At 45.8% G+C, this 57,671-nt stretch carries 55 protein-coding genes (2 of these 55 running past the window's edge); 43 read left to right on the top strand and 12 right to left on the bottom strand.

What is annotated here, in order from left to right; all coding sequences use genetic code 11:
- Window positions 1–145: the 3' end of a metal ABC transporter solute-binding protein gene (locus V7R88_RS12160; protein ID WP_003643364.1), read on the top strand. Its footprint begins 749 nt before the window's first position; only the last 145 of its 894 coding nucleotides appear in the window; the start codon falls outside the window, past its left edge; it ends in the stop codon at window positions 143–145.
- On the opposite strand, the gene V7R88_RS12155 is transcribed toward V7R88_RS12160, so the two are convergent.
- Window positions 131–478 carry an ASCH domain-containing protein gene (locus V7R88_RS12155; RefSeq protein ID WP_054398044.1) on the bottom strand — a complete coding sequence of 116 codons (348 nt, stop codon included), beginning with the start codon at window positions 476–478 and terminating at the stop codon, window positions 131–133. The two genes, V7R88_RS12160 and V7R88_RS12155, sit on opposite strands and share 15 nt — an antisense overlap.
- Before the next feature lie 148 nt (window positions 479–626).
- Here V7R88_RS12155 and V7R88_RS12150 point away from each other — a divergent pair, with 148 nt between their 5' ends.
- Window positions 627–1,229, top strand: a complete 603-nt coding sequence (locus tag V7R88_RS12150; RefSeq protein WP_129531775.1) for an SdpI family protein — start codon at window positions 627–629, stop codon at window positions 1,227–1,229.
- 160 nt (window positions 1,230–1,389) lie between these two features.
- Here V7R88_RS12150 and V7R88_RS12145 read toward each other — a convergent pair whose 3' ends face one another.
- The 3 genes from V7R88_RS12145 to V7R88_RS12135 all read right to left on the bottom strand — a co-directional run bounded on the left by V7R88_RS12145 (window position 1,390) and on the right by V7R88_RS12135 (window position 3,933).
- On the bottom strand, window positions 1,390–2,052 hold the full coding sequence (locus V7R88_RS12145) for a LysM peptidoglycan-binding domain-containing protein (protein ID WP_080392734.1): 663 nt from the start codon (window positions 2,050–2,052) through the stop codon (window positions 1,390–1,392).
- Between the two features lie 439 nt (window positions 2,053–2,491).
- Window positions 2,492–3,106 (bottom strand): LysM peptidoglycan-binding domain-containing protein, encoded by a 615-nt coding sequence (locus V7R88_RS12140; RefSeq protein ID WP_015825922.1) that lies wholly within the window; start codon window positions 3,104–3,106, stop codon window positions 2,492–2,494.
- Between the two features lie 383 nt (window positions 3,107–3,489).
- On the bottom strand, window positions 3,490–3,933 hold the full coding sequence (locus V7R88_RS12135; protein ID WP_003642271.1) for a MerR family transcriptional regulator: 444 nt from the start codon (window positions 3,931–3,933) through the stop codon (window positions 3,490–3,492).
- Window positions 3,934–4,038: 105 nt separating this feature from the next.
- Here V7R88_RS12135 and V7R88_RS12130 point away from each other — a divergent pair, with 105 nt between their 5' ends.
- The 5 genes from V7R88_RS12130 to V7R88_RS12110 all read left to right on the top strand — a co-directional run bounded on the left by V7R88_RS12130 (window position 4,039) and on the right by V7R88_RS12110 (window position 9,360).
- Window positions 4,039–5,058 (top strand): SDR family oxidoreductase, encoded by a 1,020-nt coding sequence (locus V7R88_RS12130; RefSeq protein ID WP_015825921.1) that lies wholly within the window; start codon window positions 4,039–4,041, stop codon window positions 5,056–5,058.
- 196 nt (window positions 5,059–5,254) lie between these two features.
- On the top strand, window positions 5,255–6,637 hold the full coding sequence (locus V7R88_RS12125) for a glycoside hydrolase family 1 protein (protein WP_057717679.1): 1,383 nt from the start codon (window positions 5,255–5,257) through the stop codon (window positions 6,635–6,637).
- On the top strand, window positions 6,637–8,109 hold the full coding sequence (locus V7R88_RS12120) for a PTS sugar transporter subunit IIC (protein WP_057717680.1): 1,473 nt from the start codon (window positions 6,637–6,639) through the stop codon (window positions 8,107–8,109). Before V7R88_RS12125 ends, V7R88_RS12120 begins: the two co-directional genes overlap by 1 nt.
- 23 nt (window positions 8,110–8,132) lie before the next feature.
- Window positions 8,133–8,459: a PTS sugar transporter subunit IIB gene (locus V7R88_RS12115; protein ID WP_003642267.1), complete on the top strand. Its 327-nt coding sequence runs from the start codon at window positions 8,133–8,135 to the stop codon at window positions 8,457–8,459.
- A 454-nt stretch (window positions 8,460–8,913) separates the two neighbouring features.
- Window positions 8,914–9,360, top strand: coding sequence for a PTS glucose transporter subunit IIA (locus V7R88_RS12110; RefSeq protein WP_024971357.1), 447 nt, complete (start codon window positions 8,914–8,916; stop codon window positions 9,358–9,360).
- Between the two features lie 202 nt (window positions 9,361–9,562).
- Here the strand turns inward: V7R88_RS12110 and V7R88_RS12105 are convergent, their stop codons facing one another.
- Both V7R88_RS12105 and V7R88_RS12100 read right to left on the bottom strand, forming a co-directional pair.
- On the bottom strand, window positions 9,563–10,402 hold the full coding sequence (locus V7R88_RS12105) for a helix-turn-helix transcriptional regulator (RefSeq protein WP_338816259.1): 840 nt from the start codon (window positions 10,400–10,402) through the stop codon (window positions 9,563–9,565).
- A 130-nt stretch (window positions 10,403–10,532) separates the two neighbouring features.
- Complete coding sequence (locus tag V7R88_RS12100; protein WP_003644899.1) at window positions 10,533–10,847, bottom strand: hypothetical protein; 315 nt, start codon at window positions 10,845–10,847, stop codon at window positions 10,533–10,535.
- A 187-nt stretch (window positions 10,848–11,034) separates the two neighbouring features.
- On the opposite strand from V7R88_RS12100, the gene V7R88_RS12095 reads away from it, so the two are divergent.
- From V7R88_RS12095 to V7R88_RS12065, 7 genes are all read left to right on the top strand, one after another.
- Window positions 11,035–11,871, top strand: coding sequence for a metallophosphoesterase family protein (locus tag V7R88_RS12095; protein ID WP_003642262.1), 837 nt, complete (start codon window positions 11,035–11,037; stop codon window positions 11,869–11,871).
- Between the two features lie 64 nt (window positions 11,872–11,935).
- Entirely contained in the window at window positions 11,936–12,298 is a 363-nt protein-coding gene (locus V7R88_RS12090; RefSeq protein ID WP_080392735.1) for a hypothetical protein, read from the top strand.
- A 213-nt stretch (window positions 12,299–12,511) separates the two neighbouring features.
- Window positions 12,512–15,736, top strand: coding sequence for a LamG-like jellyroll fold domain-containing protein (locus tag V7R88_RS12085; RefSeq protein WP_057717682.1), 3,225 nt, complete (start codon window positions 12,512–12,514; stop codon window positions 15,734–15,736).
- A gap of 375 nt (window positions 15,737–16,111) precedes the next feature.
- The gene (locus V7R88_RS12080; RefSeq protein ID WP_057717683.1) at window positions 16,112–18,112 is read left to right on the top strand and encodes an ATP-binding cassette domain-containing protein; all 2,001 of its coding nucleotides are present in this window, start codon (window positions 16,112–16,114) and stop codon (window positions 18,110–18,112) included.
- Between the two features lie 967 nt (window positions 18,113–19,079).
- Complete coding sequence (locus V7R88_RS12075) at window positions 19,080–19,643, top strand: cadmium resistance transporter (protein WP_080392736.1); 564 nt, start codon at window positions 19,080–19,082, stop codon at window positions 19,641–19,643.
- 23 nt (window positions 19,644–19,666) lie between these two features.
- Window positions 19,667–19,984, top strand: a complete 318-nt coding sequence (locus tag V7R88_RS12070) for an ArsR/SmtB family transcription factor (protein ID WP_057717684.1) — start codon at window positions 19,667–19,669, stop codon at window positions 19,982–19,984.
- Between the two features lie 12 nt (window positions 19,985–19,996).
- Window positions 19,997–20,677, top strand: a complete 681-nt coding sequence (locus V7R88_RS12065; protein ID WP_057717685.1) for a TVP38/TMEM64 family protein — start codon at window positions 19,997–19,999, stop codon at window positions 20,675–20,677.
- A gap of 78 nt (window positions 20,678–20,755) precedes the next feature.
- Here V7R88_RS12065 and V7R88_RS12060 read toward each other — a convergent pair whose 3' ends face one another.
- The 3 genes from V7R88_RS12060 to V7R88_RS12050 all read right to left on the bottom strand — a co-directional run bounded on the left by V7R88_RS12060 (window position 20,756) and on the right by V7R88_RS12050 (window position 23,174).
- On the bottom strand, window positions 20,756–21,028 hold the full coding sequence (locus V7R88_RS12060; RefSeq protein ID WP_003642255.1) for a hypothetical protein: 273 nt from the start codon (window positions 21,026–21,028) through the stop codon (window positions 20,756–20,758).
- A gap of 122 nt (window positions 21,029–21,150) precedes the next feature.
- Window positions 21,151–21,582 (bottom strand): universal stress protein, encoded by a 432-nt coding sequence (locus V7R88_RS12055; protein WP_057717686.1) that lies wholly within the window; start codon window positions 21,580–21,582, stop codon window positions 21,151–21,153.
- Window positions 21,582–23,174: an Nramp family divalent metal transporter gene (locus V7R88_RS12050; RefSeq protein WP_003642253.1), complete on the bottom strand. Its 1,593-nt coding sequence runs from the start codon at window positions 23,172–23,174 to the stop codon at window positions 21,582–21,584. The genes V7R88_RS12055 and V7R88_RS12050 overlap by 1 nt, the downstream gene beginning before the upstream one ends.
- Window positions 23,175–23,399: 225 nt before the next feature.
- On the opposite strand from V7R88_RS12050, the gene V7R88_RS12045 reads away from it, so the two are divergent.
- The 16 genes from V7R88_RS12045 (at window position 23,400) to V7R88_RS11970 (ending at window position 39,108) form a co-directional block, all read left to right on the top strand.
- A complete protein-coding gene (locus tag V7R88_RS12045; RefSeq protein ID WP_057717687.1) occupies window positions 23,400–23,585 on the top strand; it encodes a hypothetical protein in 186 nt (61 codons plus the stop codon).
- A 298-nt stretch (window positions 23,586–23,883) separates the two neighbouring features.
- Window positions 23,884–24,369, top strand: coding sequence for a GtrA family protein (locus V7R88_RS12040; protein ID WP_057717688.1), 486 nt, complete (start codon window positions 23,884–23,886; stop codon window positions 24,367–24,369).
- A gap of 232 nt (window positions 24,370–24,601) precedes the next feature.
- Window positions 24,602–25,408, top strand: coding sequence for a matrixin family metalloprotease (locus tag V7R88_RS12035; RefSeq protein WP_054397084.1), 807 nt, complete (start codon window positions 24,602–24,604; stop codon window positions 25,406–25,408).
- Window positions 25,409–25,502: 94 nt separating this feature from the next.
- Window positions 25,503–25,721: a hypothetical protein gene (locus tag V7R88_RS12030; RefSeq protein WP_003642248.1), complete on the top strand. Its 219-nt coding sequence runs from the start codon at window positions 25,503–25,505 to the stop codon at window positions 25,719–25,721.
- Between the two features lie 572 nt (window positions 25,722–26,293).
- Window positions 26,294–27,487 (top strand): ABC transporter substrate-binding protein, encoded by a 1,194-nt coding sequence (locus V7R88_RS12025; protein WP_003643351.1) that lies wholly within the window; start codon window positions 26,294–26,296, stop codon window positions 27,485–27,487.
- A 30-nt stretch (window positions 27,488–27,517) separates the two neighbouring features.
- The gene (locus V7R88_RS12020; RefSeq protein ID WP_003642246.1) at window positions 27,518–28,396 is read left to right on the top strand and encodes a branched-chain amino acid ABC transporter permease; all 879 of its coding nucleotides are present in this window, start codon (window positions 27,518–27,520) and stop codon (window positions 28,394–28,396) included.
- 16 nt (window positions 28,397–28,412) lie between these two features.
- Window positions 28,413–29,375: a branched-chain amino acid ABC transporter permease gene (locus V7R88_RS12015; RefSeq protein WP_226319804.1), complete on the top strand. Its 963-nt coding sequence runs from the start codon at window positions 28,413–28,415 to the stop codon at window positions 29,373–29,375.
- Window positions 29,368–30,147 carry an ABC transporter ATP-binding protein gene (locus tag V7R88_RS12010; RefSeq protein ID WP_054397184.1) on the top strand — a complete coding sequence of 260 codons (780 nt, stop codon included), beginning with the start codon at window positions 29,368–29,370 and terminating at the stop codon, window positions 30,145–30,147. The genes V7R88_RS12015 and V7R88_RS12010 overlap by 8 nt, the downstream gene beginning before the upstream one ends.
- On the top strand, window positions 30,148–30,852 hold the full coding sequence (locus V7R88_RS12005; protein WP_338816258.1) for an ABC transporter ATP-binding protein: 705 nt from the start codon (window positions 30,148–30,150) through the stop codon (window positions 30,850–30,852).
- 2 nt (window positions 30,853–30,854) lie between these two features.
- Window positions 30,855–31,490, top strand: coding sequence for a CBS domain-containing protein (locus tag V7R88_RS12000; protein WP_054397180.1), 636 nt, complete (start codon window positions 30,855–30,857; stop codon window positions 31,488–31,490).
- A 654-nt stretch (window positions 31,491–32,144) separates the two neighbouring features.
- Window positions 32,145–32,927 carry a WxL domain-containing protein gene (locus V7R88_RS11995; protein ID WP_003646063.1) on the top strand — a complete coding sequence of 261 codons (783 nt, stop codon included), beginning with the start codon at window positions 32,145–32,147 and terminating at the stop codon, window positions 32,925–32,927.
- Between the two features lie 73 nt (window positions 32,928–33,000).
- Complete coding sequence (locus V7R88_RS11990; protein WP_129531773.1) at window positions 33,001–34,044, top strand: DUF916 and DUF3324 domain-containing protein; 1,044 nt, start codon at window positions 33,001–33,003, stop codon at window positions 34,042–34,044.
- Window positions 34,045–34,500: 456 nt separating this feature from the next.
- Window positions 34,501–36,012 (top strand): cell surface protein, encoded by a 1,512-nt coding sequence (locus tag V7R88_RS11985; RefSeq protein WP_057717697.1) that lies wholly within the window; start codon window positions 34,501–34,503, stop codon window positions 36,010–36,012.
- Window positions 36,013–36,453: 441 nt separating this feature from the next.
- Complete coding sequence (locus V7R88_RS11980; RefSeq protein WP_057717691.1) at window positions 36,454–37,419, top strand: ABC transporter substrate-binding protein; 966 nt, start codon at window positions 36,454–36,456, stop codon at window positions 37,417–37,419.
- Between the two features lie 17 nt (window positions 37,420–37,436).
- On the top strand, window positions 37,437–38,438 hold the full coding sequence (locus V7R88_RS11975) for an ABC transporter permease (protein WP_057717692.1): 1,002 nt from the start codon (window positions 37,437–37,439) through the stop codon (window positions 38,436–38,438).
- Complete coding sequence (locus V7R88_RS11970; RefSeq protein WP_015825906.1) at window positions 38,335–39,108, top strand: ABC transporter ATP-binding protein; 774 nt, start codon at window positions 38,335–38,337, stop codon at window positions 39,106–39,108. The genes V7R88_RS11975 and V7R88_RS11970 overlap by 104 nt, the downstream gene beginning before the upstream one ends.
- A gap of 545 nt (window positions 39,109–39,653) precedes the next feature.
- On the opposite strand, the gene nagE is transcribed toward V7R88_RS11970, so the two are convergent.
- On the bottom strand, window positions 39,654–41,636 hold the full coding sequence (gene nagE / locus V7R88_RS11965; protein WP_054397167.1) for an N-acetylglucosamine-specific PTS transporter subunit IIBC: 1,983 nt from the start codon (window positions 41,634–41,636) through the stop codon (window positions 39,654–39,656).
- A gap of 351 nt (window positions 41,637–41,987) precedes the next feature.
- On the opposite strand from nagE, the gene V7R88_RS11960 reads away from it, so the two are divergent.
- The 7 genes from V7R88_RS11960 (at window position 41,988) to V7R88_RS11930 (ending at window position 48,581) form a co-directional block, all read left to right on the top strand.
- Window positions 41,988–42,641 carry a nitroreductase family protein gene (locus V7R88_RS11960; RefSeq protein ID WP_054397165.1) on the top strand — a complete coding sequence of 218 codons (654 nt, stop codon included), beginning with the start codon at window positions 41,988–41,990 and terminating at the stop codon, window positions 42,639–42,641.
- Between the two features lie 126 nt (window positions 42,642–42,767).
- Window positions 42,768–43,577, top strand: a complete 810-nt coding sequence (locus tag V7R88_RS11955; RefSeq protein ID WP_054397163.1) for a Cof-type HAD-IIB family hydrolase — start codon at window positions 42,768–42,770, stop codon at window positions 43,575–43,577.
- Window positions 43,578–43,582: 5 nt separating this feature from the next.
- Window positions 43,583–44,524 carry a LacI family DNA-binding transcriptional regulator gene (locus V7R88_RS11950; protein WP_054397161.1) on the top strand — a complete coding sequence of 314 codons (942 nt, stop codon included), beginning with the start codon at window positions 43,583–43,585 and terminating at the stop codon, window positions 44,522–44,524.
- A gap of 249 nt (window positions 44,525–44,773) precedes the next feature.
- Complete coding sequence (locus V7R88_RS11945) at window positions 44,774–45,310, top strand: MarR family winged helix-turn-helix transcriptional regulator (protein ID WP_015825904.1); 537 nt, start codon at window positions 44,774–44,776, stop codon at window positions 45,308–45,310.
- Window positions 45,311–45,338: 28 nt separating this feature from the next.
- On the top strand, window positions 45,339–47,096 hold the full coding sequence (locus V7R88_RS11940; protein WP_003642231.1) for an ABC transporter ATP-binding protein: 1,758 nt from the start codon (window positions 45,339–45,341) through the stop codon (window positions 47,094–47,096).
- 192 nt (window positions 47,097–47,288) lie between these two features.
- A complete protein-coding gene (locus V7R88_RS11935) occupies window positions 47,289–48,176 on the top strand; it encodes an ROK family protein (RefSeq protein WP_054397158.1) in 888 nt (295 codons plus the stop codon).
- 102 nt (window positions 48,177–48,278) lie between these two features.
- A complete protein-coding gene (locus V7R88_RS11930; protein WP_054397156.1) occupies window positions 48,279–48,581 on the top strand; it encodes a winged helix-turn-helix transcriptional regulator in 303 nt (100 codons plus the stop codon).
- Between the two features lie 82 nt (window positions 48,582–48,663).
- On the opposite strand, the gene V7R88_RS11925 is transcribed toward V7R88_RS11930, so the two are convergent.
- On the bottom strand, window positions 48,664–49,287 hold the full coding sequence (locus V7R88_RS11925; protein ID WP_054397155.1) for a TetR/AcrR family transcriptional regulator: 624 nt from the start codon (window positions 49,285–49,287) through the stop codon (window positions 48,664–48,666).
- Window positions 49,288–49,386: 99 nt separating this feature from the next.
- On the opposite strand from V7R88_RS11925, the gene V7R88_RS11920 reads away from it, so the two are divergent.
- A complete protein-coding gene (locus tag V7R88_RS11920) occupies window positions 49,387–50,310 on the top strand; it encodes an amidohydrolase family protein (protein ID WP_057717693.1) in 924 nt (307 codons plus the stop codon).
- Between the two features lie 170 nt (window positions 50,311–50,480).
- Here the strand turns inward: V7R88_RS11920 and V7R88_RS11915 are convergent, their stop codons facing one another.
- Window positions 50,481–51,182, bottom strand: a complete 702-nt coding sequence (locus tag V7R88_RS11915; RefSeq protein ID WP_015825899.1) for a lipase/esterase — start codon at window positions 51,180–51,182, stop codon at window positions 50,481–50,483.
- A 193-nt stretch (window positions 51,183–51,375) separates the two neighbouring features.
- On the opposite strand from V7R88_RS11915, the gene V7R88_RS11910 reads away from it, so the two are divergent.
- The 5 genes from V7R88_RS11910 to V7R88_RS11890 form a co-directional block, all read left to right on the top strand.
- Entirely contained in the window at window positions 51,376–52,281 is a 906-nt protein-coding gene (locus tag V7R88_RS11910) for a DMT family transporter (RefSeq protein ID WP_057717694.1), read from the top strand.
- 136 nt (window positions 52,282–52,417) lie between these two features.
- The gene (locus V7R88_RS11905) at window positions 52,418–54,136 is read left to right on the top strand and encodes a collagen binding domain-containing protein (RefSeq protein ID WP_054397149.1); all 1,719 of its coding nucleotides are present in this window, start codon (window positions 52,418–52,420) and stop codon (window positions 54,134–54,136) included.
- 323 nt (window positions 54,137–54,459) lie between these two features.
- Window positions 54,460–55,869, top strand: coding sequence for a subtype B tannase (locus V7R88_RS11900; protein ID WP_054397147.1), 1,410 nt, complete (start codon window positions 54,460–54,462; stop codon window positions 55,867–55,869).
- Between the two features lie 179 nt (window positions 55,870–56,048).
- Window positions 56,049–57,143, top strand: coding sequence for a PTS transporter subunit IIC (locus tag V7R88_RS11895; protein ID WP_338816256.1), 1,095 nt, complete (start codon window positions 56,049–56,051; stop codon window positions 57,141–57,143).
- Window positions 57,144–57,308: 165 nt separating this feature from the next.
- Window positions 57,309–57,671: the start of an alpha/beta hydrolase gene (locus tag V7R88_RS11890; RefSeq protein WP_072535135.1), read on the top strand. Its footprint extends 387 nt past the window's final position; only the first 363 of its 750 coding nucleotides appear in the window; the start codon lies at window positions 57,309–57,311; its stop codon lies off the right edge, out of view.

Raw genomic sequence — 57,671 nt, 5'->3', positions numbered from 1 at the left:
TAAATTAGTGACTAACATGGTGTCATTAGCCAAGAAGAATCAGGTGCCAGTGTTGAATGTGACTGAAACCATGCCAGCTAAGTTGACTTATCAACAGTGGATGTTGGCACAGTATCGCCAGCTCAACCAGTTATTGTCCGATTAAGGGACGGACCTGCAAGGCGACGACGCCCAATTGCGCAACTTGGACGGGGGAATACAACGTTAGCATTTCTTGAACCATCTGTGTTACCGGCGTTCCCGGGGCACTGCCGACTTGAACGGCGGTGTACTCGCTCAGTAAGGATTCAAAACTAGCGAAACGCGTGATGTCGATGAGCTGAGTGGTGAGCTGCTGGCCAGTCGTCAGATCGATGAAATTTACAATGTCACCGACTTGTAAGGCTTGGCGTTTCGCATCGTTTAAACGGATTTCAATTGTTTTGAGCCCCGATTTTATTAACAGCCATTGTGGATGAATCAATTGCATGGTGGTCATTGAACGTCCTCCTAATCAGTTTAGTCTTAATTATAGTGGATAACTAACGAAATAGGGGCCTAAATAATGGCAATGATGTGCCTGAACACCGGATATTGGTGGTAGGTAGCTGGCGCCTGTCTATAATTAGGCTAACAATACAAGGGGGATGGCACAATTGGCAAAACGAACAGCGATTCCAGTTAGATTACAAATCGTTGGCACGATGAGCGCATTAATCGTCATGTATGCGTGGGGCCGCTCACTAATCGGCCAGCCGTTGCAATTGGGCAATCAACAGTTTACTTGGTTAGGGTTGGTTTACTTGACCGGCGCTTTTCTGTTCTTGTTAGTAGCCCCATGGCTGACCAATCGTTTAGCGTTGACGCCGTTTGACTTCATAGCGATGACGGATCATCTGGCAATGGGGTGGTTGGGGTATCTTATCTTAATCTTAGTCGTTCCGGTATGGTTTCAGCCGGCCAATTCCGGGCTTACACTCGGCGTGCTTTCCAGTGTGGTTGGTGGAATTTGTATGGATGTTCCGCAGAATGTGACCTGGGGTATCCGGGTACCCTGGACGTACAACTCGCCAGTGATCTGGAAGAAAGTCAACTGGCTGACCGGACTATTGTTATTAATCGCCAGTTACGGCATGGTTGGCATCGGCTGGGTATGGCCCACACTGTTCCCAATCTATCAAGTGAGTGCCATTGTGGGAATTATCGTGATTGCGTTGGGCTATGCGCACCATTTGGCCCACTTGACGTAAGTTGTGTTGGTGATTATTAACACGGCAAATTGATATACGCGGATCATAATTAGGGGTCGCGAGTGGCACAAGTCACGTTAATCGTGGTTAGTTGAAGCGTTGTTAACAATCGTTGAACGGCAAAAAAGGCTGGAAAATTCCAGCCTTTTTTAGTGTCTTTTTAATAGAGGGCCCAGGCTTGCATGCCTTGTGCGTGGTACAAGTTAACTGCGGCGTCGATTTGTTGTTGAACGGAACCACCACTAATATGGATGTTTTGGAATAAACCGTATGCACCACTTGCACCGTTAACGACGTGTGGTTGCCAGTTAGATTCACGATTGATGATGTGATTCCAAGTTCCGGCGTCAACACCAGTCCGTGCTTGCATTTGACCGAGCACGTAACTTTGTAGGTTATCACCCGAATAGCTTTCAGTTGCTGGGGTAGTTGCTGGTGCCGAAGCAACCGTCTCGTTAGTTTGTGCCGGTGTTGTTTGAGTCGTAGTTGTGGCCTGTGTTTGAGCTGGCTGGGTTGGTGTGGTGACCGGTGCCTGCTGAACTGGCGCTGAAGCGACCGGTGTCGCTGGTGCTTGACTAGTAAGGTCCTGGGCGTTCACCCCTGGAATCCGTAATTGTTGGCCTGGTAAAATTAAATGGCCGTGAATGTTGTTGGCTGTTTCGATTGATTCGATCGTCGTCTTATATTCTTGTGAAATTGCCCAGACACAGTCACCCTTCTTAACGGTGTAAGTTGCGTCGGCGTGTGCAGAAACAGTTCCGGCCAATAGTAGGCCAACCGTTGCAGCGGATGTTGTTAAGATTGTGGTTAATAATTTTTTCAAGTTATACTCTCCCATTTTTGTAAGCAATCAGCGTGTCGTACAATTGTTGATCAACAAAAATTAGTATAGCGGCGACTTATTACTCGCATGTGTCGCTAATTTTAAGAAGCGATTGCGAGATTCTGAGAAAATTATGGGGAGCAAATATTTTACTGAATAGTTGAAGACTATCGTGACGGGACGTATCGGTGACAATATATCGGCTACTAATATAAAAAATATGACAGAAATAGCAATATAATAATTACTGAAATTACCGATAGTTGAGCCAGTTAGCAAAAATAGCGGCAATTACAATGTTTAACGTGACATTCCCAATATTAAATAGTTAATACCGGTATTGTTCTTATAAGTTTAAAAGGATGTTGATTATAGAAAGTAATTTAACGCAACAAAAAAAGTCGGGAAGGAATCCCGACTTTGTCTTAATAGTTTTAGATTAAAGGGCCCAAGCAGCCATACCTTGTGCTTCATATAAAGCAACGGCAGCGTTAACTTGTTCTTCAACAGAACCACTGCTGATGTGCATGTTCTGGAATAACCCGTAGGCACCACTAGAACTGTTGCGGACGTATGGTTGCCAGTTGGATTCACGCGTAATAATCGTGTTCCAAGTCGAAGCTGAGACACCAGTCCGTGATTGCATCTGACTTAAAACGTAACTCTTCAAATTGCTACCAGTGTAGCTTGAAGTCGTGGAGTCAGTTGAACTCGTTGAAGTGGTCGTCACGGTTGTGTTGCTAGTTGAACTAGAACTAGTCGTTGAAGCACTTGAACTCGTTGTGTTTGAAGTCGTTGACGAGGTGTTGTTATCAGAACTGGTTGAACTCGTCTTAATAGATAGTTTTTGACCAGGTAAGATGTAGTGACCCTTGATGTTATTAGTCGTTTCAACATGATTAATAGTTGTGTTGAATTTTTGTGCGATGGCCCAAACGGAATCACCGCTCTTAACGGTGTAAGTTGAGTCGGCGTTAGCGTTGAGGACACCGGCGAATAATAAACCAGCGGCTGCAGCTGAGGTAGTTACGATTGTACTTACAAGTTTTTTCAAATTAGACACTCCTATAAATTTTGTGATTATCGATTAATTAAGTTACTGACAAAAATCTTAACTGCGATGTCATTCGCAATCAACAGAACCCAGTCTAACGCCTCCGTGTTACTTGTTAGTGTCGCGAGTTTTAAGAACGCAATGCAAAGATTACAAGAATACGGACTTTTGTAATCTTCGTAACCGAACTGTGACTTTGAAAAAGGCTGGTTAAATCGGTTGATAGGGGACAGTGACAAGCTCAGTCAACCAAGTTGAGGTTTGCCTAAAATTAACATTATGACGTGAAATCACCCAAAATTCAGCCATAAAAAAAGCCGATTATTTTAGTATAATCGGCTTTTAGTGCTTGAAAATGGCCTCAAACACGGCTATTTAACAGTTTATTCCGTCACTGGAAATGGATCTGCTAAACCGAGGGCTTGTTTTTCAGACTTCGCTTGAGCAATTTCCTCTTGCACTAATTCACGCGCGTGCGGATCACTATATAGGTTTAATTTGTAATCCACTTCCTTCAGATTTTTCATGATTTGGGCTTGCTGAGCAAGAATAGCATTGCGGTGAGTCGTCAGCAGCTCTCGTCGTTGTGCAATCGATTGGGGACCTGCCATGACATAACTGATATATTGGCGAATAGCACTGATTGCCATACCGGTATTTTTGAGGCAAATAATCGTATGTAATAGATGAAGATCACCATCTGTAAATGCTCGGTAGCCGGATTCATTGCGACTGACAAAGGGAAGTAAGCCTTGTTTATCATAAAAACGCAAGGTGTACGCACTTAGTCCGACCTTATCAGCGACTTCTTTAATCGTATAGGTCAAAAAGATTCCTCCTAACACTTGCCTTAGAGTGTTGTCTAAGGCTTATATTAGCTATATTAACAAGCCATGATGGAAAAAACAACCAATATTCCGGGGGAATTAAACATGAATAAATCATTAGTACTAGTCACTGGCGGTAATGGCTTCTTAGCCAGTCATATCATTAAACAATTATTAACAGCGGGCTATCCGGTTCGGGCAACGTTACGGTCGTTAGATAAAGCAGCTGGTGTGAAGCAGACGCTAGCGGGTACACCTAACTTAGATCGATTGACATTTGTTGCTCTAGACCTGACACAGGATCAGGGTTGGACCGAAGCAATGCGTGACGTGACGTATGTGATGAGTGTCGCGGCACCAGTATTTGTTAATCAAGGTCAGGCTTCTGATGAGGTCACTAGTGCGGCCAAGGTCGGCACGATCCGTGTTCTAAAGGCAGCGACGGCGGCCGGTGTTAAGCGGGTCGTCATGACTGCCAACCTTGGTGCCGTTGGCTTCAGTCGTTTGGATCATGATCATCCCGTCACTGAAGCGGACTGGACCCGCGAAGACCAACCGGGGCTTTCATTGTATGAAAAGTCGAAGTTGGTTGCTGAAGAGGCTGGCTGGGCGTATTGCAAGGCGCATGCTGATAGTCCAGAATTCACGACGGTTAATGCCGGTGCCATGCTTGGGCCATCGCTTAATGGGCACGTCACGGGTAGTTATAATCTAGTTAGTCGGATATTAACTGGGCAGATGATGCCAAACCTTAAAGTCAATGTCATTGACGTTCGCGATGTCGCTGACTTAGAAGTTCGGGCGATGACGGCGCCTGCAGCGGCCAATCAGCGTTTTCTAGCAGTGGCCGCCACACCAATCTCGATGCGGGACCTCAAAACATTGATTCAAGAACAACGGCCGCAGTTGGCTGCAGGCATGACGAAACATTTGATTCCAGACTGGTTTGTGCGGGGGTTAGCCCCATTTAGTGGGCAATTACGCGAGTCTAGTTTGATGATCCGCATCAATCACGAGGTCAGTACCCAAAAAGCCCAGCAATTGTTAGGGTGGCAAGCGCGCTCAGCTGATACTGCGGTATTAGCCGCTGTCGATACACTGGTTAAGAATGATTTGAATAAATAGGACGATCAAAACGGTCTAGCAGTAGTATTTACTGCCAGGCCGCTTTTTGTAGCTACTTTAGTGGCAACCGGGCTTAGTTATTTTAACAAAAGTATATATTTTTAAAGTAAAAGTATTGATTTTGAAATAGAAATAGGATAGTATTATTTCACGAGGAAAGCGTTTTCCAAAATAAATGACACAGAGGAGGAGTTTGATGGATAAGGAGCGACAGATGCCCAAGGATTTTTTCTGGGGCAATTCAGTGTCAAGTATGCAAACTGAGGGTGCTTGGGATGAAGACGGTAAGGGCCGTTCAGTTTATGATGTTCGTCCTGCGACCGCAACCACTTCGGATTGGCATGATGCCATTGATGAATATCATCGTTACGAGGAAGACCTTGATTTGATGAAGGACTTACATTTGAATATGTATCGAATTCAGATTTCATGGTCACGAGTAGTTCCAGATGGTGATGGTGAGTTTAATGCCGCCGGGATTGCGTTTTATGATCGGCTGGTTGATGCGATGCTGGCACGGGGGATTACACCGATGATTTGCCTGTATCACTTTGATATGCCGTTAGCCTTAGCTGAAAATGAAAACGGGTTCATGTCGCGCCACACCGTTGATGCGTTCGTCCGTTTTGGTGAAAAGATGATTGCCCACTTTGCTGACCGGGTTAAATATTGGATCGTGTTCAATGAACATAATCTATACTTTACCGACGAAGTCTTCAACATTTCAGGCTATACCAGGGGTGATCAGAGTGTTAACGACTTATACCGGATTTTCCACCATACTATGTTAGCGCACGCGCGCCTAGATGACTTTGTTCATCAGAACTACGATGACGTGAAGATTGGTGGTATGTTAGCTTACACCCCGGTTTATCCAGAAACAGCTAAGCCAATTGATATTATGGCGGCCCGTAAGAGTGACGAATTTTTGAACAACAACTTGAATGACGCTTACGTGCACGGGCACTATTCACCAGAAGTCCTGCGTTACGTTGAACAACAGGGTATCGATTATGATTTGCAACCAGGTGATGAAGCCATCATCGGCAAAATGAAAGCGGATTTTTTGGCCTTTAGTTATTATCGTTCAACGGTTATCAATGGGGATAAAATTCCTGCCGATGCCGTCCCGAACCGTTATCTCAATTATTCATTTGAGGCCAACCGCTTTTTACAAGCTAATGAATGGGGCTGGGCGATTGATCCACTCGGTTTCCGCAACTTGATTACCAAATTGTATGACCAGTACGAAGTACCCGTGTTCCCGATTGAGAATGGGATTGGGTTACGCGAGCATTGGGATGGCCAGCATATGATCGAAGATGATGAGCGGATCGCTTATCATGAAGAACATATCAAGGCGATGAAAGATGCCATGTTGATTGACGGCGCTAAGGTACTAGGTTATCTCGGCTGGGGCTTGATTGATATTCCAAGTTCACACGCGGATATCGAAAAACGTTACGGGGTTGTTTACGTTAACCGGAGTAATCATGATCTAAAAGACTTAAAGCGGGTTCCCAAGAAGTCATATTATTGGCTGCAAGGGGTCCTAGCAAAAAATGGAGATGAATTGTAATGGAAAATAGTAGTAATGGTGCTGTTAGCAATTTCATTAACAACAAAGTTTTACCGCCAATAATGAAGTTCGTTAACACTAAACCAGTTAAAGCCTTACAAGACGGGATGGTCTACGCCTTACCATTTATTATCATTGGGTCCGTATTCTTGATCTTATCTAATATTCCAATTCCAGCTGTGGCTGCTGTTATCAAGGCCTCTGGTTGGGCAGCGTTCTTTAACCAGGCCTATACGGTAACATTTGGGGTACTGTCACTCTGGGCGGCCGTTGGGATTGCCTATGTGTATGTGCGTAACGAAGGGTATGAACCACTGCCCGCTGGGTTAACTTCCATGGCCGTATTTTTACTTTTGCAAACGCTTAACATTGCCAATCCATTAGTAGCTGCGATGGGTAAAGCTGGTAGTGGGATCACCAATGCTGCCGGGAATGTCGTGATGTCAGGTAGCGCCGTTTCACAAAATATCGATAAGTTACCAAAAGTCCTACAAGATTTTGTGCAAGCACCCGTTACCGGGGTTGTTAATATTACTTGGCTAGGTGGTCAAGGGATGATTGCTGCCATTATTGTCGGCATCTTAGTTGGTTGGGCTTACTCCGCTATGATTCGTAAGGGTTGGAAGATTACCTTACCAGAACAAGTACCAGCTAGTGTTGCCAACCAATTTACTGCCATGATTCCTGCCGGGGTCATCTTGATTGTTGCAATGTTAATCTTTGCGGCCTTCAGTGCTTTCGGTAATACTGACATGTTGCAATTTATTTACAAGGTTCTTCAAACACCGCTTCAAGGATTATCCGATTCACTCGGTGGTGCGCTGGTTATTGCGTTCTTAGTGCCATTCTTCTGGTTCTTTGGGGTCCATGGTGGGTTGATCATGGGTGCCATTACTAGTGGGTTACTGATTCCGAACACGTTCGACAATGCAACGTTAATGCATGCAGGTAAGTTGACCGTTGCCCAAGGTGCCCACATTGTAACTAATGAATTCTACAATAACTTCATTAACTTAACTGGTTCTGGGATTACGATCGGACTTGTTATCTTTACGTTGTTTGCTGCTAAGTCCGTTCAATTTAAGACGATTGGTAAAGTTGAATTTATTCCAGCATTATTCAACATTAACGAACCATTCTTGTTCGGGTTACCGATCGTGATGAACCCATTCTTGGCAATTCCATTCTTCTTGACACCGGTTATCGTGGCCTTATCCACTTATCTGGTCATCTACTTCGGCATTGTGCCACCATTGAATGGTTTCGCGGCACCGTGGACGACCCCAGCAATCATTTCTGGTTTCCTGATTGGTGGCTGGAAGATGGCTATCTGGCAAACAATTACGTTGGTCATGTCAACTGCAATTTACTTCCCATTCGCTAAGAAGTACGATGCTATCTTAACGAAGGAAGAAGGCGAAAAGGCCGCTGCGGAAGCTGCTGCTGGTAACGCTGAAATTGAAAAGATGTAATTATAGAAAGGAATTAAATAATTATGGCTGAAAAAATTATTATGTTGGCATGTTCTGCGGGAATGTCAACCTCACTATTAGTGTCTAAGATGGAAGCTGCGGCAAAGCAAGATGGTGTTGATTACAAGATCTTTGCCACCTCAGCGGCTGATATTGACCATCAACTGAGTCAAGATCCGCATCCCGATGTCTTGTTATTAGGACCACAAGTTCGCTACATGGCGAATGACGTGAAGAAGAAGACTGATAAGGCTGGGATTCCAATGGATATCATCAATATGTCCGACTATGGCATGATGAATGGTGAAAATGTCTTACAAGCAGCTGAAAAGTTACTCGGCGACAGATAATTAGGATTTAACCGGGGAAGTCAATGCAATCGTGAATCACCAACGTGTGCGGTGGTTGCTTTAACATGATTGGGACTTGTCCGAGTGATAATCAAACACTAACCAAATCCTAGATTGTTTTGGTGGTGGGCATCTCAGGATGTTATAATATGTTACGATTCCTCACTGGCTAAATGCTGGTGGGGAATTTTTTTGTCGGTGGCTGGGGCCCGCGATACGGTACTGCGAGGGTGTGCAGGCGAATAAGCGAGAGAAGCATTTAGTGTGGACGTTACTTTGGCAGTGCTTAATTTTAAAGGACGGCTGCTGATTCAAAATGGCTATTAATCAAACAAATTAAATAAAACCCTTGACCTGAAACCCGTTCGAGCAGTTAGGATAAAGGTAATCAAAGAACGGTAGCTGGCCAGCGCCATTATGGAAATCTAATCATCAAATTCGGGAGGGCTTTATCATGGGACTATTTTCATTTGGTAAAAAAATTAAATTATATGCACCAGTTGATGGCACACTGATAGATTTAGCCACAGTCGCTGCGGGTCAGACGGGATTTGCGGTGACACCAGAACGCCACCATATCTTCAGTCCAGTAACAGGAACCGTTAGTGCCCTGATTCCAGAACAAAATGCGATCGAGCTGGCAGCTGGAAAGCTGACGGTACGGTTACGAATGGGTGTTAATACCAGTGCAACTCCGGCAACTTATGTTCATGAAGGCGACCAAGTGACACCAGAAACACCACTCGCTTTTGTGGATCAAGAGCAGGCCGCTGAAAATGGGGAGGATATGACGGTGTTGGTGGTTGTGGATAAAGGTGGGCAACCCGCTGAAAAAATCAGTTTATCCACAAGTGGACAAGTGAGCCACGACCAAGAAGTTGCCACGGTTGTTGCTAAGTAGGACGGATGATGGGGCTAATCGTGTGTAATTGTTTGCGATGAGCTGAGTCAGAAGGAATTTCATCGCGTCACCATAGTTGATTGATGCAAGGTCAACTAGCAATTGCAATGCAGTTGTTAAATACGAAAACACACTTCAAAGCTGCTACTTTTGAAGTGTGTTTTCGTGCTCAGTTGATTTTTGATTGGCGGTTGCAAGCAATTCAATCTGCCGCAGAATGAGCCTGTCCTTGTCCACAAGCCTGTCCTTGTCCACAAGCCATCAGTTCAGCTTGGTAGGCATCATTGATGCGATTGAGTGCTTGGTGAAATTCCGTGATAACTTTGTTCATTTGGCGCTGATACTTTTCATCCAACGAATAACCGTTTTGAACTTGAGTTTTAGGCCCCGTTGTTTGATTCAAGTACGCCTTTAAGTCATCGTCTGGCTGTAACTTTTCGTATAAATCGACATTGTCTAGTAAGCGGACGATCCGGTTGTATTTACCCGTAAAGGTCCGCCGAATAATCTGTATTCGGTGACGAAAGACATAGCAACCGGCCTGAATGACGGCTTGAGGTTCTGGGTAGGTTGTCGTTTGTTGGTAGTGTTGGACGATTTCAGGAACAATCTGCCGAATCGCATTATTGATAGTCGGTGTAATTAAGGCCGCCGCGATTTTAGTTGGGTCGGATACGCCCTGTTCAGTCTGTGAGGCCGAACTGAACAAGTCACTAGAAAGAATGTTCGGATTGGTCGTAGTTAGGTCCACATATTCCCATAGTAGGACATTGAATTCTGAATGATTGAGACCACCATTTTGAAAGACAGCGGTGACATATTCAGTCAAACTACCGTATAAAAGGTAATTAGTGGATACGTCAAAGTATGCAGCTACTTTAGCGAGTCGGTCCGCGTTAGCTAGCGTACGTCCCTTTTCCCAGTCATTAATTGTGCTTTTTCCAGCCAAGCCAATCGCAGATGCAAGTTTGGCCATACTTAAACCAGCGGCAATTCGAAGTTGGTGAATACGATTACCAACTTGTTGTTTATCAATCTGCAATTTGATTTCCCCCCTGATTGGTTCTTAGTATATTCTAACATAGGGAGGGAAGCGCTCGCATTGTTAACACTGAATATATTAGCACTTTCGATGATTGGCGTGGTAACGACAGATAAGTAGTATCAAGTGCTTAGTGATACTTATGAATAATTGTCATAAAAGCGGTGCTATTATTTACCGGCCAGCCGTCTAGTTGGATTTCATAAGGTTGTTCCGTACCAGGATAAATATGACCGGGAATCGCAACCTTTTGCCGGTGGTCGTGAATGATCAGGAAAAACATCGCAGGTCGACAAAGGATGGTCACGTGTGCGGCCAGGCAGTCGCTAAGCGTGGCTGCTAAATGCTGGCGAATGGTCGTTAGTCCCGCAGCCCCTTCATTAATAACGATCGACCAATCGAATGCCAAGTCTGAATAGGCGGCTAATGGTGTTAATTGTTGCATGTTGAATGCCTCCTCCAAGGTATTAATTAGACTAAATATTACTATTAGCATACATGCAAATAGTTGTGATGACGACCATCTGCGCTTGTTATGGCCAATTAATAAGCTGGCTTAACAGAGATCATGCGACAAGTGTAAATTGCCAGCGTATACTAGAAGTATTATGTGCAAAAGGAAGTGTCGAGAAATGCAACACCGGATTGCTGTGCTGGCAGATATTCATGGAAACTTGACGGCGCTTAATGCTGTGTTGGCGGATGCGCGTCAGCAAGCCGCGACGGATTATTGGTTCCTCGGTGATCTATTCTTACCCGGCCCGGGTGCCGAAAAGCTCTACCAGACCTTAGCGGACACTGCGCCGTCAGTATGGTTGCAAGGTAATTGGGAACAGGGGATTAATGCGGTCATGACTGGAAACGGGCGACTGGATGATCCTTCACAGATTTATTTTGCACGATTGACCGCGTATCTGGTGACCCATCTGAGCAAATCACATTACGCTGAATTAGTGCAACGGCCCATTGCGACAACGATGGTCGTGAACGGGTTAACTTTTCAACTGGCCCATAATCAGCCGGAACGCTCGACTGGTCACGACCTGTATCCGGATGAACGCCAGTCTAATTTTGATCACCTAGCTGGTGATGCGGATGTGGCCGTTTACGGCCATACCCACCAACAAATTATGCGGGTGAGTCAGCGGGGCCAGCTCATTATTAATCCCGGGGCGACAGGCCAACCTTATAGTCCATACGCTAAGTTCATGGCTGATCAGCGTGCTCACTATGCAATCTTAACGGTGGATGACGCGGGTCGAATCAGTGTGGATTTTCGAAAAGTTGATTATGATATTAGCCTTGAGTTGACCGTTGCGCGTGAACAACAATTACCATATTTAGACTTATATGAACATCTTCGCCGGACTGGTTTTACGAGTACCCATGACCAAGCCTTATTGGGCAAACTGAACGCTAAGTTTAATTACGCTAATGAGGTACGACGATTTTTTGGCATGCAAGCGTGATAGTTAGTGGTAAGTTAGTGAGTTAACTCTTATAATGATTGAACAGGATACGAGGAGGGTTTTCATGAACTTTGCACCATCAGAATGGTTTGGCTTTAACAAGCGAGCTAGACATGATATGACGTTTACTAAGACTATCAATGGCGAGACCAGTACCAAGCAAGTGTACGGGCACTTTAACGTGTGGGCCCTGTTGTTCACGTGGTTTTATGCGCTGTTCAGTGTGCGGTGTCGAACCCCGTTTTTCTTACTGAAAACGGCGGTGCCATTCTTAGGCATGCTGTCGTTAAATATGGTGACGCAGCTGTTTTTTAGTGACCAAGTTGTCATGACTATTGGCTTGCTGGGTGATATCTGGTATGGCTTTATGTTTGAGACGTGGTTTAGAAATCAGTTGGTTGCAAACGGTTATCAACAAACGGCTTAGTGCGACAGGAATAGATTAGCTCATCAGGCTTCCCAGCAAGATATGGGGAGCCTTTTTGAGTGCCATCGCTAGCGTAGAGCCGGTTAGTAAAGTGTCGCAACATAAATAATATCGTTTCTTTACAAACATCTGACTAAACATTTTACATTCCTTAACTATTCTTAAAAGTGCAGTTTGTTTTACGATAAAAAAAGATGGAGTGATAATTTTATAATGATAAAGCCGCGTGTTTTAACGACCTTATTAGTTTGTTCAGCAATCTTAACAACGACGGTGACCCCGGCTGTGGCCGCAGTAACCCCGATGACGACTCCGAGTGAGCAAGTTGCCGAACCAGTTGCTAGCTCAGCAGTTCCAGCAGCAACCTTGAGTTTGGCAGTTCAAAATCAACAATTGGTTGATTTAATTGGGCAGACGCAGTGGCAAACCTATGGGCAGCCTTCCGTGACGAAGGACCCTGAATTTAACGACCAAGTGTTGAACTTGGATGGCAAATCAGCGTTTTACACGACCTTCTCGGATCAACAGTTTGCGAAGTTGCAGAATGGGATGGCGATCGAGGCGTACTTTAAATATGATCCAGCCGCCGATGCCAATGGTGAACATGAGATCTTTTCTAGCCAACAGGGTGGTGGCTTAGGACTTGGGGTACAAAATAATCAAGTCGTTTTCTTCGCCCATGATGGTTCCGGCTATAAGACTCCTAAAGGCACCTTACATAAGGGGCAGTGGGTCCATGCGGTTGGTGTGATCGACAAGAATAAGACGGCCAGTTTATATCTGGATGGCCAGTTAGTCCAACAAGTGGCCATGCCCGGCGATTTAAAGCTGGCGCAGGGTACTAAAGACTTTGTACTGGGTGGCGACGCGGTTCCTGGAAGTCACGTTCAGTCAATGATGACCGGTCAAATTAGACAGGCCCGTCTGTATGACAAGACGCTGACTCCCCAACAAGTGAGTCAATTGAACGTTGCCGCGCAGGTCGATAAGCAGCCGGTCGCACCCGTACCGGTCGACCAAACGATTGCGACGAAGCTCGTTGGTCCGAAGCGAATCGCGAGTGGACACACCTATGGCCTTAATGTACACGCCCGGAAAATCAAAGCTACCGGTGCCGCCCCGGTCACCATGGATGTCGTGTATGATGCGGCTAAGTTTGACTATGTCGGTGCCGAACGGCTTTTACAAGGGGGAAAGACGCAGGTCCAACTGATTGCGCCTGGCCGTATTCGCCTGACTACGACGGCGAACCTTTCGAAGGCTGAATTTAAAACGTATGCGCAAACGCGGCTAGCGCACCTTAACTTGAAAGCCAAAGCAGCTGGTGAGACGCAGATCAAGTTCGAACAGCCAACTAAGGATACCACGATCGAACTAGGCCCAGCCCAAGCTGTCGAAATTCAAGGTAAGTACGCGCTAGATTACAACGGTGACGGGATTATTGGTGTCGGTGACGTTGCCCTGGCAACCGCTGCCGATAAAGTGGCGGCCGCCAAAGCAGCCGAAATCAAGCCTTATAAACACGTGGTCGTTTTAACGACTGATGGTGGTGGGAACCCCTGGGATCCGAAGGGAATGTACTATGCACAAGGTGCGGAGCAAGGAACTAAGACTCCCGTCTGGACAACTAATCCGGAAATCATGAAGAAGCGTCGAAATACGTATACGATGGACTTGTTCAATAAGCAGTTTGCAATGAGTACGTCAGCGCGGGCCGTTTCACCAGCAATTTCGGCACAAAACTACATTTCCATGTTACATGGTCGGCCGTGGGACACGCTACCTAAGGAATATCAAGGGACTAACGCAACCATGGGACAAGAATACTTTGCGGATTTTAACAAACCACAAGCAATGTTCCCATCAGTATTTAAGATGTTACAAGCCGATAATCCAACGCGGGGCGCTGCGGCTTTCTCAGAATGGGGCCCAATCGTCAATAGCATCATCGAACCAGATGCCGCGGTGACGACTAAACAGTCAGCTTCACTGAAATCCTTTGATGATGTGGTTAACTATATCGGTACGCCGGAATTTCAAAATACTGGGTTAGTCTACATGCAAAGTGATTATATGGACGGTCAGGGCCACGGTCACGGCTGGTATAATGACAATTACTGGGATAAATACGCCCAATATGATGCCCTGTTCAAGCGAGTAATGGATAAGCTTGAAGCAACCGGTCGCATTCATGATACGTTAGTCATTGCCAACGCTGATCATGGCGGTTCTGGCAAGAATCATGGTGGTTGGGATGAATATAACCGTAGTATTTTCATGGCGCTCGGTGGCGAAACAGTCGATAATGGCCGCCGTTTGCATGGTGGTAGCAACGCTGATATCAGTGCGCTCATCTTGAATGCGTTGCAAGTGCCACAAACACCACAGATGTTTGACAGTCAGGTCTTTGATTCATCAGCTTTTCTTAAGCAGACTGATCTAGCGAAGAAGAAACGTTCAGTTGAAACGCTAAAGCTCAGTCGCAATGACCAAGAAGCACAAGTTCAATTGACTCATAACCAAAACCGGCAACTGACGGCATTTGATCTGCAATTTGACTTAGCAGGTCGGGAAGTCGCCGACGTCAAGGCTCCGACCGGCGTGCAGATTTTACGGCAGACGGTCGCTAATGGTCAACTAAGATTGACGGTTAGTGCTAGCCAACCCGTGACTGACCTGGTGACGATTAAACTTGTCCCAAGTAAGACGCGGGCGGCTAAGACCATCGTGTTGAGTCAAGCGATGGCCGCCACTGCCGACGGTACAGAAGTGCTTGTGGATTTGGATAATGATAATCCACTGACGAGTACGGCTAAACCCGACGAAAACGGCAGCACGACGACTAAACCAGATGGCAATGGTACTGCGGTCAAGCCGGATGAAAATGGCAGCACGACAACTAAACCAGATGGCAATGGTACTGCCGTTAAACCGGATGAAAATGGTAGCACGACAACTAAACCAGATGGCAATGGTACTGCTGTTAAACCGGATGAAAATGGTAGCGCGACAACTAAACCAGATGGTAACGGTACTGCCGTTAAGCCGGACAAAAATGGTAGTAGCACAACTAAACCGAATGGCAACGGGACTGCTGTCAAACCCGACAAGCATGAAACTAGCACCACGGGGAGCGGGACAGTTAATACATCAGGTGCAGACAAAACGAGCACCAACGACAATGGCACTTCAATGACGGCCGGTACAGCTAGTTCGCATGCAAGTACAGTCACGGATCGGGTGACGAGTGGCACGGTACTGCCTGAAACTAGCTCGAGTGCAACTACTAATCATGGCAGTCATTCGACAGGTCATCATGGTAGCGGCTGGTTACCACAGACAGGTGAAGCGGTGCAACGCTGGCTAGCAGTCGCCGGCGGTGTGTTCCTCATGCTGACTGGTGCAATCGCGGTTTGGTGGCGGAAGCGACGCGCCTAGGTAAATATAACTTGTCACGATAATTTTGGAAGTAAGCACGGATGAGGCAGTTTCTGGGAACGGTGTGTTTCTCGAAACTGCCTTTTGTGCACGCTGATCGACGGTGGTGATGTCGGTTGAAGTACCAGAGCGAACCAGGTTGTAATGTCACTCCTTAATAATTAATTTCAAATTATTTAGCCTAATAGTTAGTTTTTGTTGTTATAGTCTAACTAAAGTGCTATGATAAGATTCAATAAAAATAAGGTATAAGATTTTTTCCACAGTTGTTTTTTTGGTAAACTTAATGACTAATAGTCACAGTTAAAGCCCTTGATATAAATAAAGGGGAGTTGGCACACGATATTGACGTACAGTAAGGTAGGGTGAGCGAGGATGAGCTACTTAGAATTAAAAGATATTCACAAGGCCTATTATTTAGGCAAGGAAGCTTTCCCAGTCTTGAATGGGATTAATCTAACTTTTGAACGAGGTGAATTCGTCGCGATTTTAGGGGAATCTGGCGGTGGTAAGTCAACGTTGATGAATATCATTGGTGGCTTGGATCGGCAATTTCAGGGACAAGTGTTATTGCAAGGAACCGCGTTAGATCATCACCAAGAGAAACAGATGGATCAGTATCGGCGTGAAACAGTCGGTTATATTTATCAATCATATAATTTGATCAACCATCTGTCCGTGTTAGACAATGTCCTGATCTCGTTAGATATGACCAAGTTAAATCGGTCAGAACGTGAGCAACGAGCTAAGCAACTGTTAACTCAGGTGGGGTTAGCGGATCAAATTAAAAAGTACCCGAACCAATTATCTGGTGGCCAGAAGCAGCGAGTTGCGATTGCCCGGGCTTTAGCGAGTGATCCGCAGATTATTATCGCGGATGAACCGACTGGCGCATTGGATTCTGAAAATACCACGGAAGTTTTGAAAATTTTGGATCAGATTGCGGCGGAAGGTCGGCTTGTAATTTGTGTGACACATTCGCAGGATGTTGCGAATGCGGGTACTCGAATCGTGCGCTTAGCTGATGGTAAAATCACGGATGACGAGCGGGTGAAACCCGCTTATCCGGTCGATGAAAATCGCCAACAGATTGCGGCACGTAAGTTACCGTGGTATGTGCCACTGAACACGGCGTTTAAACATCTACGCTATACTTGGACTTGGAACTTGATTATTATCATTGGGACGGCGATTGGTTTATTCGCAGTGATGTTGTTTAACGGGTTAGGTAATGGCCTCAAGGGGTATATTAATCAGGAAATCAATGATATGGTCAATCCCCGTGTCGTGACAGTGAGTCGGTATCAAAAATCGAGTCAAAGTCAGCGAGGCGGCAGCCAAGAAGGCAACCAGCAGGCAGCTGCCATGGGAGCGAGTGTGACGACGACCAATCAGCCAACGTTCAGTACGGCCCAACTGAGTAAACTGAAAAAAGTTGCGCATGTTCAGACCGTTCAGCCAATTTTGAGTGCAAGCAACGCGACAATTACAGTTGGTAATAAAGACTACACCGCTTCGTCGTTAACGACGTGGACGGCTTCTAACCGGAAGTCGATTATTAAAGCTGGTCACGTGGCTGGTAAGAATGAAATCGTCGTCGATAAGAGTAGTGTGGCGAAGAAATGGTCATCTAAGAATTGGAAGCAATTGGTCGGTAAGAAAGTGACTGTGGCTTTTCAGACAACGAATAAGAGTGGTAAAAGTGTCACGGTTAAACGGCAATTAACGGTTGCTGGGATTACGGACAGCACGACTGGAAGTGGTGTGAACGCCGTGACCTACGCCACTATGAAAGATATGCGGTCAGCAAAGAATTTAAGTACGCAGCCAACTTCAGTTGCGGTGAAAGTTGATTCGCGGGAGCATAATGATGCTGTAACCAAGCAGATTAATAAGCTAAAGATTGATGGCAAACGGGTTTACCGTGCCACCAGCATTGCCAGCATGCTTGATACGGTCAATACGTATGTTAACTTAGCAACCACGATTTTGGCGGCAATCGCTGGAATTTCCCTACTAGTCTCAGCGTTAATGATCATTGTGACCATGTTCATGTCGGTCAGTGCCCGGAAGAAAGAAATCGGAATCTTACGTGCGCTGGGTGAAAGTCGCCGTGATATTCGGCGATTGTTCACGAGTGAATCATTGATCATCGGAGTCATCAGCGCACTATTAGCTACTGGAATCGCCTATGGTATTGGTGCTGCCTTGAATAAAGTCCTCTACCAAATCGCCAGCTACAATATGATTGAGATTCAGGTAAGTAATATTATCTCGACCTTTATCATTGCCCTGGTGATTGCCTTATTAGCAGCCATCCTACCAGCCTGGCGTGCCGCTCGGTTGAATCCAATCGACGCCCTCGCCGCGGATTAAGTAATTGTGACTCATCAACTAGAATAGTCTGTTAGTAAAACGGTAATGAAGCCCAGAACGGGTTTCATTACCGTTTTTTGTACGTGGGGCCTTTGATGCTAATTTACTTCACATATGTCGAAATTGACATATAATGAAGACAACTAAATAGAACACACATTGCGCGAGCCAATTTGTCATGAATCGTGATTATTTAAGTTCAAAGGCAGCCAGCTTAGGCCCGCTGGAAACTGGTGCGAGTTAGCGTAAACTTGCTTAAGGTGCGCGTCCTACACCGATCTCCAGGCATTTCTGCCAATTGCCGGAACGTGGTGGGCACAGATTTAAGCCGAAGCCCACGTCTTAAATACTGGCCTTTCACTAACCAAGCACAAGACGCTTGCTAAGTGAAATTTCACCACTGGGCATTGTCAGAAACGCCTTCCAGTCGGGATGGTATTCGAATGGCAGACGCAGATGTACCCAACTTTTGATGAATTGGTCGTTATTATTCATAAACGGTAATTTTGCTAAGAAACTGTCAGACTGAAAGTGATATTGGAATAGTTCATTCTCCTAAGCTGCTGTAGTCAAAATTGAACGTTACGAAAAAGTAGGTCAGGCATCTGACATTTCGCTCAAAGTCCCCTTATCAAAATAGCCAACGACCTATTGCACCAAGCTAAGTGGCCGTTCATCAGCCATTCGAGCGGCTTGCCGACCGGAGGGGCTGGGTGACAATGCTCAGTAGCCAAATTATTCTTAGTCGGAAGTGGGTTGCTTCCGGCTTAGAATAAGACTCGTATTTGAGATGACGCGGGTTATGCGTTAGCTCAAATCGACGTCGACTTACGTTCCAGCAATTGTCACCCAGCCCCGGAGGTCGGAATAGGACGATCACCGGCTGACGAACAGGAATCTAAACTTGGCACGTTTTAATCACAATTGATGCTTAATACTAGCAAACGCGTAAGGAAGAGTGGGTGAGATGATGCATTATGGGGTTTGGGCGTTGACGTTTTTGAGTGTTAATTTGGATTTTTGCTTGATGTTAGTTTTTTTATTGAAGAAGTATCGGTTGTGGCAGGTCTTATTGGGCTATTTGTTGGGCAATATTATCTTACTAACGGCAAGCTTCTTTGTGGGTAAAGCACTGACCTTATTTTTGCCAGAATGGTTATTAGGATTCTTGGGTGTGCTGCCGATTTGGCTTGCATTTCACGATGATGATGATACCGCCGATCGGGCTGGTGGGTCGCCGGTGATTAACGTACTAGTCACTTATTTGGCCGTATGTGCTGGTTGTAATTTATCGATCTTTTTACCTGTGCTCGTTGGGGAAAGCATGGTACACTTTGTGATGACTTTAGGATTTATTGGTATATTGACGATGCTTGTCGTGCTTATCATTAACCAGGTGGCGGAAATCAAGGCTGTTCAAAAGCAAATAGCGGCTCATGGTGAACGGTTGATGAAAATTTGTTACGTGGTGATTGGCTTATATGTTTTCTGGGATAGTGGGCTAATTAGCCATTTAATCGCATTCCTATGATTGGTGAGAACGGAGGAATTGGCATGGAGGTCAGCGGGCCACTATTAACTGAGGCGGCTAAAATATACAAAGTATTGAGTAATGTTAATCGGATTAAAATCCTAATTTTTTTAGAACACCATGAAGCGGACGTCACGCAAATCGTTGAACATGTTCATTTGGCGCAGCCATTAGTCTCGCATCAGTTAGCAATTTTGTTTCAGTATCAGTTGGTATCTAAAACGAAGCGGGGGAAGCATGTCTACTATTGTCTAGACGATCCCCATATTTTGGAAATGGTCGATGCCATGATTGGACATGTGGCTCATGAAATCAAGCATGAACCGCATCGTGATGAATGACGGGAGGAAGCTGTGAAAGTTAAGATAACGAAACGACAACTGATTGGTGGGGCAGTGCTACTGGCATTGCTATTAATTGGGCTGTTGATCTATCGCTACCACGGTACTTGGGAGCTCATTCAGCACCGGGTGTTTGACCAATCATCACTGGTGGCCCAAGTCCGGCGGCACCGTGCGGTTGATATTTTATTAGTGGTTCCCTTGCTAATTTGTTTTTCGATTATTCCGGGTGCCCCCGTGGCGACAATCAGTGTCGTTGCTGGCATCTGCTTCGGCAAGGGGCTGGGGGCAATGTTAAATATTGTCGGTATCACCCTGGGCAACTTGATTGCACAACGCTTTTTCGGACGGGTAACGGCGCGACGGGATCAACAGCCGTCAAAACTCGTGACGGCCATTGGTAAGATGCGGCATCCCTTATTAGGAATCGTGATTGGGTATACGATACCGTTTATTCCAACGTCATTAGTTAGTTTAGCGGCCATTGAAACGGCGGTGACACCCCGGCAGCTGGCCACAGCAACGCTACTGGGCAGCATGCCCACGGCGATTATTTATGCTTGGGGTGGCGATGAACTGATTAAAGCGCATTTTAAGAATGCACTGATGTTGGTTGGACTCCTGGTGCTCTTATTGGGGTTGTTGTGGCTGATCCACCATGATCGTCAACGAGCAGTTGATTTGGATCATTAATAATTGAAATTATAAGCGGCGGGCCCGCCTTCTTAATCATTGACTAAGAGGGTGTGCCCGCCGCTTTGCCCGTAGCCGTTATGATGCAACTGGCTGGGTATGCTTGAATTGATTGATTTGAGTTGTGGTCAGTGTAACTGTCTTATATGGTAAGAAATGTTCAGACAGTTCTGAGCCTGGATCGGCCTGAAAGATCTCGACCGTGTCGTCAGCTAAGTCTAGCTGATAGACACGCCGCGCATGCGGGCTGTCAACATAAATAGCGGTAGCGGTGAAGGGCCGCCAGGTAAAATTAGTCGCCGGTAATAAGTGCCATTGTTCTAATGCGTCGTAGGTTTCGTTTGGTGTCATAATCGAATCCCCCTTCAGTGACTATTATAGTATGTTTAGGTTAATAGTCAAATAATGTTTTGTTAACCTAAAACCCCCGTTTTCACATTGAAAACGGGGGTTTTGAGGTTATTTTAATTGATTTAACGAATAACTAAAACTGAAATCGGTGCGTATTTTGCCATATAAGCCGCTTGGCTACCAAAGTGTTTGGCAATCCCCTTTTTGGCTAGGGAGCCAATAATGAGTAAGTCCGGTTGAACGTGGGGAATGACTTCCTTAACAATGGTCTCGCCAGGTTCGCCTTCCGCAATCATTGCGTGGACTTTAGTGACACCAGCAGCTTGGGCTTGCTTTTGATATTTCAATATATGCTGTTCAAGTTCTTGACGTTCACCATGAATGTAGTCCTTGCTGAGTGCCTGATAAACGTTCATGTCATCATTTTCAAGAATCGAGATAATGACCAGTTCGGCACCATCTTGCTTCGCTTGATGGATTGCATAGTCAAAAGCAAGTAAAGCATCGGCAGAATCATCAACACCAACGAGAATCCGGTTGAATTTAGTCGCCATTATTTGTTGGCCTCCTTTGCTGCTGCAGCAAGTTGCTGTTCAACGTAACGTTTGTTACCGCGTTGGAGGTCGAAGACGGTCCAGACAAGTAGGGCTAAGATAGCGGCAATCAAAAGGTAGGCTAGAATCTTAGAAAAAGTCTGTTCGCCAGCTGAAGGATTATCGCCGAAGAAGCCTAAGATTGAATCTGGTAGGCCGAGTAAATTTAAGAAAGTTAAACCGATGACGGATAACCAACCTAGACCTTTGATCCAAAGCGAGTTCTTGAATCGTTTGCCCATTTCTGCCGCGCTGTCAGTCATCATCAATAATGGCAACATGGAGAATGGCAGGGCGAAAGCTAGAAAGACTTGTGAGTTATTCATCAGATTATTCAAGGCAGTATGCTCGTCGATGGCACTCTTACCACTAGTTAATAGCACGCAAATGAGGACGGGAATAACTGAGATCAAGCGGGTCACTAACCGCCGTAACCAGAGTGGCATCCGCATGTGGACGAACCCTTCCATGATGACTTGCCCAGTTAACGTACCGGTAATGGTGGAGTTTTGCCCAGAAGCCAGTAACGCGATGGCGAAGAGGGCTGAGAGCGCCCCAGATTTAGCAACACTGATTAAAATACCATTACTTAACATTGATGTATTGGACAATGCTTCATAAAGACCGAAGAATGAAGGATCTTTAACAGCGCCACTCTTAAAGACGGCAACGCCCATAATCAATAATAGTGAATTAACCACGAAAGCGAATGAAAGTTGGATATTGGAGTCCCAAGCGGCAAATTTAACGGTCCGCGCGACATCTTCCTCATCGTTGTGGTCAATCTTCCGCGTTTGTGAGATTGCCGAGTGCAAGTACAAATTATGGGGCATGACGGTGGCACCGATAATCCCTAAAGCACCAGAAAGTGGCGTCATACCATTCACGGAACGACTTGTCGAGAAAGTGTCAGCGGTCGGGACTAAGCCCTTGATCACACCGCCCCAATCAGGGTTAGATAACGCGACTTGATAAACGAATACGAATAAGATAACTAAAATCAAACAAACCACGATGGCTTCGATTTTCCGAAAACCGATTTTGGTCAATAATAGCAGAACTAAAACGTCAAGCACGGTAATAAACACCGCAATGACTAACGGAATGTTGAATAATAAATAGAGGGCAATCGCAGCACCGATAACTTCGGCAATGTCGGTCGCCATGATGGCTAATTCGGTTAAAATCCACAAGACGATTCCGAGTGATTTACTCGTCCGCGCCCGAATCGCTTGGGCCAGATCCATCTGACTCACGATACCAAGTTTAGCCGCCATGTATTGTAGTAGCATCGCAATCAAACTTGATATCAAGATGACAGACATCAGCATGTATTGGTAGTTTTGACCACCGGTGATGGAAGTTGACCAGTTACCGGGATCCATGTAGCCTACCGCAACTAAGGCACCAGGACCTGAATACGCAAAGAGGGTTTTCCAGAAGTTCAGATTCTTGGGAACCTCGATGGTACCGTTGATTTCCTCTAGTGAGGGGCCGTTAGCATATTCAATCAATTTATGCTTCCGGTTTGGGGTGTTCGTCTTTTCGCTCAATTAAAAGACCACCTTTCTATATCTCTAAATCTTTGAGCCGTTGTCATTGTACAATAAATAAAAGTAAATGGAAATACTTTTTTAGGCACACCTACAAAATATTTAAAAGTATTTGATTTTAAATATCCCGGTTGATAATAATATTCTTAACTTACTAAATAATCACGAAAGTAGGCTAAAACGCTATGATAAAAATAATTAGAATAGCGTTTGGGTTCGTAAAAAATGACGACTTTCAAAAAGCGCAACACGCTCAAGTCACCGGCTTCATCGCCTTGCTTAGAAACGTCGCTTGTCGAACAATCACCCGTCGCGTACGATATGCTTGGAGGTGTAAAAATGAGCTTTTCAGATAATTTAAAAATTATTCGGCGACAAAAGAAGATGACGCAAATTGACATCGCGACGTAATTGCACGTTTCACGACAGACGATTTTCAGTAATGGTAGCTGCAACGCTTGCCGACGTAAGATGACTACCAACGAGTTGCTGGGTGACTAAAAACTGACCGTGATATTTTAGTTGAAATAGGTTGATGATTCATGGATGTGAATTATTGGTCCAAATCTGAATAGTTGTCATCGCCAACAGTTAACTGCTGTGCTAAGATTAAGTTGTGTTATTTTTACTCATAGAAATGAAGATACGACTTAAACCGAATTATTTCACAATAATCATGTTTAAGTGGAGAAAGTCAGGTGTGGTAACCATGAGTAAACCAGATTCGATTAAAGTTGATCAAAATGAGGAAACGGTTACTGAAATTTTAGAACCAGCGGCGGAATTGGATAAAAAAATCATTTCTCCCGTTAAAGAAACTCGTAACCAAGCGATTCGCTATATCTTGTGGGGATTGATCAGTGTTGCGGTCAACTTTGCAACCTTCTATACGACGTATCACCTAATTGGGCTCGAATACCAGGTCGCCAACGTTATTTCCTGGGTCATTGCCGTGCAAGTTGCGTTCTGGGTTGACCGCTTGAAGGTGTTCGACCACCATTCACACCACGTTTATCGTGAAATGGGCAAGTTCTATGCGACCCGGATCGTGACGTACGTCGTTGAAGCGATTATTTTATGGTTGTTGATGTCAGTATTGGGGAGCTCGGCGGTACTAGCCAAGATTCTTGGGCAGGCCGGCGCCATCATTGGGAACTTCTTGTTCTCGAAACTGTATGTTTTTCGAAATAAGTAGCCACATCAAGACGGGAATGAAAATTCACGTCTTTTTTTGTTCAGTGGGGTGCCGCGGTTGTTAGAATGACGAGTAGGTGTGTGAAAGCGGATTAAGATTACAAGTAGGTTGCGGCAATCCTAAATATTCTTAATGATTCACTAAGAGCTATGTTTAAAGTAGGTGTCGTGTGGTTTAATAAACTTAAATTACTGCTTGTCACTATGTTAGAAAATTAGGAGGAGCGCACGGAATGCTAACAAATTTAAGGCGCGGAATCAAAGCGCTATTTCTAATTGGCCTCGTGCTATTTGGGTGGCGCAACTATGATACGCTTGCCCCGCGCGCGGCGGCGATATATCAGACGAGTCGTCAAAACCTAGCAGCTGCCTTGTCGGGCGACTTATCCAGTCACTTATTGGGCGCGGATGATACTAGCAGCGCGACTGAAGATTCGATCGCGGACTCAAGCAAGCAATCATCAGGACAGCAGACGGATAAGGGTGCCAGCTCGGCCACTAGTTCCAGTTCGCAAGCAACCAGTTCGACAACTCAATCCACTAGTAAGGCAACGCCGATTGAATCAATCGTGCAGAATGTCACTTTAAAGAAGACGTATTATTATTCCTTTGATCGCAACGTTCCTAAAGCGGCCCGGCAGGTCTTTCTTGAAGCTGTTGCGACTTATAATCAGACCGGGTTGGTCCATCTGGTGGCCGGTAAAGCCAGCGGATCACAGAATTCAGTGACTTTTTCGATGTATCATAAAAAAATGGCGACTGGTGCGACCAGCGTTGAGCTTGGCCACGGTGGCCCTGATATTACAAAGCAAATCAGCTGGCGGGGGACCCAATATTGGAATAACGCGACGGCTAGTCTTAACGGGGCATACGCCTCGGCTTTCAGTAAATCGGTCGCAGTCCATGAGTTGGGTCACGCGTTAGGGTTGGACCACAGTTCGTCGACTGAATCAGTGATGTACCCTGTCTCGCAAGGCAAGAGCACGTTATCAGATGCTGATATTGCGGCTCTGCAAACAATTTATCAAAAGAATGCGTAATTTATTTTCGTAATACCAAACAAAATTTAACCACTTTTCAAATTTTGACCTATAATCAAGGTGTATCAAAAATTAGAAAGGAAGTTGTTTTAGTATGGCTGCAGCAGTTGAAATGAACAGTATGTTAGACGAAAAGATGACGGACGTGTTTGATTGGAGTGACTCTAAGTTACCCGTACGGGATGCGATTTGGAATCACTTTATGGACGCCGATAGTCATGATACTGACAAGACGGCTGACGAAGTAGCGCCTTATATGAGTATGGACGAAGCTAAGCTCAAGAGCGAAGTTGAAAAACTCTTAAAGGCTTAACTAGAATAACGACCATGACGGCCTAATTTTTGAATGGGAACTGATTGCCAGTTTAGTAATCAGTTCTTTTTTTATATTTTTAATCCGGCTGAATGAGCCAGGTGGCCAGGGGGTAGCCCTTTCAACTGCCAGTTAACCAAGGTCCAAAATAATTTTTTTGAATCACTGTCGACACTATGTGCCCGTAGCGGTTCGCCTTTAATTAATATAAAAAAGATTAAAAATACGCTTGACTTATAATTAAAAGTTAATTAATCTAAGAAACATCAACATTACAAAAAACTTTTGAAAGCGAGGCGCGTCAATTATGAAAATTCAATCTAACCTAACCAACTTGTTGACAACCCTTGCTGTTCAAAATTTAGCCTTATTATTAACGAAGAAGGACCCGGTCACTTGACCTTGAGTATAACTCAAAATTCAAGTGAACTGAGCCCTTCTTTCCCATTGTGGTAATGAGGCTCAGTTCCGGGTAAAGGCCTCATTCACTACGGTGGATGAGGCCTTTTTGTGACTTAAGGAGGATCGGGGTCAACAACGTAGCAATAAAAAAACGAAAGTGGGAATAACTAATGAAAAAATGGGAAAAACAAACGATGAAGATTGCAGCACTTGGTGCGATGGCGTTGACACTGGCAGGGTGTGCTACTGCCAAATCAAGTTCAAGTCAAGGAAATAATCCTGGCAAGACTATTAAAATTGGGGTCAATATGGAATTGTCTGGATCTGCGGCCGGTTATGGAGAACAGCAAAAGCAAGGTATTCAGTTAGCCGTCAAGAAAATCAATAAGAGCGGTGGAATCAAGGTTGGGGGGACCAAGAAGAAAATTCAGTTGGTCATCAGAGACAATAAGACATCGAACACGACTGCTGCTTCCGTGGCTGCCCAGCTCGTGAATAACGATAAGGTCGTGGCCGTAGTTGGTCCCGCGACAACTAGTGCCGGGACTGCGGCGATTCCTAATATGACTAAGGCGGCAGTACCATCAGTCAGTCCATCAGCGACCGACCCGGATTATACGTTGCAAAAGAGCGGCAAAGTTCAAAAGTACATATTCCGAGCTTGCTATCAGAATAATTTTCAAGGGGCCACGGCAGCAACTTTTGTGACTAAGAACTTGAAGGCGAAACGCGTCGCCATTTTGACTGATAACTCCAGTGATTACGGCACGGGCCTAACAAAGGCGTTTAAGAAGCAGTATCGGGGCACGGTCGTTAGCAGCCAAACGTTCCAAGAGGGCGATAAGGACTTTAATGCCATCCTAACTGCGTTGAAACATAAAAAGATCGATGCCATCTATGCGCCTGGTTACTATTCGGAAATCGGTCTAATCGTTAAGCAAGCGCGGCAAGCGGGAATCAAGGCTCCAATCGTTGGTAGTGACGGGATGGCGGATGCTAAATTAGCCCAAATTGCTGGCAAGTCTAATGCTACCAATGTTTATTACACGACGCCATTTTCTACTAAGGCTTCGGCAACGAACAAAGTTGCTTCGAAATTTATGAGTGCTTACAAGGCAAAGTATGGTAGTACCGCACCAACTTTTTCAGCACTCGCTTATGATTCGGTTTATATGATCAAAGCAGCCATCGAAAAGGAAGGCTCGGCTAATTCTGTTAAAATCGCCGATGGTTTGGCCAAACTTAAGAACTTCAAGGGTGTCACTGGGACGACGACTATCGATAAGCAACATAATCCTGAAAAGACGATTTCAATTGAACAATTGACGAATGGCGTGGTCAGCAAGGTTTATAACGTCAAATAGTCAGACTAGTGAAAGCGTGGGGGAACACATATGCAGACATTTGGACAACAATTGATCAACGGACTATCGCTAGGAAGTATCTACGCGTTATTGGCGCTAGGCTACACGATGGTTTATGGCATTATCAAATTAATTAATTTTGCACATGGCGATATTTATATGTTGGGGGCCTTTTGGGGCTATTACAGTTTGAAGTCACTACACTTTAACTTTGTTGCGGCGCTCCTGTCCGCAATGGTGATCTGCGCAGTTAGTGGTGTGATTATTGAATATTTCGCGTACCGCCCATTACGCCATTCACCGCGAATTACCGCGCTAATCACGGCGATCGGTGTTTCATTCTTGCTTGAGAATGGGATGTCATACTTTGTTGGTGCGAGTGCCCGTTCATTTCCCCAAGCAATCAAAGTGGTGACTTATCACTGGGGCGGATTGCGGGTATCGAATGTGCAGCTACTGATTTTAGGAACGGCGTGCCTATTAATGATTCTATTGGAATTAATTATCAAACGTACCAAAATGGGTAAAGCAATGCGGGCCGTTTCTGTTGATCCCGAGGCTGCACAGTTGGTGGGCATCAATCTTAACCATACGATTTCGTTCACGTTCGCATTAGGGTCCGCAATGGCTGGCGCTGCCGGAGTCCTGATTGGCCTATACTATAATTCGATTGATCCGTTGATGGGCATGACGCCTGGTATTAAGGCCTTTGTCGCAGCCGTGATTGGTGGGATTGGTTCCGTGCCTGGGGCTTCACTGGGCGGATTTATTATCGGCATCCTGGAGACTGGTGTTCAGGCAATCGGCCTATCCGCCTACAAGGACGCAGTGGTTTACTTTGTCTTAATTGTTATTTTGCTCGTGTTGCCGGCTGGAATATTCGGTAAACGAACCAAGGAAAAAGTCTGAGGGAGGCGCCAAATTAATGAAAGCAAATTTGAAAACTAACATGGCGTGGCTCGGTGTGATGGTTATCGGCTTTGTTGTGATTGACGGTTTAGAGCTGATGGGCGTCATTAACTCGTTTATTGAAAATATGCTGGTGACGATTGGTATCAACGTTATATTGGCGGTGGGACTCAATCTGATTATTGGGTTTGCAGGCCAGTTCTCACTTGGTCACGCCGGCTTTATGGCAATTGGCGCCTACGCGACTGGTATTATGACCCAAACAATGGCGACGCCCGCAGGATTTTATCTGTCGATGATCGTCGGCATGGTGATTGCCATGGAAGCGGCGGTCATTGTTGGCATCCCAACATTACGATTGCGCGGTGATTACTTAGCCATTGCGACGATGGGGGCGGCCGAAATCATTCGGATTCTAATCAATAATCTGAAAATTACGAACGGTGCAGCGGGGTTATTCAATATCCCGGCACTTGCTTCGTGGGCAACGGTGTACGTTTTGATGTGTCTGACAACGATTATCACGGTCAACTTTATTCATAGTCGCGGTGGTCGGGCCGTGATGGCTGTGCGGGATGATGAACTTGCGGCTGGTGCCATGGGAATCAATACGACGCGCTGGAAGTTAGCCGCTTTCGTCTTTGGCGCGGCGACTGCTGCGATTGGCGGGTCGCTGCATGCAGCCTATATTCAAACGATTGCACCGGGTGATTTTAATATCATGGCGTCCATTGCGATTCTGATTATTGTCGTCCTCGGTGGGGTCGGTAGCATTACCGGGACTTTCGTGGCCGCAATTGTATTAGGCGCGCTCGACACGGTCCTACAAAACTTCGGAACGGTCCGGATGATTATTTATTCATTGGCACTGATCTTGATTATGATTTTCAAACCAGCTGGACTGTTAGGAACGTGGGAGTTCTCATTCGCGCGCCTATTCAGACGGCGGTCGGCTAAGGAGGCGGTTAACCATGAGTAGTCGGTTATTAGATGCACAAGGACTAGTCAAGAATTTCGGTGGCCTGACCGCCGTTGCTGACGTTTCACTCCATTTTGATCAAGACGAACTGATTGGCTTGATTGGCCCGAATGGTGCTGGCAAAACCACGTTATTCAACTTGTTGACTGGTGAAACACCGGTTAGTTCGGGTAGCATTAGTTTCTACACGGACCAGGGTGTGGTGTCGTTAAATGGCAAGCAGCCCGCTGCGATTGCTCGGGTTGGTATTTCACGGACGTTTCAAAATATCCGGTTGTTCAAGGAGATGAGTGTTCTCGATAACGTGCGCATTGCAATGACCAATCATTACCATGAACGGTTTTTGACTAGCATCCTGCGCTTACCTAAGTATTACCAGACTGAGCGGGCAATGACCCAGGCGGCACAAGCCTTATTAGCGATGTTTGATTTGACCGCCGTCGCTGATCAGCCCGCAAAGAGTTTACCATATGGTATTCAGCGGCGATTAGAGATTGTGCGGGCCCTGGCGACGAAGCCCAAGTTACTCTTCCTTGACGAACCCGCAGCGGGTATGAATCCCGAAGAAACGGCGGATTTGACGCGCTTGATTCGACGGATTCAACAAGAGTTTCATATTACCGTGGTGCTAATTGAACACGACATGTCACTAGTCATGAACGTGGTCGAACGGCTCTACGTATTGGAACATGGGGCTCTGTTAGCAACTGGGACGCCACAAGCCATTCAACATGATCCGGCCGTTATCAAGGCCTACCTAGGAGGGGTGTAAATGCTTAAAGTACGTGATTTAGTCGTTAATTATGGCGCGATTCAGGCAGTCAAAGGAGTTAGTTTTGACGTGCAACAGGGTGAAATTGTTACGTTGATTGGTGCTAACGGCGCCGGGAAATCTACGTTGTTGCACACGATATCTGGCTTGATGCGTCCGGTCAGTGGCGCTATTCACTATTTGGATCAACCCATCCAAAAGACGGCCGCTCCTAAAATTGTGCGGGCGGGTATTTCGCAAGTTCCTGAAGGACGCCATATTTTTCCCGGCCTGTCTGTTCAAGAAAATCTACACATGGGTGCTTTTTTACGGCAGGATCGGGGTCAATTGGCTCAGACTTATCAGCAAGTTTACGACTACTTTCCAATTTTGAAGAAACGTCGGCATCAAGATGCCGCGACGCTCTCAGGTGGTGAACAACAAATGTTGGCGATGGGCCGCGCACTGATGGCGCAGCCCAAGCTGATGTTGCTTGACGAACCTTCAATGGGATTAGCGCCCATCTTTATTAATGAGATCTTTGAGATCATCAAGGCAATCAATCAGGCTGGAACGACGGTTTTACTAATTGAACAAAATGCCAATCAAGCCCTGAAAATCGCTGACCGCGGCTATGTCTTAGCTAGTGGACAAGTCAAGCTTAGTGGTCGGGGTTCCGAATTATTAGCTAATTCAGAAGTTCAGAAAGCTTATCTAGGGGGTTAAGTATGAGTGTTGCAGATTATATGACACCACGCCTGGTCGTTGTTAGTCCTAAAACGACGATCAGTGTGGCGGTTGAATTAATGAAGAAGAATGCGATTCACCGGTTACCGGTCATGGCGGGTAATCAAATGGTCGGTCTAATCACGCATGGCATCATTCAGCGCGCGATGCCATCACAAGCCACGAGTTTGTCGGTGTACGAATTGAACTACTTACTTAATAAGACGACGGTGGACCAAATCATGGAAACGGCGGTTCAGACCGTCGCATCAAGCGCGCAGTTAGAAACGGCGATTGCTACGATGCGGAAACATAAGATTGGCGTACTACCAGTCATGACAGGCGACCAAGTTGTGGGCATCATTACCAATAATGATATCTTGGATGCGTTCTTAAATATTGCTGGTTACGGTCAGCCGGGAATCGTGACCCGGGTGGTGGTCCAGCATGACCATGTCGGCGTAATTTTTGCCATCGGAAAAGTCTTAGCAGAACACGATCTAAGTATTCAGACGTTAATGGTCGTGAATCACCAGGCTGAAAAAGTGATTGAGCTCCACGTGAATAGTGAACGGGCCGCCGATGTTAACCAAGTTTTGACGGCAGCGGGGTTTGAAGTACAACCGGTCAGCGATTAGTCAGTTGAACATTACGTACCGTACCTGATTATGTGATGAAACATGACGAAGATGTGCGGCCATTAAAAAAGATTCAGGATGAGTCCATCCTGAGTCTTTTTTTTCGATGGTGATGCCAATAAATCGCTGATGGGTCAACGATGTTGGAGAAAAGTATGGTTAGAAGTGAGCAGATTAGGGCTTGTGACAGCGACCTGGGGCCTTTTTCGGTTAGTATTATGGCAGAATTAACTCGTGTTTACGAGGAATGGTGAAGACCAAATGGCGCTATTCTTATCCGGCGGTTATGAGGAATACACAGAATTTTTAGTTAGATGACGAATTTGATAACCAAGTGATCGTAATCAAGAAGAATAAGTTTAACCGGACCCTTGCAATAAAAAAATTTATTATTGACCTGATTCAATGCGATGTGATGACTTAGTGATTATTGTGTAAATATTAACAAAGCGGCGATTGAACCGTTTTCTCACTTAATAGTGACTTAACGAAAAATTAATACCGAACACTAAATATGGCCAGAACAGTTGACCTTGTTGATTTTCGTCGGTTAACAAAGAAACAGCTCAAAGATTAAGGGGTTGTAATTGTTGAAAAGTGTGGTAAATTATTAGTGCAGTTAATGAATTAGGCAAACTAAAGGGGATGCACGATATGAAAAAAGTAGTAGGCAGTTTACTCATGACCAGTACCATCTTATTGGGGGCCTTAACGCCAATCGTTGGTCACGCGGCCGATGGTGAAAATCGGAGTGGGACGACGAACGCAACGGCAACGTTTACGGCGAATACCACTAATCCAGTTGATCCGGTCGATCCGACTGACCCAACGAAGCCACTTGACCCTAAGCCTGGTGATGGCGATAACGGTGCCAATTCCGGTGCTGGTTTGTCACTGATCTACGCGCCCGGTAAACTTGATTTTGGTTCGCATGAAATTGACGTGATCAATAACCAAAGCTATAAAGCATTGACTGGTAGCGATGGTAGCACGGTCACCATGGGGTCAACGGGTAAAGTTGGCTTACAAGTCTCTGATCAACGCGGGACGAATGCGGGTTGGACATTGAGTGTCGCCGCTGCGGATGGCACGGATGGCAACTTAAGTACGCTTAAGGGGGCCACGGTCTCCTTACCTGCAGGGACGGTCATTTCTTCCGGATCGGAAGCTAGCAACGGCAGTACCGGTGGTAATGGTGCGGTTGGACAAGCCGTTGAACTCGATTTAGGTAGCCAGGCTTCAACTAGTGCCGGGGCGTCCTTTACGGGGACAACTTCTGGGAACGTCATGACGGCAGCGGATAAGAGTGGGGCGGGGATTACGTCTGACTTGCTCGATCCGGCTGCAGTCAAGTTGAACGTCGTGGCTAACACGGCGGCCGCTACGACTTACAAGGGTGTCCTAAACTGGACGTTAACATCATCAGCAGATAATTAAATTAATGAACTTGGAGATGACCACGTAATAGTGGGCGTCTCTTTTACATAATAATCGACGGGGGGACGCAATAATGAAGAAAATGATGCGGTGGTTAGGGGCCATCTTAGTGATGATCAGCGGCTTGGCCGCGGTGGTTCCAGCACAGGCAGCCAATACGGACACCAGTAATAATATTGGTTTTAGTGTCGCGGCCCAAACGCCGAAAAACCAAATTGATAAACAGGCAACGTTTTTTGACCTCAAAATGACGGCGGGGCAGACCCAAACGTTGCAGACGCGAATCTACAATACGACTAACCGGGATATCCGCGTTGCGATGGGGATTCATACGGCATATACCAACAGTGGTGGCGCCATTGAATACGTGACCCCGGCGAAAAAGTATGATGCCTCACTGCAGTATCGGGTCGACCAATTGACTAAAATCAAGGGGCCAACGACGGTGACGGTTCCAGCCAACGGTTCTAAGCTGGTCAGTGCCCAAACGACCATGCCGACTAAGGATTTTAACGGTGCCCTGTTAGGTGGTTGGTATTTTAAACGCGTCGATCAAAAGGTCACTGGTGAAGTGAAGGGTGCGACGAATATTAGCAGTGAATATTCTTATGTGGTGGGCATCAAGTACAGCTTAGGGACTGCGCCCACGCCCGTCTTGAAACTAAGCGATGTCGCTGCTGGAATGGTTAATTATCACCGGAGTATCGTGGTGACGTTACGCAATACTGCAGCAGTGATGATACCACGGGTTACCATGAAGACGACGGTCACAGCCAAAGATAGTGGCAAAACCGTTGTCAAGGCGACCAAACAAGGCGTGATGTTGGCGCCTAATACGACGTTTAATTACCCACTGTTACTCAACAAACAGAAGCTTCAAGCGGGGACGTATCATTTACACTTGGTTGCGCACAATAGCGCTCATAAGTGGACTTTTGACCGCGATTTCAAGATTAGTGCTGCCACGGCTAAGACGTATAACCAGGATACGGTTGATGATAACGGCATTAGTATCTGGTGGTTGATCGGCCTGGGCGCTCTCGGTATGCTGATTCTAGTCTTGCTAATCTTGTGGCTAGTGCTTTTCTTGAAGAAGCGGCGGCAATCCCAAGACTAACAGCAATCGGCTCGGTGTTTAGTTTGGGACTGCTAAGCGTCATGAACAATTAGTAGCTGGGCAAAAAAGGGGGACTGACAAATGATGCGATGGCTGTTGATACGGGGCTTACTGGGCTTATTAATCGGCCTAGGACCATCCATCGGGGGAGCTGCTCAGACGGTGGGCACTTCGTCGACACAAATACAGTTCTATACGTCACGTTCAGCGGACAAACAAACGCCTACGACGGTGCAACAAATTCCGCAGGGCGATGTGGTGTACGCAACGAAGGCTGTCAAAGTCGCCCCCAAGAGCTTTACCGGTCAGTGGCAACGGGTGCTAGCGACGGGGCGTTTGCCCCAAACCGGGACCCAAGCGAATCACTATTATCAGTGGCTCGGGTTCATGACCTTAATGACACTCTTATTAGGGTGGCAGGTGCTTAAGTTAATGCGTGAAGGGGGGGGCGAACACGTGAAACGACCGCGGCATATTAAGCTAGGCATGCTGTTACTCAGCTGCTTAGCGTTTATCAGCATGCTAACGATTACGAGTCAGGCAGCGGCGCCCGTGACGTCTGCGACAACGACAATCGCTAATTCGAGTAATACGTACTACACTTACTTTGGTAACAGTGGTGATGCAGTTGGCGGCAATATCTCGAGTGGGATTGCAAAATATCCAACTTTAACCAAAGTGACGGCCAACTATGCGGATCAGGGGCGCATATCGACCAAGACGACTACAATGACGTTGACCTTTAGTGGCTCGTTGGTTACTAAGGGTGATGAGATTGAAACGCTATATTACGATGTGTTCTATGGACAAGGAAGCGGAGTACCCGGGGCTTCTTTGGTGACCAAGACGCCGACAAACATGGCGACTGGTTCCAGCACAGTCTATATGAATGCTAGTAAGACATTGACGGTCGATATGAGTAAACTGAAGGATAATCTGCCAGTATACATTGGTTTTCGATTAACTACGAAAAAATGGGAAACATCCACGTACCGCTTGGCAGTGTTTAATCGGATTAGCCTTAATACGACGCTGAATACGCCAACAACGACGGATACCACTCTGACAGGAACTGGGATTGCCGGTAATACCGTCAGCACGACAATTAATGGTAAGTCGTACACGGCGACAATCGGTAGTGATGGCAAATATGAAATTAAGTTAAATGATGGCCTCAGTGGGGTCACTTCAGTCACAGTAACGCAGACGGGCGAAGCCGATTATGGTGAATCCGAATCGGTGACTAAGGACGTGACGATACCACCGCTGACAATCAAAAGTAGCAGCACAGCGGTGAATTTGTCCGTGAGTGATCTAGCGGCGTTAACGTCTGATAGCGATGCTGTTAATTGGTTAGTTAAGCAGGCTGGCGTGGTTGCGACGAATCCTAGTAATGCTAATGATACGATGACTTATCATGCGAGTGAGAGCGGTCTGGTCGCGTTATTCAAGGGGCTCGCTGATAATCAGAGTACCACGGTCCACATCTATGCGACGAGCGCCAGCGGCTTAACGTCTGATAAAATTGCACTACAAGTAACTAAGTTAGCAGGGACGCTGTCGTTTGGTCAATTAACGACCAATATGAGCTTCGGCGATTTAAAGGTGCCGTTGACACCACAAGTCTATCAACCGACTAATCCACTAGCCATCAGTGTGACTGATACCCGGGCGACCGGGGCTAAGTGGTATTTGTACGTTAGTGCCACGCCGCTGACATCGACAACGGTCAGTGGACGGACGTTGAAGGGCGATTTGGTTTACCGTGATGGTAGTGCACAGACCGTCTTAACGAATCAAGCGACGTTGGTCCAACAGGGACAAAAAGTCGCGGGGACGACCGATACGGTAGTCACTGACGATTGGTCGACAACGAAGGGAATCGGATTATCAGCGCAACCAGGTATTTACGCTGATACTTATCAAGGTACCTTGAGTTGGACTCTGAGTGATACGCCAGATAAATAAGTTAGCGTGTATCAGTTGCGTGACGGGGACTTTGACCAGTTACACCTGAATTTTTTACTGGTTCGCAGTTGACAAGTTAGGTGTCGTCATGGTTTACTATTAGCTATAAATTGAAATGGAGGATGACTAATATGTCATTAGCAACTAACCTTCAATTAAATAATCAATTTGCCTTTAGCTTTTTCTTTAGATAGCGTTTGTATTCGTTTGATGGATACAAGCGCACGCAACGCGTTTGTATCTATCGAGAGCTAAAGTTATTCAACATGACTTAAACGCCAGGTAGATGCAGGGACAATCTATCTGGAAAAATATCGGGCCCGATAAAACACCAGTTAGATTCTTCCCAGAATCTAACTGGTGTTTTTTGTTTTCAGTCCGGTTCATCAAGACGTTGATGAACGTTGGGCGAACCAGACAATTTTTAAGGAGCGTTTCAAGATGAAAAAAACAACTTTAGGGGTATTAATTTTAGGTGCTGGGTTACTATTAGCTGGTTGTGGCAAACAAGCAACGAGTGGTCAGCAAAGCGTGTCGGTGGGCATCTTACAGGTGGTTCAACATGGTTCACTAGACCAAGCGCGCAAGGGCTTCAAAGCCGGATTACAAAAAGAATTAAAAGCGCATAACAGTAAAATAACGGTCAAGTATCACTATCTAAATGCACAGGGTGATCAGAGTAATTTGAATACAATGAGCCAACAACTCGTCCAACAGAAAAATGATTTGTTAGTTGGCATCGCAACGCCAGCTGCTCAGGCATTAGCCAAGAAAACGACGACGGTGCCGACCTTGGTTACGGCCGTAACCGATTTGAAAGCGGCGGGGTTGGTGAAAAGTGATACGAAGCCCCAAACTAATGTGAGCGGCACGAGCGATTTAATGCCCGTCGGCAAACAATTACAGTTATTGAAGAATATGAGTACAGGTAATAAACCGTTGGGGATTATGTATAACTCGTCAGAAGAAAATTCAGTGCTACAAGTCAAGTTGGCGAAGGCTTACGCGAAAAAGCACGGTATCAACTTAAAGGTCGTTAGCGCAACGAGTACTAATGACGTTGCCAGTGTTTTGGCCGGTTTGACGGGTAAAATATCTGGCTTTTACTTACCAACCGATAATTTGATGGCGAGTGCGATGAAGACGATTGGTCAGAAGACCAAGGCTGCAAAGCTACCAGTGGTAACGGGTTCGATTGAAATGGCTGAAGATGGCGGGACTGCGACGTATGGTCTTAACTATTACGAATTAGGTGAACAGACTGGAAAAATGGCTTACCGAGTCTTAATCAAGAAGCAAAAGCCGCAAACAATGGCGGTTCAAACAGCTGACAAGTTACACCTCTACGTCAATAAAGCGAATGCTAAGGCAATCGGCTTACAACCAAGTACAATCAAGCAACCATAAGAGGGGAGCGAGGTAATATGTTAATCACGAGTATTGGACAAGGTTTATTATGGGCGCCACTGGTTATCGGGGTGTTCCTCACTTTCAGAATTTTAAACATCCCTGATTTGACCACCGAGGGTAGTTTTCCATTAGGGGCTGCCGTGACGATTAGTAGCATATTGGCTGGACAGTCAGCTATCGTGGCGAGTTTATTAGGATTTGTCGCCGGATGTTTGGCTGGTTGGGTCACGGGGGTATTAGATACTAAGCTTAAAATGCCGTCATTATTGGCCGGAATTCTGACGATGACGGGACTATATTCCATCAACATGCACATTATGGGCAAAGCGAATATTCCCTTGCTTGACCAGAAAACGTTGATGGGATGGTTACCAGCGAGCTGGTCTTTGAATTTACAAACCATCGTGATTGGGTCTGTGGTTACGCTGGTCGTCCTGGCCGGGTTGATTTGGTTATTCCAGACGCGTTTGGGACTATCTTTGATGGCAACGGGTAATAATCCTGCGATGAGTGCTGCGAATGGAATCTATACCGATCGGATGGTCATTATTGGCTATATGTTATCTAACGGTTTGATTGCTTTATCGGGTGGTCTGGTTGCACAGAGTAACGGTTACGCGGATATTGGGATGGGAATTGGGACGATTGTCATCGGGCTGGCTTCAGTCCTGGTTGGTGAAATCTTCTTACATGGTCGTCAAATCTGGGTCCGTTTGACTGGAATGGTCGTGGGCGCCATTATCTATCGTTATTTGTTGACTTTGGCAATGGGCTTAGGTTTCCCCGTCAATGACTTAAAGATTTTATCAGCGGCGATTCTTGTCATCGTCATCTGCTTGCCACTATTACAAAATAAATACCGGACAAAACGGCAGTTACGCCGGTACCTTAAAGAGATTGGAGTCGATCAACATGCCACAACCAACTATTCTGAACGTCCAACACTTGCAAAAAGTCTTCTTTCCCGGAACCAGCAACGAGCGGCACGTCTTAAAGGACGTGAATCTAACGATTGAACCTGGCGAATTTGTGGCGGTTATTGGGAACAACGGCGCCGGCAAGTCGACCTTGCTCAATACGATTGCAGGAACGTTAAATACGGATGCTGGAGAGATTACACTAGCCAATCATCGTGTGACCAATCGTCCCGTTGCGTATCGGTCACGGTGGGTGGCCCGGGTGTTCCAAGATCCTAAGTTGGGTACCGCTGGCGAACTAAGTGTGGCCCAGAATCTCACGTTAGCCCAACGTCATACGGGGAGCTTGAGTCTGCGCCGTTATCGCCAACGTGGACAGGAAGAACGATACTTAAGGTTGCTGGCTAGTCTTAATATGGGGTTAGAAGCGCGACTGAATACGCAAGTGAAGTATTTATCCGGGGGGCAACGGCAAGCCTTATCCTTACTGATGGCCACCTTGAGCCAACCAGAGCTGTTGTTGCTGGATGAGCATACGGCGGCGCTTGACCCGAAGACGAGTGCGGAAGTGATGGCGCTGACCCAACAAATCGTGACGGCCAATCATCTGACAACGATGATGATTACGCACAAAATGAGCGATGCGTTGACATACGGCGACCGACTAGTGATGGTACAGGATGGTCAGATCAAGTTGGACGTGCGTGGTGCCGAAAAGCAAGCATTGCGGACGGATGACTTGGTGACGATGTTCGCAGCTGAGGTGTGAGGCTGTCATTGCAAAAAACGACTTGTAACGGCCGATGATTAGTTAGCAGGTCATTATCTTACTTAACGAATTTCGCAATCAAATAAATGATCAGTCCTAAACCGATGAGACCACCGATGATAGATATAATGAAAATTAAATCGCCAAAATACATTGGTCTTCCTTTCTAGCTTAGCGCATGCTGAGCAATACCAAAATATAATTATTGTAGGTTCGGTTAGTCACCGCTTCGTGCAAATCATGATTAAGGCGTGCTGTTAGTTTAGATTGCAGTTCATCAACACGTGTTCGTCCGACTTCCGAGGCTAGGTGACAATCGTTTTAGCATACCATATTAGTTTCGTGGCGATAATATTCATATGACGTATAATTCTGGAAAGATCAGTTAATTGAATAATCCATAATTGCCGGTAAACGTTGTTAAATGGCGAATGAGTTACGTTAAGGAAAATTTAAAGAATTGTCCGGCGATTTGATTATCGAAAACAGCCCCCTGCGTATCAAATACGTAGGGGGCTGTTCATATAATTGGCGCATGCAACAAGTTATTTCGTCGTGACCAACATAATCTCATCACTGACTTTGACTTGGTTGGTCAACATCTTGAATTTCATCAAATTGACAGCATCCATGTTAGTGATGATAACCATCATGGTTGTGGCCTTACCAGCAGCCTTAATCGCTGCCAGGTCAGCTTTGGCAACTACTTCGCCATGGTGAACGGGTTGATCGGTTTGGACTAGTACTTCAAAGGGAGCACCGTTCAACTCAACGGTATCAATACCCATATGCAGCAGAATTTCTAACCCTGAATCGGTTTTAAAACCGATTGCATGCTTGGTAGGAAAGACGGTGCTGACCGTCCCGTCGACCGGCGCCGTAATCGTCCCGTCTGCGGGATCAATTGCGAAGCCATCGCCCAGCATCTTCTTAGCAAATGTGTCGTCGTCGACGTTTTCAATATCTACGTACTGACCGTTAGCGACGCTGTAAAAGTCGGTGGTCACACCACTAGTGATATTAGTCGCAGTTGGTGCTGTCGCAACAGCTTCATTGCTAGTCGTGGTCTTAGTAATGGGGGCGTTCGTGAGCTTTAAGCGGCTCAACGCGTCGGCGACGAATTGGACTTCGGTCCCAATAATGATTTGTAGATTATGGTCGTCTAATTTGTTAATACCAGCAGCACCACTGTGTTTGATTGCGGCTTCATTAATGGTTGACGTATCGGCTAATTGCAATCGGAGACGGGTCGTGCAGTTATCGACAACCGTTAAATTATCGGCACCACCGAGCGCAGCGTAAATTTGCTTGGCTTGACGTGTGTATTTGTCATCATCCGCATCAGTGGCGATGGCTAAATCATCGGCGTCATCGGCTGTCACTGGTTCGCGGCCCGGTGTCATCAAATGGAACTTCTTGATTGCGAAGTCAAAGCCAAAGTAGTAAATGACGGCTAGAACCAATCCTTGTAAGATCAACATTAAAGGTTGATTAGCAATCGGGTTTTTAAGGCTTAAAATGTAGTCAACTAACCCGGCGGAGAAGGCAAAACCGGCTGTCCAGTGCATGAAGGCAGCAAAGGCTAGCGATAAACCAGTGAAGATTGCGTGTAAAACATAGAGTGGCCAAGCTACGAACATAAATGAGAACTCTAATGGTTCGGTCACACCGGTAAAGAAGGACGCAAACGCACCGGCCATCATCAGGGACGCCGTTTCAACTTTACGTTCTGGTAGCGCATTGCGGTAAATCGCGTAGGCCCCAGCTGGTAAACCAAACATCATGACTGGGAAGAAACCAGCTTGGTACATCCCAGTCACACCCTTGATCCCTTTGTGTGCTAAGAATTTACCAATATCATTGATGCCAGCAACGTCAAACCAGAAAACGGAGTTGAGTGCTTGGTGCAACCCAGTTGGAATCAATAGGCGGTTGAAGAAGCCATAGAGGCCGGCCCCGACGGCACCGAGACCCACGATGAATTTGCCAAAGGTAACTAACGCATCATAGACGGGCGGCCATACAATGAGAAGCGCGACGCTGACTAATAACATGGTCAGCGCGGCTAAGATTGGGACTAGACGTTTACCACTGAAAAATGAAAGAGCCATCGGTAGTTTGGTCTCGTGGAAGCGATTGTAAAGAGCTGCGGCAATCAGACCAGAGATGATCCCAATGAAGACGTTGCCAATTTGACCAAACGCTGGATTAACAGTGGTTACCTTGATATTCAAGAGTGTGGCGACCGCTTCTGGTTTTAAAACGTTAGTTGGTAATTCAAAGGCAACTAAACCAGCAAGGGCGGCTGCGCCATCTTTATCTTTTGACATACCGAGTGCCAAACCAACTGCAAATAGTAGTGGTAATTGGCTCAGAACAGCGTTACCACCGGCTTGTAAGAAGTGCGCGACGATGTCGTTACTAGCAGATGCCCACCAGTTACCAATTCCCACAAGTAAAGCTGCTGCGGGTAGAACGGCAACGGGTAATTGCAGTGAACGGCCCATACGTTGCAAATAATTCTTCATGTACAAAATCCCCCTAAAAAGATAGTTTTGAATAAGTGCAATCATTATTGTACGGTGCTGAAAGCGCTATTACAACCGCTTTTTATTGGTATAGTCCATTGGTTTAATAAGAATAACAGTACAATTGGGAGTGGTCTAATATAAATACAAATACGGAACTACAAGTCCGACAAGCATAAGTAATACTGGTATAAACGATGACCCCAGGTAATGAGCATAAAAAATAAATATTGGTCGGAATAATAGATGCTAATGATAGCGATTTCAAAATAATTGTGAAAACAAATACAAAATCAGTTATAATAAGATTGATTAATGAATTTGTTACTTTTAAAAAAGGAGTTGTTTAGGATGCCAACAACCATGACGACTAATATTAAAAATAATGATTTTAAAGACGTGGTGTTTAACCGCCAATCAGTACGGCAGTTTGATCCGACTGTCAAAATTGACCGTGAAGAATTGCAAACGATTATTGATGAGACAATCAGCGCACCATCAGCATGCAACTTGCAATCCTGGCATTTTGTGGTTGCCGATAGTGCGGACGGTAAGGCAAAGGCGAAGTCGGTTTTAATGCCATTTAATTATCCACAAATTGATTCTTGTTCAGCCATGATTTTTGTCCTGGGCGATACGCAATCGCATTTGGTCTATCGGGACGTGTGGAATAAAGCTTGTGAAGAAGGACGCATTACCCCGGAAAAGCGGGATCAAATCTTCAAGACGTTCTTACCAATGTATGAAAATGCGAGTCCAGAATTTCTACAAGCTGATGCGATGATTGATAGTAGTATGGCCGCAATGCAATTACTATTGATTGCCCGCGCACATGGCTATGATGCTAATCCAATTGCGGGTTATGCGGCAGATAAAGTCGCGACGACCTTTGGCTTGGATGCCAAGCGCTATGTACCAGTGATGGCTATTGCACTTGGCAAGGCGGCTAGCGAACCGATCACGACAACGCGTTACGCTGGTACGCAGGTTACCGACTTCATTTAATTGAGCTAACCTTTTTAACTCGCGAAAATATCGCGAGTTTTTTTGTCATCGGGCTTGTTCTCGAACGCGTTTGAGCAGGTATACTAAGGGTAAGATTAATAAAATAATTGACGGGAGTACATTGGCATGATTAATTATTTGTTTTCAGATTTAGATGGGACGCTATTGAATTCCCAAGGAATTGTGAGTCCACAAACTGTTCAAGCAGTACGAGAAAGTGGCTTACCAATGACGCTTGTATCAGCTCGCGCACCTATTGAAATGCGTGATACAATTCAGGCACTAGGGTTAACAGGCCCCCAGATTGGCTTTAATGGTGGTTTGATTTTTGAATATTGTCAGAATCAAGTTAAGGCGTTACAAGCAGCCCCGTTAGATCAGAAATTAGCATTACAAGTGCTCGAGTTTGTTAAGACGGAGTCGCCGACAGTTAGCCTGAGCTGTTACACGCAAACGGATTGGGTGACGGAAAAAGTTGATGCTGGGACTCGTACAGAACAGCAGCTGACGGGACAAATAGTAACACCGATTACGAGTTATACAGATTACTTTCGGCAATATCCTGCAGCTGTTTTTAAAATTATGATTATGACCTTAGACAAACATGTTATGGCAACACTCGCAATGGCCCTTAAACAATTGGTCGGTAGTTACGCTAGTGTTAAATTATCTGGACAGACGTATTTAGAAGTAACTAGTGCTCAGGCACAAAAGTCTCGTGGAATTGCATTTATTAAAGAACGATATCATTTAACAACTAATGAGATAGCTGCCTTTGGTGATGGTGAAAACGATTTGTCAATGCTGAGGGCGGTTGGTTTACCAATTGTAATGGGCAATGCTGATTCAACTATTCAGCAATATGGGCATCGTGTGACCAAACGTAATGATGAAGATGGCGTGGCTTACGCCTTGTCGCATTTAATCGGGAGGTAATATTGATGACGAACATTCATGATATTGCCCGTTTGTCTGGTTATTCAGTTTCCACCGTTTCGCGCGTACTGAATCATCAAAATTATGTTTCTGCCAAAACTCGTGGAGATATTGAAGCGGTAATCAACAAATTAGATTATGTTCCAAACGCCGTAGCTCGTAACCTGAGTCGGGGGGCAACGTTAACTATTGGAGTTGTGCTGCCGCATGTTGATCATCCATACTTTACTCAACTGTTACATGGAATTATGCGAGCTGCTTTTGCTGCGAATTATCACATTGTATTACTACCATCCAAATGGGACTCGCAATTAGAGTTGAAATACTTGGAGGCACTCCGTCAGCATGCTTATGATGCACTGATTTTTACATCCCACGGGTTGCCAATAAAAAAACTTGCAGTTTATCAGCGTTACGGACGAATCGTATTGTGTGAAAATCCCCATGACTATTCTTTACCAGCTGCCTATGCCCAGCGTACAGCGACGTATGTTGAGGCGTTTACGTATTTAAAACAGCGACATCATCAGCGAATCGCGATATTAACAAGTCGACCGCTGGAGGTTAGTGCCACGACACAGGCGATGGTTGGGGCCTATGAACAAGTTTATCAGCGGACATTGTCACCGAAGTTATTGTATACCGGAATCATTACGGCGGAAGATGGCGAGCATGCTGGAACCTATTTTGCCCAACTTACTGAACCAGTGACCGCGGTACTGACTAATGGTGATGACATTGCAGTGGGGATGCGTCGAGCTTATTTGGCTGCGCAACGGCCTGTTCCACTTTTGATTGGGCAGGAGCATCAGTTGTCTGGTGAAGTGTTGGGCATTCCAACCATTGATCATCATTTTGAAGTCGTGGGAGCTCGGGCATTAGAATTAGCAATCAGTGAACATCCGCAAAGTATTGCTTTGCCGGCCGAACTCATCATTAATAATTAATTACACTAAATTGAATAGTAATAAGTCCGCTCTTTCTGAGAACTGCTGGTCAGAAAGAGCGGACTTTTAAGTTATCGTGCAAATCGTAGTCTTGATAATTGAGGTAAAAGCAATATCGTTAATGATAGTTGCGGTGAAGTCGCGATTGGACAGGTAAAAAAATGTTTATATAATTAGTTAGCTTTTGTTGCGTTTGTCTAACTATCGTGCTAACATAAGCATCATTCAAATCAAGGAGGACAAAAATTCATGACAGTTAATAATCGTGATTTATTTAGTAGTTTTGGGAAGTTATTTCAAAATCGGGCCTTCGTCATGGCGGTTGCCCAACAATTTCATTTTGGAGACCATGGTTCTGAGCGTGGCGGGCGTGGTCAAATGGGCATTTTACGGGTATTGGCGGATGCACCCGCTGGTTTAACCAATGCTGAGATTGCTGAGATCTTGGATATTCGACCAAGTTCAGTTAGTGCCACGTTGAATCGGTTAGAAGACGGGGGCTTGATTGAACGCGAACCAAGTGCGCATGACAAACGGGTGGTGATCGTGCGGTTAAGTGACCGTGGTCGTGAGATGGCGGACCATCGCGCGCAAGGAACGAGTGATCTGGCGGATCAGTTATTTGGTAATCTGACGGATGATGAGCGCGATCAGTTACAACATTTATTAGATAAGTTGCGGGCCAATGCGGATGACATCGATATTCAAGATTTAATGCAATTTGGTCAACAACACGGTTTTGGCCCACGTCCCGGTTGGGGTCATGGGCATCATTGGTTTAATTAAATTTTAGAAACACGAGGCATAAGAGCGGATGGAACGACCACAAGCAGCATACTCGCGTCCAGCGGGTGGTAAATTTGATTTAAAACAATTCTTACAATTGATTCGGCACGCTAGCCCTCGTTATTGGCAACTCTGGTTGGGCTTGGCATTAGGCTTATTGGCGACTGGTGCGCAGTTGATGGTGCCCAAATTTGCTCAAACGTTGATTAATGGGTTTAGTCACGGCGTTAATCAGACCTTACTAATTGGTGTGATTGGCTTATTCTTGATCAGTGCAGTCATTAGCGCGTTATCAGGTTCCTTATTGGGGATTTTTGGTGAAAATGTTGTCGCTAATTTACGGGGGACTTTATGGCATAAATTAGTCCGGCTCCCGGTTCGCTACTTTGACAACGTTAAGACGGGTGAGATGACGTCGCGGTTGGTGAATGATTCGACGCAGATCAAAGACTTGCTCGCTAACGCATTTCCGCAAGTCGTGACGTCACTGATGCAATTGGTTGGGGCCATCGCAATCATGGTCTTAATGGACTGGCGAATGACCTTGATTATGGTCTTGGCGATTCCAGTTGTTTTATTAGTCATGTTTCCAATCATGCGGCAGACGGGTAAGATTGGTCATGAACGCCAAGATGCTTTAGCTAATTTTAGCGGGACGGCAGAAGAAACGCTGAGTGAGATTCGCTTAGTGAAATCGTCCAATGCTGAACCAGTGGAAACAACGACTGGTGCACATCAGATTAAGACGTTGTATCGAATTGGACTACGCGAAGCCATTTATGATTCCATCTCAAGTCCAGTGATGACGGCAACGATGATGGCGTTATTCGTTGGGGTACTATTGTATGCGTCTGCGCGGGTTGCCAGTGGAACGATGACGATGGGGACTTTGGTCTCATTTCTAATGTATCTGTTCCAAATCATTGGCCCAGCTGGGATGCTTGGTCAGTTCTTCACCACGTTAGCAAAGGCCAGTGGCTCGACGGCCCGGATTCGGGAGTTGTTGAATGAACCAGAAGAACAATTGACGGTTGGCGTTGAACATGCAGTCGCCAATGAAACTTTGGCGATGCACCATGTTGACTTTGCCTATGATGATGATCAACAAATTTTGCACGATGTCAGTTTTGAAGCTAAACCAAATACGGTGGTGGCGTTTGCGGGACCGTCTGGTGGTGGTAAGTCGACTATCTTTGGCCTTCTGGAACGTTATTATCAACCAACTGCTGGCGAAATTAGTATTGGCGGGCAAGATGTTAATGAACTAAGTCTCAATAGTTGGCGGTCACAAATCGGGTATGTCAGTCAGGACTCGGCAATCATGGCCGGCACGATTCGTCAAAACTTAACGTACGGTGCTGATCGGTTATACTCCGACAATGAGTTGTGGCACGTCTTAGAATTAGCTTCCGCGGCTGACTTTGTACGCGCCATGGCAGATGGCCTTGAGACGCAAGTTGGCGAACGTGGGGTTAAAGTCAGTGGTGGTCAACGGCAACGGTTAGCCATTGCACGGGCTTTTCTACGGGACCCCAAGATTCTAATGCTCGATGAAGCCACTGCTAGTCTGGATTCTGAATCGGAGGCGATGGTACAACAAGCCCTCGGCGAATTAATGAAGGGCCGGACGACCCTAGTGATCGCCCATCGGCTGAGCACAATCGTGGATGCGGATCAGATTTACTTCATTGAAGATGGGCATGTGAGTGGTTCAGGTACGCATCAAGAGCTAATGGCGAACGTCCCACTCTATCGGGATTACGTTAAAATTCAATTTAAAGATTAACTAAAAATAGTTGGTTACCATGACGTGGGCACGTGGCAATCAACTGTTTTTGTTGTCTAGTATCGGTCAGAAAAGCATAATTTGATGAAATATGTCGGGATGGATTGTTATTATAAAAGAATATACATTTTCTTGATTAAGCGCTATCATTGTTATGATAACTAGTTTAATTGATAAAGGAATGATAAAACGATGCAGTCATTAGGAGTTATTGATATTGGTGGAACGACCATTAAGTTTGCTGTGTGGCAAGATCAGCAATTAGTTGCTAAGACTAAAGTTACGACGCCCACAACGCTAGCTGAATTTTACACTTTGCTAACCACGCAAGTCGCGCAGATGAAACGCGATTATCAAATTGCTGGTGTAGGCATTAGTTCGCCCGGGGCTGTCAATAAGGCAACTGGAATTATTGAGGGTGCCAGCGCGCTGCCGTATATTCATAATTTTCGGATTCAGCCGGAATTACAACGACGTTTTGAATTACCGGTCAGTATGGAAAATGACGCCAATTGTGCGGCGTTGGCTGAATTGGCGGATGGGGCTGGGAAACAGGTTGCTAGCCTGTGCTTCTTAATTGTGGGAACCGGTGTTGGTGGGTCGGTCATTGTGAATCATCAAATTTGGCACGGTGCGCACTTATTTGGTGGTGAGTTTGGATTCACGCTCATGAATGACCATCAGATCTTAAGTGAGGTAGGTACTGCGGTAGCTGTTGCGAAGCGGTACAACGCGAGCCATCCAGCTCAACCTAAGCTAGACGGGCAAGCCGTGTTTGAACTGGCTGCCAAGGGTGATACTGATGCTCAAGCCGAAGTTCAAGTTATGGTTCGGGCCTTAGCGCGGGCCATCTACAACTTACAATACAGCTTTGACCCGGAATTGATCGTGATGGGCGGGGCGGTCTCAAATAATCCGCACCTACTCCCAGCAATCAATGCTGAAATCGAAAAATTGCGGGCAACGGTCAAAATTGCTTCTATAAAACCAGATGTTGTGGCTTGTCATTTCACCGATGAAGCTAATTTACGGGGAGCGGTCGTTGACTTTTGTCAGACGTATCCGGACATTCAAAAATAAAAGTCTGAAAAGTCGATGGCAAGCAAGTTATTCGCATTCCAACGCAAACTTACTTAGAATAGTTATAATGATTATAAATTCTAAGTAAGGAAGTATGGACTGATGGTAATGCGTGATCTAAATATTGGCACGAAAGTCGGATTAGGCGTCCTCAATGACCGGTGGGCTGCGTTAGTGCTGATCAACCTGAAGGCGGCGCCAACTGAGATTATGAATTTGCGCCAGCGAGTTAGGGGTCTTAGCACGCTTAAACTACTGAATGTTTTAGCTAAATTAACCGAATTAGGATTAGTTGCGACTTCAGGGAACTATCAATTTCAGTTGACGACTGCGGGCGTTAGTTTTCAAAAGCAACTGCATCAGTTGGAAGTGTGGGGCGATCAAATGATCGTGACCATGCACTGAATATAATAAGTATTGACTGTCGTGACTAAAAGCTGGTCGTAATCCACAATTATGGGATTATGACCAGTTTTTAGTTTGGTTTCTAGTTAATATCGTCCCCAAGCGGACGATTGGAAAAGAGATGGTAAGCTGCGGTGTAGCGGCTCTGAACGATAATGTTGGCAACCACTTCAGGTGGCTCCGGATGGGCCTTGGTCAGCCAGTGCTGAATAATTGTCAGCACGCCACTAAAGTAGATTGGCATGGCGTAGTCAGCCGGAATCGACTGGAAATATTGATGATTTAAGGGCGCCTGCTCAGTAGTGGCGAGTAAATTATCAATGAGACCGGCCTGAAGCTGATCAAGAAACTGTGGATCACCATGGGGGCCAAGCAAGGCCTGAAAACTAGCCAATTGGGTGTTGATATTCGTTGTTAGTTCCAGATAGGTTGGATAAGCATTATGCGGGTCAGGATGAACCAGGGCAGCTTGAATCCCTTGGTTAAGGACTTGCTTTGAAACGGTTGCTTGTTCGATTAAAGCATGTTCGAAAGCGTGAATGAAGTCGTAAATATCTTGAAAGTGACTGTAAAAACTCCCACGACTAACGTGGGCTGCTTTGACGACCATGGTGACAGTCAATTTAAAGATGGGGGTCACTGTCAGTAGTGCTGGGACAGTTGCGAACATTTTCTGTACGGCAAGCGGATAGTTAGTTGTCATCATGTCACCTCCTGTGAATGGTCAATTTGACCTCAATTGTACATTTCCAACGCACTCGTTTGGTCTTAGACTATGGTTATTCTAAAAAACGAGGTGCAGATAATGTCAAAAATTGATTTTCATACCCACTATTTACCAACGAGTTACGTTGAGGCACTAAAGCGTCATGTTCCAGGTGATCCTGATGGTTGGCCGACACCTGAGTGGACACCACAGCTTACGCTTAACTTTATGCGTGATAATGATATTAGTTACTCGATTTTATCGTTATCATCCCCACACGTGAACTTCGGTGATAAGGCGGAAACCATACGCTTAGTTGAAGCGGCTAACGACGATGGTAAAAGCTTGGCCCAGCAATGTCCAGATCAATTAGGATACTTGGCGAGTCTACCAATCCCTTATGAACTGGATGCTGTCAAAACGGTGCAACAGGCTTTGGACCAGGATGGTGCTTTAGGCGTCACAGTGCCAACCAACTCACGTGGACTTTACTTTGGATCACCAGTCTTGGAACGGGTCTACCAAGAACTAGATGCTCGCCAAGCGATTGTGGCCTTACATCCAAATGAACCAGCAATCTTGCCTAAAAACGTTGATATTGATTTACCAGTGCCGTTGTTGGGATTCTTCATGGATACCACGATGACGTTTATTAATATGTTGAAGTATCACTTCTTTGAAAAATATCCTAATATCAAGGTGATTATACCGCATGCTGGTGCTTTTTTGGGAATTGTTGATGATCGAATCGCACAATATGCGCAGAAGGTTTATCAGGTGGATGTTTATGATGTGATGCACCATGTTTATTTTGACGTAGCTGGAGCCGTGCTACCACGGCAGTTGCCAACTTTAATGAGCTTGGCTCAGCCTGAGCACCTACTTTACGGGAGTGATACTCCATATACGCCGTTAGATGGCTCGCGGCAATTAGGTCACGCTTTAACAACGACTGATCTATTAACAAATGAGCAGAAACAAGCGATCTTTTACGATAACGCCCATCGCTTACTGACTGAGTAAGTGATGTTAGGATAACTGTTGAATTTTTGGCGTGACCAATATTAAAAACCGGAACACCTGTTAATTACTGGTGTTCCGGCTTTTTTACGTTATTGTTAGCATAATTAGTTGGGCTAATCTGCTGTACGGGTAATGCAAGTAATCAGAACCCTCGTCTAAAAATAAAGTGGCTATGGTGTTGCTGTTTTAGCCATTGTCTGACCGACTGTTGCGGTATATTCACGTTCACCAAGACTGTTGGGATGTAAATTATCTTTGACAAACCAGTTGTCGTTGTCTTGCGCAACGTATAGCCAATCAATGAGATGCACATTGTTATATTTTTTAGCGGCCGCGGCAATCAATTGATTGTTAGGGTCTTGCCAATCTTTGCCTGGAACGCGGGTGTTGACCCAGTAAATCTGGTGGTTGCTGCCAATCTGATCAATGATCCCATCGATTTCGGCGGCACTCGTTGGACCGTTCGTCCCCAAGTTGATCAGCACGTTTTTCTGAATTGCATTATCAGCTTTTAATTGGCTAATGACGGCTGGTGCTTCCGACACTTGGCGACCAACCTTGGCGTCAACGTTAAAATGGCCAAAGATTTGTTTTAAGTCACTCGTGGTGCGGACCATGATTGAATCACCGATCCCCGTCACTTTAAGTTTGCGCAGGACGTGAATTTCACTAGTGGATAATTGATATTTTTCACCAAGGGCACTATCCGAAACGGCGTGTGTAGCGCCCTTAGTTTTAGTATTCCCCGTAATGGCGTTGCCAATACTGACAACCTGTTGCTTAATGGTTGGCGTTGGAATGATCAATGCGCCACCAATGAAGACGACAGCAAAGATTCCAACCAACCAATAAATTAATTTTTGATGTTTCATTTGGCACCTCCATACCCCGCTATAAGATTAGCTTACCACCATTACAGTGTCAATTATGAAATTTATCATAAGGTGCTTAAAGTGGTGTGATGGCAGGTTTGTCAGTCGGACTGTCTAAGTTGAATTTGAAAAGACCATTGGAAAGTTAACTGGTGCTTGTTAGACTAAGGCTAGTGCTTTTGGAGGTGGTTAAATGCAAAAGAAAACAGTGGGACTGTTATTAGCCAGTGCCGGGCCTTTTTTGTGGGGAAGCTCGGGAACGGTGGCACAACATCTATTTGACACCACAACGATTTCGCCGTTGTGGTTAGTGGCGGTGCGGATGCTAGTATCTGGAGGTCTGTTAATTTTATATGGATTTAGTCGCCGGTTACCGGTCATGGCCGTGTTTCATGACTGGCGGGCAACGGTGCGTCTGATTGTGTTCAGCCTGTTCGGGATGGCTGGCGTTCAATTGACTTATTTTATGGCAATCAGTACTGGTAATGCGGCGATGGCCGCAATCTTGCAATTCTTGTCACCGGTGATGATTATTATCTTTATCACCGCCACGACTTGGCAGCTTCCAGGGAAAGTGGACGTCATTTCTGTGGTCTCAGCAATCGCTGGGACGGTTCTAATCGTCACGGAGGGGCACACTGACTCGCTGGCTTTGCCAGTAATTGCAATTATCTGGGGATTGTTGGCCGCGGTTGGTGCAACCATCTACACATTAATGCCAACAAAATTATTAAAAGTGTATGGCGCCACACCCATTGTTGGTTGGTCAATGCTGATTGGTGGTGGCTTGGTATTAGTCGGAACAGGTGCTTGGCACCATTCGCCGCAGCTAACCTGGGTGGCGTGGGGGCAAGTCGGCTTCGTCGTGATTTTTGGCACGATGCTGGCCTACTTGTTCTTTTTACAGAGCCTAGAATATATCTTACCAACGACTGCCAGCGTCTTAGGTGCCATTGAACCATTAGCGGCAACTATTTTGAGTGTATTATTTTTACATGTGCACTTTAATTGGGTCGGACTTATCGGTGCAATGATGATTGTCGGCGTGACAATCCTACAGTTTATGGCGACCAGGGCTAATCAATTCGTCCCCAAGTGAACCATTACAGGTATGTACGACGTCTAAATGATATATGAACAGATTAATCGTTTTATTCACAAATCCTATTGAAAATCCGTCTTGCTAGCGTATACTCTTCAGGTGAAGGTTATTATGTCATAAGGGGGATTTTTTGATGAAGTTGAGTAAACGGGGAATATACTGGTTACTTGGATTAGTAAGTGTTGCAATCTTACTATTATTTAGTCAGTCAGTGACTGCGCAGGCGGCGACTAATTATCATGCGAAGGATTACACAACCAGCGCAGCGGTTATCAACGGGCCTGATTTTAAACACGCCGACACGATTCAGATTCAGTATAAGATGAGTTTTGGCGATACGGCTTTCAAAGCGGGGGATACCGTTACCATCGATATGCCGGATAATCTAGTGCCGCGAACGGTTGGTGCGACATTTGATGTGACCGATGCCGAGACGGGCGCTGTGATTGGGACCGGGGTCGTCGGCGACAATGGTCAGGTCATCTTGACGATGAATTCGGCGATTGAAGGTAAAACGAATGTCAAGATTGACGTAAACCTAGGGATGAAGTATCGCTATGATGATTTAGGTGAACAAGACGTTGTGTTTGATACCCAAGACGGTCAAGATACATCAGTGATCAATATGGTTGCTAATGAAGCTAATATGTCTAAAAAAGGCACCATTGATAAAGAAAATGGCACGATTAAGTGGACCTTACTTGTTGATCGGCGTGAAATTACCATGAAAAACTTATCGATTGCCGATACCATTGGTGATCATCAGCAAATGATCAAAGGTATTGAAGTCTACAATGGTGAATGGTCGAGTGCCAACACTTACAAGCGGCGTGATAAGCTTAGTGACGATGCTTATCAAGTTAACTACAGCGATAATGGTTTTGACTTGAAATTCAACGATACAGTCAGCAACCTAGTTGTCATCGATTACTATACTAAAATTACGGATACAGAATTAATTGATCAAAATTATCATTTTAAAAATAAAGCTGTAATGGAATGGGGCGGCGGCACGTCCGGTGGCAAGAACAGCGAAGAAGCTAACGGTAAGGTCTACGAAAAAGTCGTTAACGGTGGGAGCGGTACTGGCGACTTAAGTTCCAGCTCGAGTTCGAACAGCTCTAGCTCAAATAATTCGAGTGACGTCGATTCCAGTTCCGACGATTCTAATTCTGAAAGTTCAAGCGCTGTGGACTCCAGTTCCGACGATTCTAGTTCTGAAAGTTCAAGCGCTGTGGACTCCAGTTCCGACCATTCTAGTTCGGAAAGTTCGAGCGCTGTGGACTCCAGTTCCGACGATTCTAGTTCTGAAAGTTCAAGCGCTGTGGACTCTAGTTCTGACCACTCCGGTTCTGAAAGCTCGAGTGATGTAAATACTAGTTCTGAGAGTTCTGACAATACGACTACGGAACCAGACAATGGCCATCAGACTGGTGACATTGAAGATCCCGAAGATAATACGGCGGTTTATCCAGATATCGATGAAGATACTGGGACCATCGATGTTGATGGTGGGTTCGATAGTAACTACGATGGGAGTACGACTTCCAACAGTACTAATTCGTCAAAACCATTGAAAGATTCAACTTCGAGTGTCTTTACGAGTACGCCCGCTAACGCAACGACGGGCCAAGATGGTGCTGATCAAACGCCAGCAGCGGATACTAAAAAGTCTAGTGCTAAGACAACGGTATCTGAAAGTGACGCGTTGACCCCATCAACGCCTAACCAAGTTGCTAAGTTGCCACAAACTAACGAAGCTAAGATGGACAGTCAAGCACTTCGTTCAGTCGGTATTTTATTAGGCGTATTAACGCTAGGTGGCGGTGCACTTATCCGTCATTGGTTTTAAGGCTAACTGATAGCCCTAAAATGATGCACATATAATGTTATTTTTTAAAACGGCCTTCTGTTAATTCAGAAAGCCGTTTTTAGTTAGCGGTCATTTAATAGCTAACTTGAAATCGTTAGATGAGTTAGCATGGCGATCATGGTCATTAAAAAGATTACTGGTTCAACGTACGTCAATATTGGTTTACGGTGGGGTTCCCAGGCGGCTGCTGACTACGGTAATCAGTATTAGTCGCAATCGGCATAACTGGTTGCGCAATTCGATTTGATTTTAACTGGATAATGGGGGTAAAGTAACGAATAGATAGAAATGGAGGTCACAAGATGAGTAACCGATTGATTTTTGATGCTGACTGGCTGGTGCCGGAACAGGTCCAAGTTGCCGGTCAGACCATTCAATATTATGCTGCCCGTAATATTCAGTACGTTCAGCATCCGGTCGCAGCGATTCAGGTCCTAAACGTCTTTGTACCAGCCGCATACTTGCATGGTAGTTCAGTCAATGGCTATCAGCGGGCAACGGCGCCCATTCTGATGCCGAATACGGTCGGCGGTTATTTGCCAGGACCGGCGGATGATCCGCAACGTGTCACTTGGCCGACGAATGCAGGGACGATTCAACAGGCACTTAAACGCGGTTACGTTGTGGTGGCCGCTGGAATTCGCGGTCGTACGACGGTTGATAAGTCTGGGCAACGGGTCGGGCAAGCGCCGGCTTTTATCGTAGATATGAAGGCGGCAATCCGTTACGTTAAGTATAATCAGGGCCGGCTGCCAGGTGACGCGAACCGGATCATCACGAATGGAACGAGTGCCGGGGGTGCCACTTCGGCTTTAGCGGGTGCGAGCGGCAATTCGGCTTATTTTGAACCAGCCTTAACTGCGCTCGGGGCAGCACCGGCGACTGACGATATCTTTGCGGTGTCGGCTTACTGCCCGATTCATAATCTGGAACACGCAGACATGGCCTACGAGTGGCAGTTTAATGGCATTAATGACTGGCATCGTTATCAGCCTGTTGCGGGGACGACCAAGAATGGGCGACCCAAATTTGAACCGGTTAGTGGTCAACTCACAGTTGAAGAACAAGCCCTTTCGTTGGCGTTAAAAGCCCAGTTCAGTACCTACTTGAACCAGTTGAAACTCACGGCCAGTGACGGGACGCTTTTGACGCTTAACGAGGCGGGAATGGGTTCATTTCGTGATGTTGTTCGCCAATTATTGATATCGTCTGCTCAGACGGCATTCGATCAGGGGACGGATATTCATAAGTACGCTGGCTTTGTCGTTACTGGAAATCAGGTGACGAACTTGGATTTATCAGCTTATTTGAAGTCGTTAACTCGCATGAAAGCCGTCCCGGCGTTTGACCAATTAGATTTGACGAGTCCAGAGAATAATTTGTTTGGCGATGCAACGGTGCAAGCCAAGCACTTTACGGCCTTGGCACAGACGCGAAGTACGGTGACGGCACAACTAGCGGACGCTGAGCTGATTCAGGCGATTAATCCGCTCAGTTACTTAACGACAACTTCGTCACAAGTTGCTAAGCACTGGCGGATTCGCCACGGTGCGGCCGACCGAGATACGAGTTTTGCAATCCCGATTATTTTAGCCATAATGTTAGAAAATCAGGGTTATGAGGTTGATTTTGCGCTACCGTGGGATATTCCCCACAGTGGGGACTATGATTTAGGTGATTTATTTGCCTGGATTGACGGCTTGTGCCAATAATTTGAATACGATAATTGAAAGCAACCAGCAAGGACATCGTGCCTGGCTGGTTTTTGGGTTGAATTAGTAACGACAATGTGATGAAAATAACGTTGACAATTTTCAAAACGCGTGGTTAAATGTAGTTATTCTCATATTCTTCTAATCATATTCTTATTAATTCAAACGGAGGTTTACATATGGAAACAACCACAACCGCGGCTACCGCGACACATAAGATGAGTACCATGGATTACGTTTATAAAGTTTCAGCAGGTGTTTCTAATGCCATTTTAGTTTGTTTAGGGATTGGGTTGTTATTGCAGTCACTCGCGAATTTTGTTCACTGGACGGCATTATACCAAGTCGGTGCGATTGCCCAAGTGTTATTAGGACCGGCATTTGGCGTCGCGATTGCAACGATGCTCAACAGCAACACGTTAGTTACGTTTAGCGCCATGATTTCGTCGACGATCGGGGCGAACGCTGTCTTCTTCTCACAGTCCGCAACTAACGGCGTCACGGCGACGGGACATACGTTGGCCCAAGCAGCTCAGAGCTCGATTTTTACCACCGGCCAACCGATTTCGGCCGTTGCGGCTGGGTTAGTCGCGGTTCTGATTGGTAATTATTTAACTGGTAAGACGCCACTTGATATGATGTTGGTCCCGTTAGCGGCCACTTTTGTCGGTGCGGTGGTTGGTCTCGGGTTAGCATCCGTAACGACGCCCGCGTTGGTCTGGCTGAGCAAGTTCATCGCGACTTCAATGAAGGTCAACCCGTTGATCGGTTCGATGGCCGTTTCACTTGCCTGGGCGTTATTTTTAATGACACCTGCGTCTTCGGCCGCATTGGCGGTGGCGGTCATGTTGGATCCCGTCTCATCGGGCGCGGCCTTAATTGGAACAACCGCCCAGTTCGTGGGCTTTACGATTATGTCTTTTCGCCAAAACAACTTGGGGGCCAATATCGCTCAGGGGATTATCACGCCTAAAGTCCAATTTCCAAACTTGCTGGTGAATCCACGGTTAGCGATTCCACCAATGGTTGCTGCGGTTATTGCCGCCCCGGTGGCGACGATTGCCTTTCATTTTTCAACCAGTTACAAGCTGGCCGGCTTAGGATTGAATTCGTTAATTGCACCGATTTCGTTAGCATCGACGAACTTTAACAGTTTTATGGTCTATCTCTTGACGGGGGTGTTGATGCCAGCAGTTATTTCAATCGTACTGTACCGCGTTCTAGTTGCGGCAAAGTGGGTCGAATCGCAGCAGTTACAGTTGGAAATCGTTTGATGTCCAGCCGATATTAAAGACCTGTTTCTATGACCGATGTGAAGGCCGTGGAAACAGGCTTTTTGTATGGTGTGAGCTGTTTTTTTCAGGATAAGGTGGGTGCTCAGGACTATGAAATAGCACGTAAATCCACTATATTAAAGGTGTGAATAATGAATAAGTGAGATGACATCGATGGAATTTAAGATTAAACGGGATGGTTTGGCGTTACAGGCAAGGTTGGATACTCCAGCGGCACCGAGCACAACGCTAGTCATCTTGATGCATGGGTTTACGGCCGATATGGGATATGATACGACCCAATTTGTGCCGCAATTGGCGCAGGCATTAGTTGCCCACGGCTTGGCAGTTCTGCGTTTTGACTTCAATGGCCATGGCCGTAGTGAAGGCCGGTTTCAAGATATGACGGTGGTTAATGAGATCGCGGACGCCAAAGCAGTTTTAGATGAAGCCTTGACCTTACATTATGACCACATTGTCTTGGCAGGGCATTCGCAAGGTGGGGTGGTAGCCAGCATGTTAGCGGGG

The organism is Lactiplantibacillus argentoratensis, assembly GCF_037290055.1.
Lineage (GTDB): Bacteria > Bacillota > Bacilli > Lactobacillales > Lactobacillaceae > Lactiplantibacillus > Lactiplantibacillus plantarum.
The sequence above is the reverse complement of the archived record's forward strand: the minus strand, read 5'-3'. Positions and strand labels throughout refer to the sequence as shown.

Coding starts and splice junctions, on each gene's coding strand:
- V7R88_RS12155 (WP_054398044.1), bottom strand. CDS start 478: ATGACCACCATGCAATTGATTCATCCACAATGGCTGTTAATAAAATCG.
- V7R88_RS12150 (WP_129531775.1), top strand. CDS start 627: ATGGCACAATTGGCAAAACGAACAGCGATTCCAGTTAGATTACAAATC.
- V7R88_RS12130 (WP_015825921.1), top strand. CDS start 4,039: ATGAATAAATCATTAGTACTAGTCACTGGCGGTAATGGCTTCTTAGCC.
- V7R88_RS12125 (WP_057717679.1), top strand. CDS start 5,255: ATGGATAAGGAGCGACAGATGCCCAAGGATTTTTTCTGGGGCAATTCA.
- V7R88_RS12120 (WP_057717680.1), top strand. CDS start 6,637: ATGGAAAATAGTAGTAATGGTGCTGTTAGCAATTTCATTAACAACAAA.
- V7R88_RS12115 (WP_003642267.1), top strand. CDS start 8,133: ATGGCTGAAAAAATTATTATGTTGGCATGTTCTGCGGGAATGTCAACC.
- V7R88_RS12110 (WP_024971357.1), top strand. CDS start 8,914: ATGGGACTATTTTCATTTGGTAAAAAAATTAAATTATATGCACCAGTT.
- V7R88_RS12100 (WP_003644899.1), bottom strand. CDS start 10,847: ATGCAACAATTAACACCATTAGCCGCCTATTCAGACTTGGCATTCGAT.
- V7R88_RS12095 (WP_003642262.1), top strand. CDS start 11,035: ATGCAACACCGGATTGCTGTGCTGGCAGATATTCATGGAAACTTGACG.
- V7R88_RS12090 (WP_080392735.1), top strand. CDS start 11,936: ATGAACTTTGCACCATCAGAATGGTTTGGCTTTAACAAGCGAGCTAGA.
- V7R88_RS12085 (WP_057717682.1), top strand. CDS start 12,512: ATGATAAAGCCGCGTGTTTTAACGACCTTATTAGTTTGTTCAGCAATC.
- V7R88_RS12080 (WP_057717683.1), top strand. CDS start 16,112: ATGAGCTACTTAGAATTAAAAGATATTCACAAGGCCTATTATTTAGGC.
- V7R88_RS12075 (WP_080392736.1), top strand. CDS start 19,080: ATGATGCATTATGGGGTTTGGGCGTTGACGTTTTTGAGTGTTAATTTG.
- V7R88_RS12070 (WP_057717684.1), top strand. CDS start 19,667: ATGGAGGTCAGCGGGCCACTATTAACTGAGGCGGCTAAAATATACAAA.
- V7R88_RS12060 (WP_003642255.1), bottom strand. CDS start 21,028: ATGACACCAAACGAAACCTACGACGCATTAGAACAATGGCACTTATTA.
- V7R88_RS12055 (WP_057717686.1), bottom strand. CDS start 21,582: ATGGCGACTAAATTCAACCGGATTCTCGTTGGTGTTGATGATTCTGCC.
- V7R88_RS12045 (WP_057717687.1), top strand. CDS start 23,400: ATGACGACTTTCAAAAAGCGCAACACGCTCAAGTCACCGGCTTCATCG.
- V7R88_RS12040 (WP_057717688.1), top strand. CDS start 23,884: ATGAGTAAACCAGATTCGATTAAAGTTGATCAAAATGAGGAAACGGTT.
- V7R88_RS12035 (WP_054397084.1), top strand. CDS start 24,602: ATGCTAACAAATTTAAGGCGCGGAATCAAAGCGCTATTTCTAATTGGC.
- V7R88_RS12030 (WP_003642248.1), top strand. CDS start 25,503: ATGGCTGCAGCAGTTGAAATGAACAGTATGTTAGACGAAAAGATGACG.
- V7R88_RS12025 (WP_003643351.1), top strand. CDS start 26,294: ATGAAAAAATGGGAAAAACAAACGATGAAGATTGCAGCACTTGGTGCG.
- V7R88_RS12020 (WP_003642246.1), top strand. CDS start 27,518: ATGCAGACATTTGGACAACAATTGATCAACGGACTATCGCTAGGAAGT.
- V7R88_RS12015 (WP_226319804.1), top strand. CDS start 28,413: ATGAAAGCAAATTTGAAAACTAACATGGCGTGGCTCGGTGTGATGGTT.
- V7R88_RS12010 (WP_054397184.1), top strand. CDS start 29,368: ATGAGTAGTCGGTTATTAGATGCACAAGGACTAGTCAAGAATTTCGGT.
- V7R88_RS12005 (WP_338816258.1), top strand. CDS start 30,148: ATGCTTAAAGTACGTGATTTAGTCGTTAATTATGGCGCGATTCAGGCA.
- V7R88_RS12000 (WP_054397180.1), top strand. CDS start 30,855: ATGAGTGTTGCAGATTATATGACACCACGCCTGGTCGTTGTTAGTCCT.
- V7R88_RS11995 (WP_003646063.1), top strand. CDS start 32,145: ATGAAAAAAGTAGTAGGCAGTTTACTCATGACCAGTACCATCTTATTG.
- V7R88_RS11990 (WP_129531773.1), top strand. CDS start 33,001: ATGAAGAAAATGATGCGGTGGTTAGGGGCCATCTTAGTGATGATCAGC.
- V7R88_RS11980 (WP_057717691.1), top strand. CDS start 36,454: ATGAAAAAAACAACTTTAGGGGTATTAATTTTAGGTGCTGGGTTACTA.
- V7R88_RS11975 (WP_057717692.1), top strand. CDS start 37,437: ATGTTAATCACGAGTATTGGACAAGGTTTATTATGGGCGCCACTGGTT.
- V7R88_RS11970 (WP_015825906.1), top strand. CDS start 38,335: ATGCCACAACCAACTATTCTGAACGTCCAACACTTGCAAAAAGTCTTC.
- nagE (WP_054397167.1), bottom strand. CDS start 41,636: ATGAAGAATTATTTGCAACGTATGGGCCGTTCACTGCAATTACCCGTT.
- V7R88_RS11960 (WP_054397165.1), top strand. CDS start 41,988: ATGCCAACAACCATGACGACTAATATTAAAAATAATGATTTTAAAGAC.
- V7R88_RS11955 (WP_054397163.1), top strand. CDS start 42,768: ATGATTAATTATTTGTTTTCAGATTTAGATGGGACGCTATTGAATTCC.
- V7R88_RS11950 (WP_054397161.1), top strand. CDS start 43,583: ATGACGAACATTCATGATATTGCCCGTTTGTCTGGTTATTCAGTTTCC.
- V7R88_RS11945 (WP_015825904.1), top strand. CDS start 44,774: ATGACAGTTAATAATCGTGATTTATTTAGTAGTTTTGGGAAGTTATTT.
- V7R88_RS11940 (WP_003642231.1), top strand. CDS start 45,339: ATGGAACGACCACAAGCAGCATACTCGCGTCCAGCGGGTGGTAAATTT.
- V7R88_RS11935 (WP_054397158.1), top strand. CDS start 47,289: ATGCAGTCATTAGGAGTTATTGATATTGGTGGAACGACCATTAAGTTT.
- V7R88_RS11930 (WP_054397156.1), top strand. CDS start 48,279: ATGGTAATGCGTGATCTAAATATTGGCACGAAAGTCGGATTAGGCGTC.
- V7R88_RS11925 (WP_054397155.1), bottom strand. CDS start 49,287: ATGATGACAACTAACTATCCGCTTGCCGTACAGAAAATGTTCGCAACT.
- V7R88_RS11920 (WP_057717693.1), top strand. CDS start 49,387: ATGTCAAAAATTGATTTTCATACCCACTATTTACCAACGAGTTACGTT.
- V7R88_RS11915 (WP_015825899.1), bottom strand. CDS start 51,182: ATGAAACATCAAAAATTAATTTATTGGTTGGTTGGAATCTTTGCTGTC.
- V7R88_RS11910 (WP_057717694.1), top strand. CDS start 51,376: ATGCAAAAGAAAACAGTGGGACTGTTATTAGCCAGTGCCGGGCCTTTT.
- V7R88_RS11905 (WP_054397149.1), top strand. CDS start 52,418: ATGAAGTTGAGTAAACGGGGAATATACTGGTTACTTGGATTAGTAAGT.
- V7R88_RS11900 (WP_054397147.1), top strand. CDS start 54,460: ATGAGTAACCGATTGATTTTTGATGCTGACTGGCTGGTGCCGGAACAG.
- V7R88_RS11895 (WP_338816256.1), top strand. CDS start 56,049: ATGGAAACAACCACAACCGCGGCTACCGCGACACATAAGATGAGTACC.